The sequence below is a fragment of the Paraburkholderia franconis genome (assembly GCF_009362735.1).
Taxonomy (GTDB): Bacteria; Pseudomonadota; Gammaproteobacteria; order Burkholderiales; family Burkholderiaceae; genus Paraburkholderia; species Paraburkholderia franconis.
This window is the reverse complement of sequence record NZ_WHNP01000005.1, coordinates 57,420-113,743: the sequence shown is the minus strand read 5'-3', so window position 1 is coordinate 113,743 and position 56,324 is coordinate 57,420. Positions and strand designations below refer to the sequence as shown.

52 protein-coding genes (2 of these 52 cut by a window edge) are annotated in these 56,324 nt (G+C 64.1%); 25 read left to right on the top strand and 27 right to left on the bottom strand.

What is annotated here, in order from left to right; all coding sequences use genetic code 11:
* A protein-coding gene (locus GCT13_RS07070; RefSeq protein WP_152756334.1) for a Fe2+-dependent dioxygenase crosses the window boundary here: on the bottom strand, positions 1-574 show its 5' portion. Its footprint begins 110 nt before the window's first position; 574 of the gene's 684 nt are visible here — the first part of the coding sequence; it begins with the start codon at positions 572-574; the stop codon falls past the left edge of the window.
* A gap of 102 nt (positions 575-676) precedes the next feature.
* Positions 677-2,917 carry a TonB-dependent receptor gene (locus GCT13_RS07065; protein ID WP_152756331.1) on the bottom strand — a complete coding sequence of 747 codons (2,241 nt, stop codon included), beginning with the start codon at positions 2,915-2,917 and terminating at the stop codon, positions 677-679.
* A gap of 694 nt (positions 2,918-3,611) precedes the next feature.
* Between GCT13_RS07065 and GCT13_RS07060 the strand changes: the two genes are divergently transcribed.
* Complete coding sequence (locus GCT13_RS07060; protein ID WP_152756329.1) at positions 3,612-5,006, top strand: FAD-binding oxidoreductase; 1,395 nt, start codon at positions 3,612-3,614, stop codon at positions 5,004-5,006.
* Between the two features lie 209 nt (positions 5,007-5,215).
* The gene (locus GCT13_RS07055) at positions 5,216-6,046 is read left to right on the top strand and encodes a DMT family transporter (protein ID WP_152756693.1); all 831 of its coding nucleotides are present in this window, start codon (positions 5,216-5,218) and stop codon (positions 6,044-6,046) included.
* Between the two features lie 87 nt (positions 6,047-6,133).
* On the opposite strand, the gene GCT13_RS07050 is transcribed toward GCT13_RS07055, so the two are convergent.
* Positions 6,134-6,562: a TOBE domain-containing protein gene (locus GCT13_RS07050; RefSeq protein ID WP_152756326.1), complete on the bottom strand. Its 429-nt coding sequence runs from the start codon at positions 6,560-6,562 to the stop codon at positions 6,134-6,136.
* 184 nt (positions 6,563-6,746) lie between these two features.
* Here GCT13_RS07050 and GCT13_RS07045 point away from each other — a divergent pair, with 184 nt between their 5' ends.
* The 4 genes from GCT13_RS07045 (at position 6,747) to GCT13_RS07030 (ending at position 9,488) form a co-directional block, all read left to right on the top strand.
* Positions 6,747-7,133 (top strand): DUF3022 domain-containing protein, encoded by a 387-nt coding sequence (locus GCT13_RS07045; protein WP_152756324.1) that lies wholly within the window; start codon positions 6,747-6,749, stop codon positions 7,131-7,133.
* 189 nt (positions 7,134-7,322) lie between these two features.
* Positions 7,323-8,030: a YceH family protein gene (locus tag GCT13_RS07040; RefSeq protein ID WP_152756322.1), complete on the top strand. Its 708-nt coding sequence runs from the start codon at positions 7,323-7,325 to the stop codon at positions 8,028-8,030.
* Between the two features lie 32 nt (positions 8,031-8,062).
* Entirely contained in the window at positions 8,063-8,302 is a 240-nt protein-coding gene (locus tag GCT13_RS07035; RefSeq protein ID WP_152756320.1) for a hypothetical protein, read from the top strand.
* Between the two features lie 307 nt (positions 8,303-8,609).
* Positions 8,610-9,488 carry a M23 family metallopeptidase gene (locus GCT13_RS07030; RefSeq protein WP_152756318.1) on the top strand — a complete coding sequence of 293 codons (879 nt, stop codon included), beginning with the start codon at positions 8,610-8,612 and terminating at the stop codon, positions 9,486-9,488.
* A gap of 79 nt (positions 9,489-9,567) precedes the next feature.
* On the opposite strand, the gene grxC is transcribed toward GCT13_RS07030, so the two are convergent.
* The 3 genes from grxC to GCT13_RS07015 form a co-directional block, all read right to left on the bottom strand.
* Positions 9,568-9,834 carry a glutaredoxin 3 gene (gene grxC / locus GCT13_RS07025; RefSeq protein WP_152756316.1) on the bottom strand — a complete coding sequence of 89 codons (267 nt, stop codon included), beginning with the start codon at positions 9,832-9,834 and terminating at the stop codon, positions 9,568-9,570.
* Positions 9,835-9,867: 33 nt separating this feature from the next.
* Entirely contained in the window at positions 9,868-10,206 is a 339-nt protein-coding gene (locus tag GCT13_RS07020) for a DUF4148 domain-containing protein (protein WP_227746741.1), read from the bottom strand.
* Positions 10,207-10,445: 239 nt separating this feature from the next.
* Positions 10,446-11,447: an AraC family transcriptional regulator gene (locus GCT13_RS07015; protein ID WP_152756314.1), complete on the bottom strand. Its 1,002-nt coding sequence runs from the start codon at positions 11,445-11,447 to the stop codon at positions 10,446-10,448.
* Positions 11,448-11,612: 165 nt separating this feature from the next.
* Here GCT13_RS07015 and GCT13_RS07010 point away from each other — a divergent pair, with 165 nt between their 5' ends.
* Positions 11,613-13,007, top strand: a complete 1,395-nt coding sequence (locus GCT13_RS07010; protein WP_152756312.1) for a dihydrolipoyl dehydrogenase — start codon at positions 11,613-11,615, stop codon at positions 13,005-13,007.
* A gap of 63 nt (positions 13,008-13,070) precedes the next feature.
* Here GCT13_RS07010 and GCT13_RS07005 read toward each other — a convergent pair whose 3' ends face one another.
* Positions 13,071-13,994, bottom strand: a complete 924-nt coding sequence (locus GCT13_RS07005) for a LysR family transcriptional regulator (RefSeq protein WP_152756310.1) — start codon at positions 13,992-13,994, stop codon at positions 13,071-13,073.
* 162 nt (positions 13,995-14,156) lie between these two features.
* On the opposite strand from GCT13_RS07005, the gene benA reads away from it, so the two are divergent.
* From benA to GCT13_RS06975, 6 genes are all read left to right on the top strand, one after another.
* Positions 14,157-15,554 carry a benzoate 1,2-dioxygenase large subunit gene (gene benA, locus GCT13_RS07000; protein WP_152756308.1) on the top strand — a complete coding sequence of 466 codons (1,398 nt, stop codon included), beginning with the start codon at positions 14,157-14,159 and terminating at the stop codon, positions 15,552-15,554.
* Positions 15,555-15,562: 8 nt separating this feature from the next.
* Positions 15,563-16,054: a benzoate 1,2-dioxygenase small subunit gene (gene benB, locus GCT13_RS06995; protein WP_321574245.1), complete on the top strand. Its 492-nt coding sequence runs from the start codon at positions 15,563-15,565 to the stop codon at positions 16,052-16,054.
* A 66-nt stretch (positions 16,055-16,120) separates the two neighbouring features.
* Entirely contained in the window at positions 16,121-17,155 is a 1,035-nt protein-coding gene (gene benC, locus GCT13_RS06990; RefSeq protein ID WP_152756303.1) for a benzoate 1,2-dioxygenase electron transfer component BenC, read from the top strand.
* 5 nt (positions 17,156-17,160) lie between these two features.
* Positions 17,161-17,940: a 1,6-dihydroxycyclohexa-2,4-diene-1-carboxylate dehydrogenase gene (locus GCT13_RS06985; protein ID WP_152756301.1), complete on the top strand. Its 780-nt coding sequence runs from the start codon at positions 17,161-17,163 to the stop codon at positions 17,938-17,940.
* Positions 17,941-18,240: 300 nt separating this feature from the next.
* Positions 18,241-18,984: an NAD-dependent epimerase/dehydratase family protein gene (locus GCT13_RS06980; protein WP_152756299.1), complete on the top strand. Its 744-nt coding sequence runs from the start codon at positions 18,241-18,243 to the stop codon at positions 18,982-18,984.
* Entirely contained in the window at positions 18,981-19,490 is a 510-nt protein-coding gene (locus tag GCT13_RS06975; protein ID WP_152756297.1) for a cupin domain-containing protein, read from the top strand. The genes GCT13_RS06980 and GCT13_RS06975 overlap by 4 nt, the downstream gene beginning before the upstream one ends.
* Positions 19,491-19,515: 25 nt before the next feature.
* Here the strand turns inward: GCT13_RS06975 and pdxR are convergent, their stop codons facing one another.
* A complete protein-coding gene (gene pdxR, locus GCT13_RS06970) occupies positions 19,516-21,072 on the bottom strand; it encodes a MocR-like pyridoxine biosynthesis transcription factor PdxR (RefSeq protein WP_152756295.1) in 1,557 nt (518 codons plus the stop codon).
* Between the two features lie 412 nt (positions 21,073-21,484).
* Between pdxR and GCT13_RS06965 the strand changes: the two genes are divergently transcribed.
* Positions 21,485-23,383: an AI-2E family transporter gene (locus GCT13_RS06965; protein ID WP_152756293.1), complete on the top strand. Its 1,899-nt coding sequence runs from the start codon at positions 21,485-21,487 to the stop codon at positions 23,381-23,383.
* A gap of 96 nt (positions 23,384-23,479) precedes the next feature.
* The gene (locus GCT13_RS06960; protein WP_227746740.1) at positions 23,480-24,109 is read left to right on the top strand and encodes a hypothetical protein; all 630 of its coding nucleotides are present in this window, start codon (positions 23,480-23,482) and stop codon (positions 24,107-24,109) included.
* A 249-nt stretch (positions 24,110-24,358) separates the two neighbouring features.
* Here the strand turns inward: GCT13_RS06960 and cuyB are convergent, their stop codons facing one another.
* On the bottom strand, positions 24,359-25,852 hold the full coding sequence (gene cuyB, locus GCT13_RS06955) for a cysteate racemase (protein ID WP_152756291.1): 1,494 nt from the start codon (positions 25,850-25,852) through the stop codon (positions 24,359-24,361).
* Between the two features lie 353 nt (positions 25,853-26,205).
* On the opposite strand from cuyB, the gene GCT13_RS06950 reads away from it, so the two are divergent.
* The 3 genes from GCT13_RS06950 to GCT13_RS06940 all read left to right on the top strand — a co-directional run bounded on the left by GCT13_RS06950 (position 26,206) and on the right by GCT13_RS06940 (position 27,913).
* On the top strand, positions 26,206-26,673 hold the full coding sequence (locus tag GCT13_RS06950; RefSeq protein WP_152756289.1) for a response regulator: 468 nt from the start codon (positions 26,206-26,208) through the stop codon (positions 26,671-26,673).
* Positions 26,674-26,897: 224 nt separating this feature from the next.
* Complete coding sequence (locus tag GCT13_RS06945) at positions 26,898-27,485, top strand: BPSL1445 family SYLF domain-containing lipoprotein (RefSeq protein WP_152756287.1); 588 nt, start codon at positions 26,898-26,900, stop codon at positions 27,483-27,485.
* Positions 27,486-27,658: 173 nt separating this feature from the next.
* Positions 27,659-27,913: a hypothetical protein gene (locus GCT13_RS06940; RefSeq protein ID WP_407670757.1), complete on the top strand. Its 255-nt coding sequence runs from the start codon at positions 27,659-27,661 to the stop codon at positions 27,911-27,913.
* A gap of 64 nt (positions 27,914-27,977) precedes the next feature.
* On the opposite strand, the gene glgX is transcribed toward GCT13_RS06940, so the two are convergent.
* Together glgX and GCT13_RS06930 are read right to left on the bottom strand one after the other, a co-directional pair.
* Positions 27,978-30,149 carry a glycogen debranching protein GlgX gene (gene glgX, locus GCT13_RS06935; protein ID WP_152756285.1) on the bottom strand — a complete coding sequence of 724 codons (2,172 nt, stop codon included), beginning with the start codon at positions 30,147-30,149 and terminating at the stop codon, positions 27,978-27,980.
* A 135-nt stretch (positions 30,150-30,284) separates the two neighbouring features.
* Positions 30,285-31,919 (bottom strand): PAS domain-containing sensor histidine kinase, encoded by a 1,635-nt coding sequence (locus GCT13_RS06930; protein WP_152756283.1) that lies wholly within the window; start codon positions 31,917-31,919, stop codon positions 30,285-30,287.
* Between the two features lie 410 nt (positions 31,920-32,329).
* Here GCT13_RS06930 and GCT13_RS06925 point away from each other — a divergent pair, with 410 nt between their 5' ends.
* Positions 32,330-32,761 (top strand): response regulator, encoded by a 432-nt coding sequence (locus tag GCT13_RS06925; RefSeq protein WP_152756281.1) that lies wholly within the window; start codon positions 32,330-32,332, stop codon positions 32,759-32,761.
* Positions 32,762-32,933: 172 nt separating this feature from the next.
* On the opposite strand, the gene GCT13_RS06920 is transcribed toward GCT13_RS06925, so the two are convergent.
* The 7 genes from GCT13_RS06920 to GCT13_RS06895 all read right to left on the bottom strand — a co-directional run bounded on the left by GCT13_RS06920 (position 32,934) and on the right by GCT13_RS06895 (position 38,208).
* A complete protein-coding gene (locus tag GCT13_RS06920) occupies positions 32,934-33,143 on the bottom strand; it encodes a hypothetical protein (protein WP_152756278.1) in 210 nt (69 codons plus the stop codon).
* A gap of 148 nt (positions 33,144-33,291) precedes the next feature.
* Positions 33,292-34,146, bottom strand: a complete 855-nt coding sequence (locus GCT13_RS06915; protein WP_152756276.1) for a 2OG-Fe(II) oxygenase — start codon at positions 34,144-34,146, stop codon at positions 33,292-33,294.
* A 10-nt stretch (positions 34,147-34,156) separates the two neighbouring features.
* Positions 34,157-34,282, bottom strand: coding sequence for a hypothetical protein (locus GCT13_RS50510; protein WP_265335274.1), 126 nt, complete (start codon positions 34,280-34,282; stop codon positions 34,157-34,159).
* Positions 34,283-34,299: 17 nt separating this feature from the next.
* Positions 34,300-34,773: a nuclear transport factor 2 family protein gene (locus GCT13_RS06910; RefSeq protein ID WP_152756274.1), complete on the bottom strand. Its 474-nt coding sequence runs from the start codon at positions 34,771-34,773 to the stop codon at positions 34,300-34,302.
* Positions 34,774-34,904: 131 nt separating this feature from the next.
* Positions 34,905-36,206, bottom strand: coding sequence for a patatin-like phospholipase family protein (locus tag GCT13_RS06905; protein ID WP_152756272.1), 1,302 nt, complete (start codon positions 36,204-36,206; stop codon positions 34,905-34,907).
* 161 nt (positions 36,207-36,367) lie between these two features.
* Complete coding sequence (locus tag GCT13_RS06900; protein ID WP_152756270.1) at positions 36,368-37,756, bottom strand: sigma-54 dependent transcriptional regulator; 1,389 nt, start codon at positions 37,754-37,756, stop codon at positions 36,368-36,370.
* Between the two features lie 188 nt (positions 37,757-37,944).
* On the bottom strand, positions 37,945-38,208 hold the full coding sequence (locus GCT13_RS06895) for a hypothetical protein (protein ID WP_152756268.1): 264 nt from the start codon (positions 38,206-38,208) through the stop codon (positions 37,945-37,947).
* 14 nt (positions 38,209-38,222) lie between these two features.
* Here GCT13_RS06895 and GCT13_RS06890 point away from each other — a divergent pair, with 14 nt between their 5' ends.
* On the top strand, positions 38,223-38,564 hold the full coding sequence (locus GCT13_RS06890) for an NIPSNAP family protein (RefSeq protein WP_152756266.1): 342 nt from the start codon (positions 38,223-38,225) through the stop codon (positions 38,562-38,564).
* Positions 38,565-38,762: 198 nt separating this feature from the next.
* Positions 38,763-41,327 carry a mechanosensitive ion channel domain-containing protein gene (locus GCT13_RS06885; RefSeq protein WP_152756264.1) on the top strand — a complete coding sequence of 855 codons (2,565 nt, stop codon included), beginning with the start codon at positions 38,763-38,765 and terminating at the stop codon, positions 41,325-41,327.
* Positions 41,328-41,340: 13 nt separating this feature from the next.
* Here the strand turns inward: GCT13_RS06885 and GCT13_RS06880 are convergent, their stop codons facing one another.
* From GCT13_RS06880 to GCT13_RS06865, 4 genes are all read right to left on the bottom strand, one after another.
* Complete coding sequence (locus tag GCT13_RS06880; protein WP_321574222.1) at positions 41,341-41,826, bottom strand: SRPBCC family protein; 486 nt, start codon at positions 41,824-41,826, stop codon at positions 41,341-41,343.
* A gap of 767 nt (positions 41,827-42,593) precedes the next feature.
* The gene (locus GCT13_RS06875; RefSeq protein WP_152756262.1) at positions 42,594-44,858 is read right to left on the bottom strand and encodes an ATP-dependent DNA helicase; all 2,265 of its coding nucleotides are present in this window, start codon (positions 44,856-44,858) and stop codon (positions 42,594-42,596) included.
* Positions 44,858-46,642, bottom strand: coding sequence for a VRR-NUC domain-containing protein (locus GCT13_RS06870; protein WP_321574221.1), 1,785 nt, complete (start codon positions 46,640-46,642; stop codon positions 44,858-44,860). The genes GCT13_RS06875 and GCT13_RS06870 overlap by 1 nt, the downstream gene beginning before the upstream one ends.
* A 125-nt stretch (positions 46,643-46,767) precedes the next feature.
* A complete protein-coding gene (locus tag GCT13_RS06865; protein ID WP_152756260.1) occupies positions 46,768-48,360 on the bottom strand; it encodes an MFS transporter in 1,593 nt (530 codons plus the stop codon).
* Between the two features lie 643 nt (positions 48,361-49,003).
* Between GCT13_RS06865 and GCT13_RS06860 the strand changes: the two genes are divergently transcribed.
* A complete protein-coding gene (locus GCT13_RS06860) occupies positions 49,004-50,176 on the top strand; it encodes a TIGR03118 family protein (protein WP_152756258.1) in 1,173 nt (390 codons plus the stop codon).
* 75 nt (positions 50,177-50,251) lie between these two features.
* On the opposite strand, the gene GCT13_RS06855 is transcribed toward GCT13_RS06860, so the two are convergent.
* Entirely contained in the window at positions 50,252-51,727 is a 1,476-nt protein-coding gene (locus GCT13_RS06855; RefSeq protein WP_152756255.1) for an RNA polymerase factor sigma-54, read from the bottom strand.
* Between the two features lie 484 nt (positions 51,728-52,211).
* Here GCT13_RS06855 and GCT13_RS06850 point away from each other — a divergent pair, with 484 nt between their 5' ends.
* Positions 52,212-52,550, top strand: a complete 339-nt coding sequence (locus tag GCT13_RS06850; RefSeq protein ID WP_152756253.1) for a BON domain-containing protein — start codon at positions 52,212-52,214, stop codon at positions 52,548-52,550.
* A 96-nt stretch (positions 52,551-52,646) separates the two neighbouring features.
* Here the strand turns inward: GCT13_RS06850 and GCT13_RS06845 are convergent, their stop codons facing one another.
* The gene (locus GCT13_RS06845; RefSeq protein WP_152756251.1) at positions 52,647-53,099 is read right to left on the bottom strand and encodes a PA2169 family four-helix-bundle protein; all 453 of its coding nucleotides are present in this window, start codon (positions 53,097-53,099) and stop codon (positions 52,647-52,649) included.
* 342 nt (positions 53,100-53,441) lie between these two features.
* On the opposite strand from GCT13_RS06845, the gene GCT13_RS06840 reads away from it, so the two are divergent.
* Positions 53,442-53,726, top strand: a complete 285-nt coding sequence (locus GCT13_RS06840; RefSeq protein ID WP_152756249.1) for a hypothetical protein — start codon at positions 53,442-53,444, stop codon at positions 53,724-53,726.
* Positions 53,727-53,816: 90 nt separating this feature from the next.
* Here the strand turns inward: GCT13_RS06840 and GCT13_RS06835 are convergent, their stop codons facing one another.
* From GCT13_RS06835 to GCT13_RS06825, 3 genes are read right to left on the bottom strand one after another with little or no spacing between them, the layout of a single operon-like run.
* Positions 53,817-54,176: a DUF1488 family protein gene (locus GCT13_RS06835; RefSeq protein ID WP_227746739.1), complete on the bottom strand. Its 360-nt coding sequence runs from the start codon at positions 54,174-54,176 to the stop codon at positions 53,817-53,819.
* A complete protein-coding gene (locus GCT13_RS06830; protein ID WP_152756246.1) occupies positions 54,173-54,700 on the bottom strand; it encodes a DUF4142 domain-containing protein in 528 nt (175 codons plus the stop codon). The genes GCT13_RS06835 and GCT13_RS06830 overlap by 4 nt, the downstream gene beginning before the upstream one ends.
* Before the next feature lie 55 nt (positions 54,701-54,755).
* The gene (locus tag GCT13_RS06825) at positions 54,756-55,307 is read right to left on the bottom strand and encodes a type 1 glutamine amidotransferase domain-containing protein (RefSeq protein WP_152756244.1); all 552 of its coding nucleotides are present in this window, start codon (positions 55,305-55,307) and stop codon (positions 54,756-54,758) included.
* 203 nt (positions 55,308-55,510) lie between these two features.
* Here GCT13_RS06825 and GCT13_RS06820 point away from each other — a divergent pair, with 203 nt between their 5' ends.
* On the top strand, positions 55,511-56,324 hold the 5' portion of the coding sequence (locus GCT13_RS06820) for a DNA topoisomerase IB (protein WP_152756242.1). Its footprint extends 422 nt past the window's final position; the window shows 814 of its 1,236 coding nt (coding positions 1-814); the start codon lies at positions 55,511-55,513; the stop codon falls past the right edge of the window.

Below are 56,324 nucleotides of genomic sequence, written 5' to 3'. Positions count from 1 at the left end.
CGAACAACATCGCGCGTTGCGTGTCGTCGCGCACGAGGCTCTGCACCCAGAAGAAGCTCGACACGCGCGCGCCGCGCGTCACGGGGCGCACCTGATGCAGGCTCGTGCCCGGATAGACGATTGCGTGTCCTGCCGGCAGCTTCACTTCGTGCACGCCGAACGTATCTTCGATCAGCAGTTCGCCGCCATCGTATTCGTCGGGCGGCGTGAGAAACAGCGTGACGGAGATGTCGGTGCGCACGCGCGCGCCGCTGCCCGGCACGAGGCGTATCGCGCCATCGACGTGATTGCCGAAGTGCATCCCGCCTTCATAACGGTTGAAGAGCGGCGGATACACCTTGTTCGGCAGCGCGGCGCTGATGAAGAGAGGGTGACGCTCCAGCGATGCGATGATCCGATCGCCCAGTTCCAGCGCGATCGGCGAGCCTTCCGCAATCTGCTGGTTGCGCTTGACGGGCGCGCCCTGATAGCCGGCTGTCGCGCGGCCGTCGACCCATGCGTCACTGGCTTCGAGCTGCGCGCGCATGTCGGCGACTTCGGCGGGACTCAGTACGTCCGGGATCGAGACAATCATCGTTCAACGTTCCTGTACAACCGTGCATCATCGCGCGCTTTCCACATGAAGGGCATCATGCCGAAAGCGCGCGGCGTTTCGTGGACCTGTCGCTTGAGGCGATCAGAAGAAGCGATAGTTTAACGTCGCAAGGAACGTGCGGCCGAGACCCGGCACCGCGCGTCCGCCGTCGGACGGAATCAGCGCATCGTAGTAGTTCTTGTCCGTGAAGTTCAGCACGTTGAACTGGATGTCGTAACGCTTCGCGTGATACGCGGCCATCGCATCCCAGCGCGTATAGCCGCCGACCTGCACGAAGTTGTTGTTCGCCGCGTAGCGCGATGACACGTAGGTCGGGCCGCCGCCGACTTCCCAGTGCGGCGTGAACGCGTACGTGGTCCACAGCGTCAGCATGTTGCGCGGCGTATTCGCGGGCACCTTGCCTTGCGTGCCGTCGAACGCCTTCAGAATCTCGCCGTTCATATACGTGTAGCCGCCGAACACCTGCCACTTGTTCGTGATGTGGCCGGCCAGACCCAGCTGATAGCCGCGCACGCGGATATCGCCGTCGAGCGTATAGGTGCCGTCCGCATTCAGCGTGCGCGCATTCGTCTTCTCGATGTTGAAGAGCGATTGCGTCACCGACAGGCCACCGCCCAACAGATCCCACTTCGAGCCGACTTCATACGATTTGTTGTGCTCGGGCGGCAGGTTCTGTTGACCGTTGGTCAGCGTGAGCGCTTCGAGCGACGGATCGAACGACGTGCCATACGACACGTAATACGACTGCCAGTCGCTCGGCTGCCAGATGATGCCGCCGCGCACGCTGGTGAAGTAGTTGGTCTGCGTCGCATAGCGCGGGGAATTGATCGAGTTCCTGATCGACGCCTCATAGCGGTCCCAGCGCACGCCGCCCACCACCTTCCAGTGCTGGCCGATCGACACCGTGTCGTTCGCATAGATGCCCACGCCGTTCGCGCTCGATTCAGCGAGATTGGTGGCCACTTCCTTCACGTTCGACGGACGCGGCGTGTACGGCGGATCGATGAGCGGCACGACGCCGATCGTGTTCGACGGCAGTCCCGGCGAGGTCGCGGTGAAGCTCTGGTTGCTGTACGTTTCGTGGCTCAGATCGACGCCCGTGACCACCTCGTGCTTGAGCGGTCCCGTATCGAACTTCGCCTGCAAGTCAGTCGAGTTGTAGATCGAATGATCGTTGATGTTGCGATCCTTGCCCTGCAGCTTGACGAACAGTTGCGACGGATCGAGCGTCGTGAAGTTGCCGTTGGTGAGCGCCGTCGACGTCGCAAGCGGGCCCGTGAGCACCGATGCCGCATTGGTCGCGCGCGCTTCCGTGCTGTAGTGGCTGAACTGCGTCTGGTTGCGCAGGACAAGGCCGTCGTCGAAGCGGTGCTGGATACGCGCGCTGAAGGTCTGCACGTCCTGAATCGTGCGGTCGTCCGTATAGCCGTAGAACGTGCCGCGATTGACGGGCGCGGGATGGCCGTTCAGCGGCGGAATGCCGTAGTCGGGCTGGTCGCGGTTGTGCTGGATCAGCGCGGACAGCGTGATCTCCGTCGGCGTGCCGATGCCGAACTTCACTTCCGGCGCGACGCCGTAGTCCTTGCTCTTCATTACGTCGCGCGACGAGCCGAGGCTCTGGCCGAACGCGTTGATACGGAACGCGGAGGTGTCGGTGATCGGCGTGTCGAGGTCGACCGTCGTGCGATAGCGGTCGTGCGTGCCCGCCTGCACGGAGACGTCGGCGCGCTTCTTCAGTTCCGGCTCCTTGCTCACCTGGTTGATCACGCCGCCCGTCGAGCCGCGCCCGAAGTACAGCGACGACGGGCCATACAGCACGTCGATCGATTCGAGGTTGAACGTGTCGCGATAGTACTGTCCGCGATCGCGGAAGCCGTCCAGATAGATGTCGGTACGCGCCGAGAAGCCGCGCAGGTTGATGTTGTTGCCGATCTGCCCGCCTTCCGCCGCGCCGATCGTGATGCCGGGCACGTTGCGCAGCGCGTCGCTGAACGAGCTCACCGCCTGCGATTGCAGCACGGCCTTCGGCACCACCGTCACCGCCTGCGGAATGTCGCGCAGCGCGGTCGGCACTTTGGCGCCCACGCTCGACGTTTCCGGCTGGAAATCGCCGGAGTTGTCGGCCTGGCCCGTCACCTTGACGGCGGGCAGCGTGGCGTTGTCGGAAGGCTGGCTGGCGGAGGGCTGGCTGGCGGGAGGCGTCGATGAATCGGCCTGGGCAATGCTGGCTGCCGGTGCTGCGGCAGGCGTCGTCGTTTGAGCGTAGAGCGGCGTCGCAAAGACGGCCATGACGGCCGCTGCGAATGGCGTAGTTCGATGCATCTCGATTCCTGTCGTTGTCGCTGATTTTTCTTGGTGCGACGGGCAAGCGGCACCCGTCCGGTTCGCGCGGCGGGCGCGCGAACCGCCCCGCCAAGCCGGACTGCTCCGGCTTGTCACTTCCTAAATGCGAATCGATATCATTACATGAACAGTAACAATTCGCAATATGCTCGAAGCATCTGTGGTCGTTGCGCGTCACTCAAGCTTTACGTCGCGCGATCTTCCCCTCGGGGTCGGCCAAGCGATGTGCGGGCGTTACTGCTTCAACGGCGACACGTGCATACCGGCTCGCACTCGCCCTCGTTTAGCGATGCGATGACGACAGGGCAACCGGACGACGCTTCATGTCATACGTAAGAGCCGCATTGCTCACGGTGAGTCGTCGCAACATGTGACGTGCGAAGCGTCCGCTTCCCGGCGATGCGTCCGCGCTCGCACCACAGCCGTGATGCAACGCGTTTTCGCGGAGCGCTCCATCCGTGCGTCGTTCAGAAAACGCCTTGTTTTGCGGGGCTTTTTCGATTGGCGGCCCGTCACGACTGCGTTTGCAGCGCATGCGATTGGATACGGGTATACGTTAATTTGTACGCGCGGACCCGCCCCGTTTTACTGGATGAAAGCCAGGTCGTCCGAACTACTTTGATCAGACATGATCGAGGGGTCGGACGTCGTTCTTTTGTACCGGAGGTGTAGCATGGCGAATCTGTCCAGCAGTGCAATCGATGAACTCAAAGCTCTCACGCGAGGCCAGGTGGTATTGCCCGGCGATCCATCGTTCGATGAAGCGCGCAGTATCTGGAATGGAATGATCGACCGCCGCCCCGCGATCATCGTGCGCTGCGCGGGCACGGCCGACGTGCGTCGCGCCGTCAATTTCGCGCGCGACAACAGCCTGCTGCTGGCCGTGCGTGGCGGCGGTCACAATATCGCGGGCAGTGCCGTGTGCGAAGACGGCATGCTGATCGACCTGTCGCCGATGAAGTCCGCGCGGATCGATGCCGTCGCGCGCCGCGCCTATGTCGAGCCGGGCTGCACGTTGCGCGACTTCGATCATGAAGCACAGGCCTTCGGTCTCGCCACGCCGCTCGGCATCAACTCGACGACGGGTGTCGCGGGCCTCACGCTCGGCGGCGGTTTCGGCTGGCTGAGCCGGCGCTTCGGAATGTCGGTGGACAACCTGATTTCAGCCGACGTCGTCACGGCTGACGGCGAACTGCTGCGCTGTAGCGCCGACTCTCACGAGGACCTGTTCTGGGCGATTCGCGGCGGCGGCGGCAACTTCGGCGTCATCACGATGTTCGAGTTCCAGCTGCACGCGGTCGGCCCGGAAGTGTATGGCGGCCTCGTCGTGCTGCCGATGGATCAGGCGCGCGATGCGCTCGTCAAATATCGCACCGCTTTCGAAACGTGGCCCGACGAGCTGACCGTCTGGGCCGTCGCGCGCTTCGCGCCGCCGCTGCCCTTCCTCAGCGCCGACGTGCATGGCAAGCCGATCATCGCGTTCGCCATCTGCTATACGGGGCCGGCCGCGAATGGTCCGAGTGTGGTCGACGAGGTGCGCAAGTTCGGCACGCCGTATGGCGAGCATCTCGGGCCGATGCCGTATGCCGCATGGCAACAGGCCTTCGATCCGCTGCTCACGCCGGGCGCGCGCAATTACTGGAAGTCGCACAATCTCGCGACGCTGGACGATGGGCTGATCGATGCATTCGTCGATGCGATCGGCAATCTGCCGTCGCCGCAGTGCGAGATTTTCTTCGGCGCAATCGGCGGACAGACGATGCGCGTCGCGCCCGATGCGACTGCCTACTCGAATCGCGACGCGAAGTACGTGATGAACGTGCACGGCCGCTGGACTGAAGCCGCCGACGACGAGCGCTGCATCGCGTGGGCACGTGCGTTCTTCGACGCATCGGCGCCGTTCGCGCTCGGCAGCGTCTATGTGAACTTCATGACGGAAGAAGAAACGACGCGCATCGGCTCGGCCTATGGCCCGAACTACGAGCGTCTCGTCGCCGTGAAGGACCGCTATGATCCACAGAACCTGTTCCGTCACAACCAGAACATCAAGCCGTCCGCGATGGCCTGATTGCGATGCAGGGGCGCGCCTCGTCGTCATGACGTGGCGCGCGTGAACCTCACGATGCCGGATAGCAAACGCTTCCTGATTGCTGTCCGGCACTTTCGTTTTTGCGCCTTCGCTATCGCCTTGCGCTGCACTGCGCGATGCGCGCGTGCCTGACCCGACGTTAAAGTATCGTGCGCACTTCCGATGCAACCCTTTCCTCGCTGCTTTCCATGCGCATGCGCATCGCCTTGCTGACGATCGTCGCGATGTTCGCATTCGCGGGCAACTCGCTGTTGTGCCGTGTTGCGCTCAAGGGCACGTCCATCGATCCCGCGACGTTCACGACCATGCGCGTCGTGTCCGCGGCCCTCGCGCTGTGGATCATTCTGCGCATGCGTCGGGTTTCGCGGCCGGTCGGCGGCAACTGGATTTCGGCCTTCGCGCTTATCGCATACGCTGTGGCGTTTTCGTTTGCGTATGTGTCGCTTGCGGCGGGGACGGGTGCGCTGCTGCTGTTCGGCGCCGTGCAGGCGACGATGATCGGCTACGGTCTCGCGCGTCGCGAGCGTCTGCGTGCGCGTCAATGGATCGGCGTTGCATGCGCGCTTGCGGGCCTCGTCGGTCTGGTGCTGCCCGGCCTCAGTGCACCGGCTCCGCTCGCGTCCTTGCTGATGCTGTGCGCGGGTGTCGCGTGGGGCGTGTATTCGCTGCGCGGCAAAGGTGCCGCCGACCCGATCGCCACGACGGCAGGCAATTTCATCCGCGCTGTTCCGTTCGTGGTGGCCGCCAGCGCCGGCACGTTCGCCCACATGTCGATCGACGCAATGGGGCTGCTCTTCGCGGCACTATCGGGCGCGTTGACGTCGGGCGTCGGCTATGTGATCTGGTACGCGGCGCTGAAGGAACTCAGGGCCGCCACGGCCGCGACCGTGCAACTGAGCGTGCCGCTGATTGCCGCGATCGGCGGCATCGCACTGCTCGGCGAACCGCTGACCGCGCGCCTCGCGCTAAGCTCGATCGCGATCCTGGGCGGCATCGCGCTCGTCGTCGCGCGCCGCTGACAGCAGCGCCACTCGCTTTGTGCATCGCGCTGTCACGAGGCGAACGCGGTGCATCGAGACCCAGCGCCCGCCCATTCGCCGAACCGCTTACTGATCGACGCCGACGATCACGCTCGACGCCTTGAAGATCGCCGCAGCCGCCTTGCCGCTCGCGAGGCCGAGCCTCTCGACGCTGTCGTTGGTGACGATGGCCGCAATCTGCGCGCCGCCCGTGGCCGAAATGATGACTTCGCTATTGACGGCGCCCTTCGTCACCGACGCGACCGTGCCCGCGATGCAATTGCGCGCAGATACCTTGCTGCTGTCCGCATCGACCATCACGATCACCGACGACGCCTTCACGAGCGCGAACGCCGGCTTGCCCGCCGCGAGTCCCAGCGATGACGCGCTACCGTGCGTGATCACCGCGACGACGTCGAGACCGTCCTGGGTGCGCAGCGTGATTTCGTCATTGACGGCTCCCCTCTTGACGGCTGTTACCTGACCGGCGAAGTGATTGCGGGCGCTCGTACGCATGGCGATAGGCTCCTTTGGGTTGCCGTTGTTCGTTGTTTCAACGGTGGCAACGGTGGTCGTTGGAAGCTTGCAGTGTACCGCGCACGAATGACGGTTCGCTATCCAGGTGCCGCATCGGACATGGGCACTCCGGTTGCTGCAATGGAAGGATGAAACTCGGGATAAACCTTCGAAAGGAGCCGCCATGAAAACGATCGATCTGTCGCAGCGCATCGAGGAAATCGAACTGGCCCTCGCCGCAACCTTCGAATCGCCGAAATCGCCGACTGTCAGCGCGTATCAGGAGGGTGCGACCACGTTTCTCACGCTGTCGTGGGTCGTCGAAACGGGCCGCGACACGACGCTCGACGCGCGTTGCGTCGCGAGGCTCGAGATCAGCGATCATCAGATCAACCACTATGCCGCGCTCGACACCGCGAAACGGCGCATCGTGCAAGGCCGCCTGAAGGACCTGGTGCGGCAGCGCGTCGGTGCGATGCGGACGGAAGCGGGATCGGCCGAAAACTGCTCGCTGCAAATCGACATCGACGACGCCCTGTTCGATGTGCCCGACGAGCCTTACAACATCTAGCGTCGGCAGCGGCGGCGAACGCCTGTCGATGGTGAGTCCGCGCCAAAACGTAGCCGCCATGCAGGGCCGCCACGCGGGGAAGCGCCCATCGGCGCGCACGACTTCCCGTCCTTTTGCGGGGACAATAGACTATGCTAACGCGCGGGCCGCAACGCTCGCGCCGCCGCATACAACCCGAGTCTATTGCCGATGAACTCCACCACCGACGATTCCCCGCGCCCCGCCATGCGCGCGCTCACGCCGCTCGAAGCGCGCGTGCTGGGCGTGCTGTTCGAGAAGCAGCACACCGTGCCCGATACTTATCCGCTGTCGCTCAACTCGCTCGCGTCGGGCTGCAACCAGAAAACCTCGCGCTCGCCCGTGATGAACGTCAGCGAAAGCGAGATCATGGACGCGATCAACAGCCTGAAGCGTCTGTCGCTCGTGCTCGAAGGCAGCAGCAGCCGCGTGCCGCGCTACGAGCACAACATGGAGCGTGTGCTTGGCCTGCCGCGCCAGTCGGCGGCGCTGCTGACCGCCTTGCTGCTGCGCGGTCCGCAAACGGCCGCCGAACTGCGGCTCGCGACGTCGCGCCTGCATGGCTTCGCCGATACGTCGTCAGTCGAAGCGTTTCTCGAAGAGCTCGCGGCCAACGATCCGCCGCGCGTCGTCAAGCTCGCGCGCACGCCGGGCGAGCGCGAAAGCCGCTGGATGCACCTGCTGTGCGGCGAGCCGTCGCCCGAGCTGACGCGCGGCGCGGCCCTGTCCGACGATGCGCTGCCGCCCGGCGAACTCGAATCGCTGCGCGCGCAGCAACGCCAGCTGAGCGAACGCGTCGAACGGCTCGAAGCGCTTGTCGAGCGTCTCGCGGGTGAACTGGGCGTATCGCTTGACGATCCGGAGAGCAGCCCGTCATGAAGCCGCAGAAAGAAACGTAGAAAGGTAGACGCATGTTTGTCGTGTACTGGCTCGAAGAGGGCAATGCGTCGACGGCAACCGCTCGCTTCGAGCGGTTCGGCGACGACGACATGACGCAAGCGCTCGCGTTCACCGAGGCGTTGCGCAAGAAACAGGCGGCAGGCGGCGATGTGAGCTTCGTCACGTTGTGCAGCGAGAACCCGCGTTCGGTCGGCAAGGCAGGCGCGGCGGACCCGCCCGCCGGTTACGCATGGAAAAAGCGCCGCCCTTGATACCCGTTGTGCGCAAGCGCTCCAGCGCAGCGAATGCGTTCGCGCGTGACATCCCTTCGGGAAAAACATCACTCTTTGAGTAAGCGATCGGCGCGCGCCGATCACGATTCAGCCCAGCTTCCCGCACACACTTCGCAACACAAACGCGCCCACAAAAAGCGCGAGTGCGAAGCTGTGTAAAACATTCAGGATTCCGCAAGCAAACGTCAACTTTCACTGTCGGAGCGGCGTTCTACGCGTTTGGGCCGCGAACCGTCCCGGTGCGCCTACGGGCGCCCGCATGGCCGAACGACAAGAGGAAGACGACATGACACACACGCAATCGAACCGCCGCGCGCAGCTGCTGCTGGGCGCAGGCCTCGCGCTGCTATTGGCGAATGGAGGTTGCACGTCGCTGCCCTGGCAGATGGCTCCCGAGGACCGGTCGCCCGGCCAGCCGACGCAAGCGGCGACATCGGCGAGCCAGCCGGCGCCGCGCGTGCCGGCCAGCACGACCAGGCCGCTCGCGCCCGTGAAGGAAGGCTATTACCGCGTCAAGCCCGGCGATACGCTCTATCGCATCGCGACGGCTCACGGCCAGCACAGCGACGACATCGCCAGATGGAACAGCCTGTCGGACGCGAACCACATCGAACCGGGCGGCGTGTTGCGCGTCGCGCCGCCCGACGCAGCCGAGGACAGCAAGTCTGTCGCGACAACGCCCGCGCAAGCTACCTCCAGATCGCCCGCGAAGCGCGAAGCCGGCGCCGACAGGAACGACAGCGACAAGGGCGACAAGGACAAGAGCGACAAGACCCGTTTCGGCTGGCCCGCGCGCGGCACGCTCAACGCGGTGTACGGACAGGGCAAATCGAAGGGCATGGTGATCGCAGCCAAGGCCGGCGATCCGGTGAAAGCAGCCGCCGCTGGCCGTGTCGTGTTCGCGGGAGATGGCGGCAAGCCGTATGGAAAGCTGATCGTCATCAAGCACGACGACACGCTCGTGACGGCCTATGGACACAACCGCAAACTGCTCGTGAAGGAAGGCACGACCGTCAAGCGCGGCGAGACGATCGCCGAAATGGCGGAGAGCGAAAAGCGACCAGGCTCGGAAGCGGCCTCGGAAACCGGTTCGCTGCGATTCGAAGTCCGCAAGAACGGCAAGCCCGTCGATCCCGCGCCCTATCTGCCGCGCGTCGGTTCGTGACGGACGCGGGCACTGCAAAAGAAAAAGCCGCGAACGGCCCGTACCGTTCGCGGCTCCTGCATCGCGCCATGCGTTCTGCTTAACGCACCGAGTTGGCCTCGAGCAGCGGATCGAGACGCCCCGCCGTCTCCAGCGCATTCAGATCGTCGAAGCCGCCGACATGCGTGTCGCCGATGAAGATCTGCGGCACCGTGCGGCGTCCCGTGCGTTCGATCAGCGCAAGCGCCGTTGCGCGATCGTTCTGCACGTTGATTTCCCGGTACGACAGGCCCTTGTTCGCAAGCAGCGCTTTGGCCGCGAGGCAGTACGGGCAAGTCGGCGTCGTATAGATCGTGATAGCGGACATCGTTCACTCCTTGTGTGTATGTAAAGCCGTGGGTTACTGGCCGCGATAGACGTCGTCGTATGGGGACGGCGGCACCGCCAGCGAACGGACACGCGTCGCGCGGAAGCCCGAAGCGGAACTGCCGTTCGTCGACGGACCATGCGAAGCCGCGATGAACGCATGCGAGCGATGGAACGCGTGGGCGGCCGGATAGCTGGCGGGTTCGGGATAGCTGGTATCGCTTTGCGGAAGCTGGCCGGACTGCCCGGCGGCAACGAGTTCGGCGCGGACTTGCGCGCGCGTCGCCGGCGATTGCGATTGGGCGTGGCTTGCAAGCGGCAAACCGAGTGCAGCCGCAAGAACGAGCGCTTGATAAACGCGATTCAGATTCATGTGAGCACCTTCAAGAAGAGTTGCCGTCGGCGACGGGATGGCTCAACTGTAGGGGTGCGAGGCTGCGCCGTTAATGTCGGCGCGACTCATGACGATGCTCGTTCGGCTCACCGGTTGTCGGCGCAACGGTGACGAAGCGCGATACGCGCATGCCGCGTGTGTGCGGCAGCCTTGTGCGGCAAGGGTTTTCGACCGACGCATTAACCCATCGAGCGCTGCTGATTGCTTTCTGAAACTCTCTATTTCGCTGCGTCGGCGGAAGCGGCTTGCACGTTTCCACCCGATGCGCGCCAGCGCGCCGGCGTCACGCCGATCTGCTTCTTGAACACGCGCTGGAACGCCGCTTCCGACTGATAGCCGACCATCTCGCCGATATCGCCGACGGGCGTCGTCGATTCCAGCAGCGAGCGGCCCGCGATCGTCATGCGGACTTCGGTGAGCACATCGGTCGCCGAGCGGCCGATCGCTTCCTGGAACTGCCGCACGAAGGTTGCGCGCGACATGTTGCAGAGCGCCGCGAACTGGTCGAGCGTCCACGGCTTGCCGGGCGATTCGAACATCGCCGACACGGCCGGCTGCAGACGCGGACGCCCCGCCAGCGCAAGCAACCCAAGCGGCGGCTGCGCCGATTCGCTGGCGAAACGCAACGTCAATGCGAAGAGCGCCGCCGACAGATGATTGACGAGCATCTCGCTGCCGGGGCATTCGTCCATCGCCTCTTCGCGCATCAGCTCGATCAGGCGCGCGAGCCGCGAGCCCGCGACGCTTTTCACAGACTCCTGAGTGCCGCCGTTCGGCTGGGCGCTGCCGTTCGCGTTCGCGTGCGCGCCGCTGCGCACGACCAGCCGCGACGGCAGATGGTCGCGCAGCAATCGGTCCGGCACCGCGCCGAGCAGAAAGCGGCCGCACAGGATGTCGGCCGTTTCGCCCGCGCCGCCGTTCTCCGCGACCGTCAACGTGATGTTGCGCCGCTCCGTCGCCGGGACGGGCTTCGCGCCGCTGCCGTCGTGGATGCGATGCGCGCCGCCCGTCGGAAACACGACGATGTCGCCCGCCACCAATGGCTCGGGCGGCCCGCTGCCGTCTTCGAGCACCGCGTGCCCCGACAGCAGCACGTGATACGGAATCTCGCGCACGCCCGCCGGGCCTTCTTCGATCGCCCACGGCGCGCCGAAATGACAGCGGATATCCACGCGCCCGCTCACCGGCATCAGCGACAGAAAGCGACTTAGCAGATCCATTTGAGCCGAATAAGCATGTTTTTGAATCGTTCGAGGATTAGCACGCCGGACGGCAAACCGTACAGTGGCAACAGTGCAATGCAAACCGATTCTACTGGACGGCAGCGAGGCGCGCGGCAGCAACCCGATTCACTCCGCCACCCGCCCGTCAGAGCGAGGAACATCATGAAGACGCTTCATATCGATGTGGCAGTTATTGGCGCCGGCAGCGCCGGTCTGCCCGCCTTTCGCGCCGCGAAGGCGGCAGGCGCCAGTGTCGTGCTGATCGAAGGCGGCGCTTACGGCACGACCTGTGCGCGCGTCGGCTGTATGCCGTCGAAGCTGCTGATCGCTGCCGCCGAAGCCGCGCATGCGGCGCGACGCACTGCGCCGTTCGGCGTGCATGTCGACGGCGCCGTGCGCATCGACGGACGCGAGGTGATGGCGCGCGTCAAAGGCGAGCGCGACCGCTTCGTGGGCTTCGTCGTGGAGTCGACGGAAGGCATTCCGGCTGAAGAGCGGCTGATCGGCTATGCGCACTTCATCGACGACAACGTGCTGCAAGTCGGCGACCATACCCGCGTGCATGCGAAGAGCGTCGTGATCGCGACGGGCTCGTCGCCGTTCGTGCCGCCGATGTACCAGGTGCTCGGCGACCGCGCGATCGTCAACGACGACGTGTTCGCGTGGGACGACCTGCCGCGCAAGGTGGCCGTGATCGGCGCGGGCGTGATCGGGCTCGAGCTGGGACAGGCGCTCGCGTGGCTCGGCGTCGACGTGACGATGCTCGGCGCGCGCGGCCGTGTCGGCCCGCTGAGCGATCCCGCCATCAAGGGCTATGCGCAACAGGTGTTCAGCGAGTCGTTCCGTTTCGAGCCGCATGCGCAAGTGGAAGCGGCGACGCGCGAAGGCGACAGCGTGCATCTGCGCTATCGCGACAGCGCGGGCGAGCTGCGCGACGACACGTTCGATTACGTGCTGGTCACGGCGGGCCGCCGGCCGAACGTCGATCGGCTCGGGCTGCACAACACGACGCTCGAACTCGATGCGCGCGGCGTGCCCACGTTCGATCCCGTGACGCTGCAAGCGGGCAAGCACCCCGTGTTCATCGCCGGCGATGCGAACGACGTGCTGCCGCTCTTGCACGAAGCCGCCGACGAAGGCCGCGCGGCTGGCGAGAACGCCGCGCGCTTTCCCGACGTGAAGCCGCTCGTGCGCCGCGCGCCTATTTCGGCGGTGTTCACCGAGCCGGGCATCGCGATGGTCGGCGCGCGTCACGCCGACCTTACCGACGATTCGTTCGTGACGGGCGAAGTGAGCTTCGAAGACCAGGGCCGCAGTCGCGTGATGCTGCGCAATCGCGGGCTGATGCACGTGTATGTGGACAAGGCATCGCGCCGTTTTGTCGGCGCCGAGTGGATCGGGCCGGATGCCGAACACATCGCGCATCTGCTTTCGTGGGCGCTGCAGATGAACCTCACGGTCGATGCGATGCTCGCGATGCCGTTCTATCACCCCGTCGTCGAGGAAGGGCTGCGGACCGCGTTGCGCAATGCGGCGGCGCAGCTGCCGAAGGCTTGATGAGCGGACGGTTGGGTGACTGGCTTGCCGGCGACGAGCGCGGCAAGCCAGACTAACGCATCGTCACATACCTTCTTCATGCGGCGGCAGGTACTCCATGTGTTCTTCTTCGTATAGCCGATAGATCAGTTCGAGCATCTGCGTGAGATCTTCCGATTCGTCGAGCTGCCGCATGCTCATGATGATCGGCGACACCAGATTCGAATCGTCCAGTTCCTTGTAGCTCACGTCGTCGCGCTTGAGTCCGTACACGCTCGTCGGCACGACGGAAATCCCCTCGCCCGCCGCGACCAGCCCCAACGCGATCTGCAGTTCGCGCGTCTCGTAGATGCGCTTCGGCTCCAATCCACGATCGTGGAACGCGGCGAGCACCTGGTCCGCGTAACTGGGGCGCGGCGCTTTCGGAAAGATGATCAGCGTTTCGTTGACGAGGTCGTGCAGCGACAACACCGGCTTCAATTCCGACAACGGATGCCCGACGGGCAGTCCGACGATCATCCGCTCCTCGCGCAACACGATACGCTTGATGCTCGGGTCTTCATGACGAATGCGCCCGAATCCCACGTCGATCACGCCTTCCTTGAGCGCCTTGATCTGATCCATCGTCGACATTTCGACGAGCGTCAGCTCGACAGCGGGATGTTCGTTGCGAAAGCGGCGAATGATCTTCGGCAACATGCCATACAGCGTCGAGCCGACGAAACCGACCGACAGGCTGCGCTCGATCTTGCCGACGCGCCGCGTCATCGATTCGAGTTCCGCTGTTTGCGCGAGCAATTGCACCGCGTGCGAATAGAAGAAGCGCCCTGTGTCCGTGAGTTCGACGGGCCGTGAGTTGCGCACGAAAAGCTGCACGCCGAGCAGATCTTCGAGCTGCTGCATCTGGCGGCTCAACGGCGGTTGCGCGATGTGCAGCCGCTGCGCGGCGCGCGTGAAGTTGCGCTCCTCGGCCACGGCGACGAAATAACGCAAATGGCGCAACTCCATGACGATACCCCTCGGATATTGAACTGATACTAAATCAGTGTTGGACGCACCGTACGCGTGCCAACTACTCTTCACACAACCGCAGCGCCCTTACAAATTATACCTTTCGGGTAGCAACCGAATGGGCGAGCGAGACAGCAACCCTGTTGCAGGAGACATCCGATGATCCCCATCTATCCGGACCGCAGTCCGAAGCTCAAGCACATCGACGACTATCTGGTCGAAGACCCGGCGCGCGGCGACTACCGCCTGCATCGCAGCGCCTTCACGGATGAAGCGCTGTTCGAACTCGAGATGCAGCACATCTTCGAGGGCAACTGGATCTATCTCGCGCACGAAAGCCAGATTCCGTCGAACAACGATTACTTCACGACGACGATGGGCCGTCAGCCCGTCGTCATCACGCGCAACCGTCAGGGCGAACTCAATGCGCTCGTCAATTCGTGCACGCATCGCGGCGCGATGCTGTGCCGCCACAAGCGCGGCAACAAGGCGACGTTCACCTGCCCGTTCCACGGCTGGACCTTCAACAACAGCGGCAAGCTGCTAAAGGTGAAAGACCCGCAAGAAGCGGGTTATCCCGAGTGCTTCAATCACGAGGGCTCGCATGATCTGAAGAAAGTCGCGCGCTTCGAGAACTATCGCGGCTTTCTGTTCGGCAGCCTGAATCCCGATGTGAAGCCGCTTACCGAATATCTGGGCGAAGCGGCGCGCATCATCGACATGATCGTCGACCAGTCGGAAGACGGGCTCGAAGTGCTGCGCGGTTCGTCGACGTACACGTATGAAGGCAACTGGAAGCTGACCGCGGAGAACGGCGCGGACGGCTATCACGTGTCGGCCGTGCACTGGAATTACGCGGCGACGACCAATCACCGGAAGGAAAAGAACGCGGCCGAGGACAAGATCCGCGCGATGGATGCGGGCGGCTGGGGCCGTCAGGGCGGCGGCTTCTATGCGTTCGAACATGGCCACATGCTGCTGTGGTCGCGCTGGGCCAATCCCGAAGACCGTCCGAACTTCACCCGCCGCGACGAGTTCGCCGCGCGCTGCGGCAGCGAGACTGCGGACTGGATGATCCAGAACTCGCGCAACCTGTGCCTCTATCCGAACGTGTATCTGATGGATCAGTTCGGCTCGCAGATTCGCGTGCTGAAGCCGCTGTCGGTGAACAGAACGGAAGTGACGATCTATTGCATCGCGCCCAAAGGCGAATCCGATGAAGCACGCGCGCGCCGCATTCGCCAGTACGAAGACTTCTTCAACGTAAGCGGCATGGCGACGCCCGACGACCTCGAAGAATTCCGCGCGTGCCAGCAAGGCTACGCAGCGCGCGCCGTCGAATGGAACGACATGTGCCGCGGCGCTACGCACTGGATCGAAGGAGCCGACGAAGGGGCGCAAAAAATCGGCCTCAAGCCGCTGCTGAGTGGCGTGAAGACGGAAGACGAAGGGCTTTACACGATCCAGCACCGCTATTGGGTGGAGACGATCCGCAATGCGCTAGCAACGGAAACGCAAGCCGGTGCAGCAAAAAGCGCGGAAAGGAGCGCAGCATGAGCACGATTATCACAACGCCGACGCTCGCGGAGATTCAAGCGTTTCTCTATCGCGAAGCGCGTCTGCTCGACGATGAGCAATGGGACGCGTGGCTCGATCTGTATCACCCGGACGTCGTCTTCTGGATGCCGTCGTGGGATGACACGGATCAGCTCATCACGGACCCGCAGCGCGAGATCTCGCTGATCTACTACCCGAGCCGCCAGGGCCTCGAAGACCGCGTGTTCCGCATCAAGACCGAGCGCTCCAGCGCGACGATTCCCGACACGCGCACGAGCCACAACATCTGCAACGTCGAACTCGAACGCGAAGACAACGGCGTCTGCACGGTGCGTTTCAACTGGCACACGCTGAGCCATCGCTACAAGACCAATTACAGCTACTTCGGCATGTCGCGCTATGTGATCGATTTCAACGGCGATTCGCCGCAGATTCTGAACAAGTATGTCGTGTTGAAGAACGACTACATCAATCAGGTGATCGACGTCTACCACATCTGAGCGTCGCTCGATTCGCCACGAGTCGGCCACAAGACGCGAGCAGCCCAGGAAAGTCAGGAGCAGTCCATGGAACATCGCATTGCACTTCAGTTCGAAGACGGCGTCACGCGTTTCATCACGTGCCGCGATAACGAAACGCTGTCGGATGCCGCCTATCGGCAGAAGATCAACATTCCGCTCGATTGCCGCGACGGCGCATGCGGAACATGCCGCGGCTTTTGCGAATCGGGCTCGTATGACCTGCCGGAATCGAGCTATATCGAAGATGCGCTGACGCCCGAAGAGGCTGCGAAAGGCTACGTGCTCGCCTGCCAGACGCGCCCGCGCTCCGACTGCGTAATCCGCGTGCCCGCTTCGTCGGCTGCGTGCAAGACGGGCGTCGCGCGTCACGAAGGCACGCTCGCGAGCGTGCATAAGCTCTCCGATTCGACGATCGAATTTTCGATCGACGTCGATGTGCCCGATCAACTGTCGTTTCTCGCGGGCCAGTATGTGAACGTCGAAGTGCCCGGCAGCGAACTGTCGCGCTCGTATTCGTTCAGTTCCGCGCCGGGCGAATCGCGCGTGTCGTTCGTCGTGCGCAACGTGCCTGAAGGCAAGATGAGCACGTATCTGAGCACCCATGCGCAGCCGGGTCAACGCGTGGCGTTTTCGGGGCCTTACGGCGCGTTCTATCTGCGCGAAGCGACGCGCCCCGTACTGTTCCTCGCAGGCGGCACGGGTATCGCGCCGTTCCTGTCGATGCTCGACGTGCTGGCCGTGAAAGACGGCGCGAAAGACGCTGCGCAGCAGCCGGTGCGGATGGTGTACGGCGTGACCAACGACATCGATCTCGTCGCGCTCCCGCAACTCGATGCGGCGCGAGGCAAGCTGCAAGACTTCGAGTACCGCACCTGTGTCGCCGATTCGTCGAGCAGTCATCCGCTGAAGGGCTACGTGACGGCCCATGTCGAGCCCGAATGGCTCAACGGCGGCGACGTCGATGTGTACCTGTGCGGACCCGTCGCGATGGTCGATGCGGTGCGCGGCTGGCTCGGCGAAATCGGCGTGACGCCCGCGAGCTTCCACTACGAAAAATTCTCTGCCACCAACGCGGCCTGACGATCATGAACCAACGCTTCGAAGGAAAAGTCGTCGTCGTGACGGGCGCGGCGCAAGGGATCGGGCGCGGCGTCGCGATTGCGGCGGCAATCCAGGGCGCGACGCTCGTGCTGTGCGACCGCTCGGATTTCGTGCATGACGTGGCGGCCGAAATCTCGGCGCCGGGCGCGCGCTGCATCACCGTCATCGCCGATCTGGAAACGTATGCGGGCGCATGCACGCTGGCCGACGCGGCGCTCGGCACATTCGGCCGCATCGACGTGCTGATCAACAACGTCGGCGGGACGATCTGGGCTAAGCCGTATCAGGAATACGAGGAAGCGCAGATCGAAGCGGAAGTGCGGCGCTCGCTCTTTCCGACACTCTGGTGCTGCCGCGCGGTGCTGCCTTCGATGATCGAGCGCAAGCGTGGCGCGATCGTCAACGTCTCGTCGGTTGCGACGCGCAGCATCTATCGCGTGCCGTATGCGGCGTCGAAAGGCGGTGTGAATGCGCTGACGGCGAGCCTCGCATTCGAGCATGCCGCCGATGGCATCCGCGTCAACGCAGTCGCGACAGGCGGAACGGAAGCGCCCGTGCGGCGAGTGCCGCGCAACACCGACAAGCAGACGGAGCAGGAAGCGCTCTGGTATCAGGCCATCGTCGACCAGACGAAGGCGACGAGCCTCATGCATCGTTATGGAACAATCGACGAACAGGTCGGCGCGATCCTCTTTCTCGCGTCGGACGAAGCGTCGTACATCACAGGCACCGTGCTGCCCGTGGGCGGCGGCGATCAGGGTTGAAGTCTCGCGCAAAAAAAACGCGGCCAAGGCCGCGTTGAAGCGTGGTTTGTCTGCTTGCGTGCAGACAGGATGAAACACCGCTAAGTCTAAAGCATTGCGCGAAACAAAAAACGTCGCAACAGGAAATGGACTATCGTTGTTTCCGCAATATTCCGCATCAGGTGGTGGCATCTTCCGTTGCGCGCGCCGATTCGAAATTGGCTCAATGATTCTGTCGATAATGGCTCTTTCTACAAGCCATTACCATCGGTAATCTCCGTGTGACGGGCTGCAAAGTCCGGCCTATACGGAGATCATCGGATGAACACGAAAGTCTTTCTTGCGGGCGCGACAGGGGCTGTCGGCAGCGCGCTCGCGCCGCTGCTCGTCGATGCCGGCTATACCGTCTACGGCAGCACGCGCCGTCCCGAACGCACGACGCGGCTCGAACAGGCGGGCGTCGTGCCCGTCGTCGTCGACGTGTTCGACGCGCGCGCGCTCGGCGAGGCGCTGATGCGCATCGAGCCAGCGTGCGTGATCCATCAGCTCACCGACCTGCCTCCCGCGCTCGATCCTGCGAAGATGGCGAACGCGCTCGCAGGCAATGCGCGGATTCGCGACGAAGGCACGCGCAATCTGCTCGCTGCGGCATTGGCGGCGGGCAGCACGCAGTTCATTACGCAGAGCATCGCGTGGGCTTACCGCGAAGGTGCGCAACCCTACGACGAAACACAGCCGCTCGACACACATTCGGAAGGCAACCGGCTCGTCACCGTGCGCGGTGTCGTGTCGCTCGAAGCACAGGTGCTGGACGCGCCCCTCGTCGGCGCGGTGCTGCGCTATGGGCAACTGTATGGCTCGGGTACGGGCTTCGATCAAGCGCGCGGCACAAGCCCGCTGCATGTCGACGCAGCCGCATTCGCCGCACTGCTCGCAGTGCAACGCGGCGCGCGCGGCGCATTCAACATCGCCGAAGACAATCCCGTCGTGTCGACGGAAAAGGCGAAGCGCGAGCTCGGCTGGTCGCCGAACTGGCGGCGTCCGCTTGTGGGCGTCGAGCGATGAACGCCGCACGCAGGCTCGCCAATGTACGGCATGTACGGACGCTCGCTACACTGTCGCTGCTGGCGCTCGCGCCCCTTGCCGCACTGCCGACGCGCCCAGCCGTCCAATGGCTCGCCGCAATGTGCAGCACGCCGCTGTTGAGCGACGCATCGCCGTCTTCCGATTCGGCCCGCCGCCCCGCGACGACCGTGCGTCCGCTGTCGTGCGAGCCGTTGGCGCATGTACCCGGCAAGTCCGTGACGACGGCCATCGTCGACTATCCGCCCCGCGCGTTCACGCCCGCGCATCGGCATCCTGGGTCGGTGACGGCGTTCGTGATCGAAGGCACAGTGCGCTCACAACTGGCGGGCGGCCCCGCGATCGACTATCGCAGCGGTCAGACATGGTTCGAGCCGCCGGGCACACTGCATGAATTCGCGGAGAACCCGGATCCCGCTCGGCCCGCAAAACTGCTCGCCGTGTTCGTCACCGATTCGGATTGCGGGCCGCTCGTGCTGCCGCCCTGAACGGGTACACGCGCGCGCTCGCGCTTCACGTGCGGTACAGCATCCGCTGCAACACGCGCGCGAGCGTGCTCGCGCCCGCGTCGATCTCTTGCGCACCGATGCCCGCGAAGCCCAGCACGAGACCCGCAGGCGCTTCGCGCTGCACCGAATACGACGACAACGGCCGCGTCTCGATGCCCGCTTCGGCAGCAAGACGGGCGGCGAGCGCATCGTCGGTGCCTGCGGGCAGGAATGCGGGCGCATCGAGGCCCGCGACGATGGGCGGCAATGCGAGCAGGCCCGCCCAATGCCGGCGCGCCGCTTCGCGCAGCGCCTCGGCACGCTCGCCATACAGCTCGCGCATGCGCCGCACATGCCGGCCCGCGTGACCCTCGGCGATGAACGCGTGCAACGTCGCCTGCTGATCGAGCGGCACATGACGGCTCGTCAGCGACAACGCAGCGACGAACGGCTCGACGAGACGCTCGGGCAACACCGCATACGCAATACGCAACGCGGGAAACAGCAGCTTGCTGAACGTGCCGCAATAGATCACATGGCCCGCGTTGTCGAGACTCTTGAGCGCGGCAAGCGGACGTCCTTCGAAGCGGTATTCGCTGTCATAGTCGTCCTCGATGACGAGCGCGCGATGCGTGTGCGCCCAGTCGAGCAGCGCGAGCCGCCGCTCCAAAGAAAGCGCGGGACCGAGCGGCGCCTGCCGTCCGGCCGTCACGTAAGCGAGCCGCGCGTGCGGCGCAAACTGACGGCCCGCCGCGACATCGATGCCGTTCGTATCGACGGGCACAGCGGCGATGCGCGCGCCCGCCGCTTCGAACAACAGACGCGCGCCGGGATAGCCGGGGTCTTCGAGCCACGCCGTGTCGCCGGGATCGAGCCATAACCGCGCGGACAGATCGAGCACCTGCTGCACGCTGCCGACGATCGCGACATGATCCGCCGAACACGCGATGCCGCGCGTCACGCGCACGTGCGCGGCAATCGCTTCGCGCAGCGGTGCGTAGCCTTGCGCCTCGCCGTCCGCGAGCATCGAGCGGTTCGACTGGCGCGAGCGGCGCGCGGCAACACGCGCCCACAACGCGAACGGAAACGACTGTAGATCGGGCTGGCTCGGACGAAACGCGCGCGCCGGGAACGAGCGTCCCTCGACGGCAAACGCACTGCGCGCGAGCAATCGTCCGCGTGCGGACAAACCGATGCCTGCGTTGCTGGCGACGTCAGCGGATGGGCGAGCGCTCGCCGCCCGACGAGCGGCCCGCGTGCTCGCCGAAGCCGGCGCCGACGTCGGAGCCGCAGCCGGCGCGGACTCGATACGCACATCCGGCAGTTCGCTTGCGACGAAGCTGCCGCGTCCGACGGCTCCCGACAGATAACCCTCGGCCGCGAGTTGCGCGAACACGCCCAGCACCGTGCCGCGCGACACGCGATGACGCGTGGCCAGATCGCGGGTCGCGGGCAGACGCGCGCCCGGCGCGAGCCGTCCGTCCAGAATCGCCGCGCGCAGCTCGCCGTACAGCCAGCGCTGCAGCGGCATGCCGTCGGGCCGCGCGTTCAGCGCGATGTCGATTTCGGTTGCGCGGCGCATTTCGATGTGACTCCTTGCGTAAATGGCTCGATGCCTAATCGACGGAACGCGAATTCCACCAGGCCAATTCCAGCATTATGCCGACACAACAATTCCCTACATCAGACAAAAGCCGGCCGCGCAATTGATAAACTGCAATAGTCAGCGAATGCGCACCAGACGCAGTTTTCCGCCCGGCCTGCCTCTTGCTCTACATTGCAGGCCCGCCAATGGCGCGCGTCACCCGCCGACAGACGAACATGCCGAGAACAACCGTGTCAGGCAAAGCCCAGGTAAGCTGCCGCCGCGCGTCGATTGCGCGGACGGTGAAGCTGTACCGCACATCGCGCTCGCGCACGGCCTTGCAAACCCGTCCTGTCCCATGGGACAAATCTGCTGCGGGCCACGCGCCGCGCCCTCTTTCGACGACGTCATGAAACTGCCCATCACCCCGCAACGGCCTTCCGGCAACCGGGTTTACCCATCGGGAACGCCGGGGCTGCACGGCCTCACGTCGGTGATTACGTTCGTGGTCGTCGTATGCGGGCTGTACTTCGCGCGCGAGGTGCTGATCCCCATCACGCTCGCGGTGCTGCTGAGCTTCTTGCTCGCGCCGCTCGTCGGCCTGCTGCGCCGGTTTCATTTCGGACAATTGCTGTCGATCTTCGTCGCGGTGCTCACGGCTCTCGTCACGCTGCTGGCCGTCAGCACGCTGATCGGCGCGCAGGTCGCGCAGCTCGCGAGCTCGCTGCCGCAATATCAGGCCGCCATCGAGCGCAAGGTCGAGACCGTGCAGGAGAAAACGGTCGGACGCGCCGATGCTCTCCTCACGCGCGCCGCCTCCGCGCTAGCGCGCGTCGCGCCCGAACGTCCCACGCCGCCTCACGAACCGGGCCGCTCGCAGAAGCCGACCGTCGCGGCGCCGCTGCCCGTCGAGGTGCACGAGCCCATTCCGTCGCCGCTGGAGGTTGCGCAGCGCGTGTTCTCGCCTGTCGTCGGCCCGCTCGAGACGATGTTCATCGTGCTCGTCGTGACGATCTTCATCCTGTTGCAGCGCGAAGACCTGCGCGACCGGCTGATACGCCTGTTCGGCGCGCGCGATCTGCACCGCACGACCACCGCGATCAACGATGCCGCGAGCCGTCTGTCGCGCTACTTCGTCGCGCAACTGGGCGTGAACCTGGGCGCGGGCGCGACGATCGCGATCGGGCTGGCGATCATCGGCGTGCCGGGCGCGCTGCTGTTTGGCGTGCTGACTGCGCTGTTGCGTTTCGTGCCGTATATCGGCACCTGGATCGCGGGGCTGCTCGCCGTGATTCTCGCGGCCGCGATCCAGCCGCAATGGACGATGGCGGTGTTGACCTTCGTGCTGTTCGTGTCCGTCGATGTCATTGCCGGCCAGATCGTCGAGCCGCTGCTGTATGGGCATAGCTCGGGACTTTCGCCGCTTGCCGTCGTCGTCGCGGCGATTTTCTGGAGCTGGCTGTGGGGGCCCATCGGCCTCGTGCTGTCGACGCCCCTCACGTTGTGCCTCGTCACGCTGGGCCGCTATGCGGAGCGTCTGAAGTTCCTGACGGTGCTGCTCGGCGATCAGCCCGCGCTCACGCCCGCGCAGAATTTCTATCAGCGGCTGCTCGCCGACGATCCGCACGAAGCAATCGTGCAGGCCGACCGCTTCCTGAAAGAGATGCCGCTCACGCGCTACTACGACGACGTCGCCCGCGAGGGCTTGCGGCTCGCGCGCAACGATGCGCTTCGCGGCGTGTTCGCGCCCGAGCAGCTCGCGCGGATGAACGAGACGCTCGTCGATATCGTCGAGAACCTCGAGCAATTCGACGGCTTGCCCGAGCACAAACCCGATCCGAATGCGCCCGGCGCGCTGCCCGCGGTGCTGCCCGAAGACGCCGCCGCACAACGCGTCGTGTGCGTGGCGGGCCGCGGCGCATTCGACGAAGTCACGACGGCCATCGCGTTGCAATTGCTGACGCGCCGAGGCTTTGCGCCCGTCGTGACGAACTACGCGCACTTCAGGCGCGGGCACACGGATACGCTCGGCATCGAGGGCGCGGCGATCATCTGCGTGGTCACGCTCGATGCGCCCGAAGCACCGCCCTATCTGCGCAATCTGTTGCGGCGCATTCGCGAGCGCGCGCCCGGTGCGCAGTTGATCGTCGGTATCGGCGGACAATCGGCGCGCGTCGATGAAGTGGGCGCGCTGAACGGCACGCACAACGCGAACGCATTCGGCGATCTCGTCAATCAATGCGTGCAGGCGGCCTGCGCAATGGCCGCGCCGCTCGTCGAGAAGTCGGCGCGCAGCATCGGCGCGTGAACGGCCGCCCGTCGCTCAATACCTTCAGTGCGTTCAGCTCGTTCATGTGACTGCGCAACGCGTCACGCGCTTCATACGTTCGCCGTCGCGCTATCGATGAACCATCAGGAGCGGTTCCGCCGCATGGAATTGCTCGCGAGCGCGGACATGCCCGCGGGTTATCGCTTCCTGCCCGATGCCGATGATGTTGCTTCTTTCGTGCTCGGCAAATCCACATGGTCGATCCTCGCGCTGACTTGCCACATCGAAATCTTCTCGCAGGTGCACTATCGCCAGAGCATCGAAGCCGACGACAGCCTGTCGCCGCTCTTCAAGGACGTCTTCATGTATCACTGGAAGGAAGAGTCGCAGCACGCGATCATCAACGAACTCGAATGGATGCGTGAGGACGCGAAGCTCGGCAAGCCCGAGCGCGACGCCGCCGTCGACGATCTGATCGCACTGGCGGCGGGCGTCGATGGACTCGTGCAGATCCGGGCGAAAGAAGATGCCGGGTACATTTGCGAGCACGTCGGCCGCACGCTGCTGCACGCCGAAATCGCGGACGTGCAGGCGGCGATGCTCGACGCGTATCGTTGGCAGTACATCGTGTCGGGCGTCGAAGAGCCGCGCTTTCGCTCGCTGCTCGGCAGCGTGATCGATGAAGAGCAAGGCAAGCGCATCTTCGACGCGCTCACGCCGATCATGAAGCCGACGCTGCAACGTCAGACGCTGCCCCTCGTCTGAGTCCGTTCTGTCTGCGAGCAGGCGACAACAAAAAGAAACCCCGGCACGCGAACGATGCCGGGGTCAAGCTTGCGCTGCTGTGTTTTGCGGCCCTACGCGTGCAAGGCGTGCAGGAAGACGGAGTCTGAAGTCGAATGAAGAAAGTATTGTGAAACGTTCGCAAAGAAGAATTAACAATTCACCCGATGCTTTTATGGAAAGTCGCCAGAAAGGGAAAAGTAAATACGCGAGTCACAACGCAAGTGCGCTTCAAAGAACCGTGGCATTAAATGCCACTCCTTTTTCGACTCGGGCGGCTAATGCAGCGTATTCGACGGGCACGCTTTCCAAGGGCGCCCTTGCCTGCTTTGCGATCGGCTTGCCTAAAGCAAACTCGACACAACATTTCGCGAGCACGTCAGTCGGATCGACGAGGTGCGCAGTCCGCCCTCTGCGCGAAACGGTGGCCGCTTGCGGAAAGAGCAGCGGCAATTCCGTGCACGCCAGCAGAATCACTTCGACTTCCTGCAACAGCAGGCTCTCGATGGCGGCAATGATGTCGTCGACGCATTCGCCGCTCGTGAAGCCCGCTTTCACGCCGCGCGTCCCGTAGATTGCCTTCGTCACCCGTGCCTGCATCGCGGCGGACGGCAAGACTTGAGTCAATCCGCGCGCTTCGAGCGCGCTTCGATACACGCCGCTCGCAATCGTGCCGCCCGTTGCGAGCAGCCCGATACGTTCGACTGCGGGAAACGTCGTACGCAGATGATCGGCTGTCACGCTCATCATGCTGACGATGGGCACGCGCAAGCGCGCCTCGATCGGCGCGATGAACGCATGCGCGGTATTGCAAGGAATTGCGATCACATCGGCGCCGCCGTCTTCGAGTTTTCGGCAAGTCGCATAGAGCGCGAGCGTCGGGTCCGCGCCATTGCCCATCAGATAATCGGTGCGATCGGGAATCTGCGGGTTCTGTTCAACGATGATCTTGATGTGCTCCTGGTCGCGCACGGCCGGCGTATTGCGCACGACCTTGTGCATGAAGTCGACGGTCGCGGCGGGCCCCACTCCGCCGACGACGCCGAGCGTGACCTGACGCGCCGGCTTGCGATGATCGGCTGTAATCAGATGGTGCGCGTAGGCCGCGTACGAGTCGACGATGGGCACCGCAAGCGCGCCGAGCCGTTGCACCGCTAGCGCGCTATCGGTCGTGGCCGGCAACAGCACATCGACGCCCTGCGCAATCAGCGAAACACAGGCGGCACGCAGCGCGCCCGCGTCCTTGACCTCCACACTGACCGCTTCGATACGAGCGTGGGCGCCGTAGTATTCGAAGAGCCGCCGCTCGCACAGCAGCGGCGAAGTCAGCACGCCGACTCGCCGCGCGAACGGAAACCGCTGCCGGATATGAGCAAAGAGCGCAGCGACCATATCGACCACGACGACACGCGTGTTCGCCTGCAATTCGTCGATGAACAGATGGCTCTCGAAACACGGCAACGCGACGGCCAGCACGCCGCGCTGCTCGAAATCGCGAATCGCGTCGAATGTGCGCAGCTTGTGTTCCGCAGAACCGGGAACAGGCGGATATGGCTCGCGGTGCTTGTCACTTGCGCCGCCCTCCACCGCAATATCGAATGGCTGAAAGTGACGTGCGGCCGCATTCGCGCAATGCATCTTGCGCAACAGGTCCACACTTGCGAGACGCGCCGCGCCGCCGACAATGCCGAACGCGCGCCGTCCAATTACAGACGATGGTTTCATCAAGCCCTCGCTTGCTTCTTATATTGGAGGCACGCATTCCGGCAGTCGCATTGCGCGTTGCCGGCGCCCTGTTTCAATCCGCTTTGTCGCGCCATTCAGAATATAGATCCGAATGACCGTTTATGTCGCATGAATAAAACCGATGGCCGACTTATAAACAACATGTTTTACGTTTATTCCTTCGCATTAGCGTTCCGCGATTATGTTCGCCCTCACTGATCCCACTGGTTAACCCCAGGCGGCGCCGTAATTGTCAATTAAAGGCGTTGAATGCATTTGAAACCCTTCGCGTCTCAGGTCCGGCCCTTGCTCAATTCGGTGCCTTGGGGAGGCTGTGACCGGAGATCAACGGGATGGCAACAAAAAACCCGCGCGACAGTGACGACGTATTGCAATGGCGGCCAATTCCCACGCATATGTCCAATCACCGGCGCGTACTGGTCGTCGACGATTACGCCGATGCCGCCGATGCGCTGCAATTGCTGTTGTACGCCAATGGCTTCGAATGCCGCGCGATGCATGGCGCCGAGGACGTCTGCGAATTCGCGGCCGAATGGCAGCCGTTTGCCGTCGTGCTCGACATCGCGATGCCGGGCGTCGACGGGCTCCTACTGGCGCGACGTCTGCGCGCGTCGCCGCCGACTTCGCACATGCTGCTGATCGCGTGCACGGGCTACGCATCGCAGTCCGACCGCGAGCGCGCGCGTGAGGCGGGCTTCGACGCACATTGCGCAAAGCCGCTGACGCCGCAACGCCTGCTCGCCCTGTTGAAGCGGGCCGTGTCCGCATCCGATAACGCGCAGCGAAACGACGGCTTGTAAATCGTACACTCATCGCGCCGTTCGTCGAGCGCGTTCGTACCGCGCAGGTCTCAAAGCGCCCCGCGCCGGCCACGTCCAACACTTGGGGCGTCAGGCGGGCACACGAACTGCTGTCATGTCGTTAGTCCTTGCCAATCAAGGGTTTCGCGACCCTCATCGGCGCGGTGATGCACCCAGGGAGGCGCAAACCGGCGGACTTTGCGTTGACAGACAGGAGAACTCAAATGCATAGAAGAAATTTCATATTCAGCACGGGTGCCGCACTCGCCGCCGGCAGCATGGCTCTCGCCGGCTGCACGACGACGCCCTCGAACTCCACGACAGCAACCAGTAACGCGGACAAGCGCAGAGCGATCAATTCGAGCGTCGATGAAACGCTGTCGCGCCTCTATACGAGCGTCCACGGCTCGCGTGAGCTCGTCGCGAAAGCACGCGGCGTGCTCGTGTTTCCGTCGGTCGTGCAGGCGGGCTTCTGGATCGGCGGACAGTATGGCCAGGGCGCATTGCGTGTCGGCGGACAGCCGGCCGGCTACTACAGCACGGCAGCCGGTTCGTTCGGTCTGCAGATCGGCGCGCAGTCGAAGGGTGTGATCTTTCTCTTCATGACGCAGGATGCGCTCGATCGCTTCCGCAACAGCCAGGGCTGGTCGGTCGGCGGCGATGCGACGGTCGCGCTCGTGAAGGTGGGCGCGAACGACAACATCGACTCGACGACGGCCACAGCGCCCGTTCAGGCGTTCGTGTTGACCAACGCCGGCCTGATGGCAGGCGTGTCGCTCGAAGGCACGAAGATTTCGCGGCTCGATATCTGAGCGCCTCCTTGCGGGGCGTGCGACGCGCGCCCCGCAACTTCGCAGCGCTACCGCGGCTCGTAAAGCACCCCCTGTAACTCGGTCTGCCCGAAGACGGCGCGACCGGCTTTCTGTTCGACGGCGAAACACCGGAAGATATAGCGGCCGCGCTGCAACGCGCGCTCGATGCGTTCATGCGGCCATCGTCGTGGCACGCGCTACAGCGCAACGCAATGCGCTGCGATTTCAGCTGGTACAAGCCGGTGCAGGCGTATTTGAAACTGTATGGCGCATTGACGGATGCACGTCCGGCGCAACCGCGCGTCGATGTCGTGGCCGCCGCTTCCACGCAGCGTCGCTCGAATGCGGGTGCTCAGGCTGCCAACGCGCAGGCGGGCTGGGCGAATCGCGCGGCTGCATCGCAGGAGACCGTTGCGCGCTGTGCGTGAATGCCTGACATGTCAGCGACGGGCTTCGATGTTCGACTTGCTTCGCCCGTCGCTGACATAAGCTCTAGGCCGTCAACCGTTCTCCCAGCCGATCGAAGATCCGTTGCGTCTCGCCCTTCGCGTGCAGCGCGAACAGCAGCATCGAGCGACCCGTCACCTGATAGACGTCGCCTGATTCGAAGTCCGGCAGTTCATCTCGCTCGGGCGCATTCGTATCGATCATGCAGCTCCATTGATCGCTGCCCGGTATCTCAGGCAGCGTGAAGTCGACGACATCGTGATACGCATTGACGACAAGCAGCAAGGTCGCATCGGAGGCGGGCTTGCGGATGCCGCTCGCCTGCGCGCGGCCGTCGATCACGAGCCCGAAGCAGCGCATCGTCGCATCGTCCCATTGGTCGCCCGTCAACTCGACGCCTGCGGGACTCAACCACTTCACGTCCATCACGCCGATGTCCTCGCGCATTTCGCCCGTGAGAAAGCGATTGCGTCGAAGCACGGGCAGCGCATGGCGCAACGTCGTGAGCTTGCGCACGAATCCGGTGAGCGCGCGGCCGTCGTCGTCGATGCCCGTCCAGTCGACCCAGCTGATTTCATCGTCCTGGCAATACGCGTTGTTGTTGCCCTTCTGCGTGCGGCCGAATTCGTCGCCGGCGAGCACCATCGGCGTGCCTTGCGAAAACAGCAGCGTCGCGAGCATGTTGCGCTTCTGGCGCTCGCGCAACGCGATCACTTCGGCATCGTCGGTCGGCCCTTCGACGCCGCAATTCCACGAACGGTTGTCGCTATGGCCGTCGTTGTTGTCCTCGCCGTTCGCTTCGTTGTGACGCTCGTTGTACGACACGAGATCGTTCAGCGTGAAGCCGTCGTGCGCGGTGATGAAGTTCACGCTGGCCCATGGACGCCTGCCGCGCCGGTTGAAGAATTCGCCCGATGCCGTGAAGCGTGTCGCGAGATCGGCGGCGATGCCTTCGTCGCCTTTCCAGAACGCGCGCACCGTGTCGCGAAAGCGGTCGTTCCATTCGGCCCAGCCCGGCGGAAAACCGCCCACCTGATAGCCGCCCGGCCCGCAATCCCACGGCTCGGCAATCAGCTTCACGCTGGAGATGATCGGGTCTTGCCGGCAACTGTCGAGAAAGCCGCCGCCTTCGTCGAAGCCATACGGCTCGCGCCCGAGGATGGTCGCGAGATCGAAACGGAAGCCGTCGACGTTCATCTCCGTGACCCAGTAGCGCAGGCTGTCCGTCACCATCTGCAGCACGCGCGGATGCGACAGGTTCAGTGTGTTGCCCGTGCCCGTATCGTTGATGTAATAGCGGTTCTGCTCAGGCATCAGCCGGTAGTACGACGCGTTGTCGATGCCGCGAAACGATAGCGTCGGCCCACGCTCGTTGCCTTCGGCCGTGTGGTTGTACACGACGTCGAGTATCAGTTCGAGGCCGGCATCGTGCAGGCGGTCGATCATTGCCTTGAACTCGTCGACCGCGCCCGGGCCGCGCGCGAAGTAACGCGGATCGGCCGCGAAAAAGCCGATTGTGTTGTAGCCCCAGTAGTTGGTGAGCCCCTTGTCGAGCAGATGTTGATCGTTGACGAACGAATGAATCGGCAGCAGTTCGATCGTCGTCACGCCGATCCGCCTGATATGGTCGATCACGGCCTTTTGCGCGAGACCGTCGAAGGTGCCGCGCATCGCTTTGGGCACGCCGGGATGAAGTTTCGTATAGCCGCGCACATGCGTTTCGTAGACGATCGTGCGGTCCCACGGCACGCGGATGCGAGTGGGATGCGTCCAGTTGAACGTCTGATCGACGACCTGGCACTTCGGCATGAAACGCGCGCTGTCGCGCCGGTCGAATGTGAGGTCGTCCTCAGATTCCAGCGTATAGCCGAACAGCGACGGGTCCCAGCGCAACACGCCCACATGCGCCTTCGCATACGGATCGAGCAGCAGCTTGTGCGGATTGAAACGATGACCGGCCTCGGGCTCATACGGACCATGCACGCGATAGCCATAGACAGTCCCCGGCTTCAATCCCGCCATATGCACGTGCCACACTTCGTCGGTGTACTCGGGCAACTCGATGCGTTCGAGTTCCTTCTTGCCCTTCTCGTCGAACAGACACAACTCGACCTTCGTTGCATGAGCGGAGAAGAGCGCGAAATTGACGCCACTGCCATCCCATGTCGCGCCGAGCGGAAAAGGCAGGCCCTCGGCAATGCGGGAATCGATCGGCATGGTGTGTTCCTCAGGCGAATTGAACGGGCGCGGCGCATGCTGCATGCAAGGCAGCAGCGCTGCAAGCAGCAATCGATGTGCCTATAGGCGAACGCTAACGCACCTCCGCACGTTTCGCTCGACGATGGGATGGTGTCAACGATAGAGCGGCAGCGTCACCCTGAACGTCGAACCCTCACCGCGCCCCGCGCTCTCGGCCGCGACTGTGCCGTGATGCAGATCGACGAGATGCTTGACGAGCCATAGCCCGAGACCCAGCCCCGCGACGCGCCCGCCGCTTTCGGGATCGACCTGGCGAAAGCGCTCGAAAATGCGCGTCAGCGCATCGGGCTCGATGCCGCAGCCGGTATCACGCACCGACAGTTCGGCCCGCTGGCCCTTCACCGTCACGCTCAATTCGACTTCGCCCTGCGTGCAGAACTTCACCGCATTCGACAGCAGATTCCACGCGACCTGCTTCATCCGGCTTTCGTCGGCCATCACGATGCATGGCGCAAGCTCGCCGACCACGAAGCGCAATCCTTTCGCTTCCGCCGACATGCGCATGTCCTCGGCGACGTTGCCCGCGAGCGCGCCAAGATCGACGGGCTGCAGATTCACGGACAGCTTGCCCGTAGCAATCGCGCCGCTGTCGAGCAGATCGTCGACCATGTGCGCAAGCTGATGCGCGTTGCGCTCGATCACGCCGGCGGCGCGTGTAACGTGTGCGGGATCGGCGGCACGTTGGAGCAGCGTCGTCCACGACAGAATCGCGCCGAGCGGCGAGCGCAATTCGTGGCTCACGGCCGTGACGAAACGGTCCATCGCGCGCGCCGCTTCGTCGCTATGCTTGCGTGCGCGCTTTTCCGATTCGGCGATCGCGCGCTGCTCGAGCTCCGCCTCCTTGCGCGACGTGATATCGAGCGTAAAGCCGACGATCGACTTCAGCGTGTTGTCGCCATGATAGCGGCCGAGCCCGCGCAGCAGCACCCAGCGCACCGTGAGATCAGGCCATGTGACGCGAAACTCGACTTCGAAGTGCTCGCGTCGCGCGAGCGCGCTTTGCATCGCGTCCTTCACGCGCGCGCGGTCGGCGCCATCGATCAGCTCGTCCAAAAGACGCTTCTCGGTGAGCGCATCCGAAGCCGAAAGCCCGAGGTTGATCTTGCATTGTTCGGTGGCGTCGATTGCGCCCGTCGCCGGATTGAGTTCCCACGCGCCGACATGCGCGAACTCGAGCGCCTGGCGCAACTGCTCGCGATGCATGCGCAGTTCCGCGTTCGCTTCGTCGACCAGCACCTGACGCCGGCGCACCTGCGAACGCAGCTTCTCGCGCTCGCGCTGATCGCGTTCGGTGATCGCGATCGACTCGGTCACATCCATCAGGCACATCGCGATCAGCAGCGCGTGACCGTCGCTCGGCTCGATCATCGACGCGCGCGCCTGCCAGTAGCGCGGCATCAGCGCGCCATCGCTCCTGTTCGGCGCAGGTGTGTCATAACGGATCAGCGAAGAAAGACGCGGCTCGCCAGGCACGAGACCGGCAAGCAGCGAATCGAGCCAGCTGCGGCGCAATTCCCGCTGCGACTGCGGACCGACCTGATTGATGTCGTGAACGGAACGACCCTGGATTTCGGACAACGTGACGCCGTGCATCTCGCGATAACGCGCGTTCGCGGCCACGACCTCGCAGCGCTCGTCGAGGATGAGCCACGCGTCGGGCAACAGCTCGAATACCTGCGTGGCGTCGACGGAGATCACCGTGCGCGATCGGCTGGATAGTCTGTCCATAGCCCTACAGTCTACCTGAAACGACACCATCGGACCCGACGTAAAGCGCCGCGTGACGCGTATTGCGTGCCATGAAGAGGCTGGAACCCACACAGCATGTCGCGGCAAAAATCATCATTGCTGCGGGTCAGAACTTACAACGGCACCGATAATTTTTGCGAAGCGCAACGCTCTATGATGGCAGCACTCGAGCCGCTTCTCGCCGCCTGACGGCGGGGTCGAAACGTCCGGGAGCCCCGCCACCGCTTGACGACGACGTATGTGCTTGACGGCTGCGCGACGGCCATGCGGCCACTCGAATGAACCTGTCATTCGTTTGGCACGCGTCGTGCATGCGCCGGAACCAATTAAACGATGACACATCGCATGCGCCGGATTCCGGTCTGCGAGTGAGAAGCTTGCCTGTGTACATGGATTCGACCGCAATATCGGACAGCCGTCTTCCTACCATCCTGCTCATCGACGACGAGCCGGATCTGCTGATTGCATGGGCGCTCCTGCTCGAACTGGAGGGCTTTCACGTGCTCACGGCCTTCAACGCCCGCCAGGGCGTCGAACTGGCGCAGCGCGTGCATCCCGCGCTCGTGATCACGGACCTGATGATGCCCGAGATGAATGGCGCCGAAGTGTGCCGCATGCTCAAGAGCGATCCCGGACTCGACGGCATGCCCGTGATCCTGTGGAGCGCTTCGCCCGATATCCCTAGTGATCTGAAGTGCGAGTGCACGTTGCACAAGCCCGTTGCGCGCGAAATCCTGCTCGGGCAAGTCGATCTGCTGCTCGGCCGTGAGCATGCGAGCGATGCCGCTTTGCCGCGCTCGGGCAGCGCGTCGTTGAACTAGCCCATCATCTTTTGCTTTTGACGCGATCGGGCGTCCGTCTCGTGCATGCGCGTGCTTCCGTGCGCGCGAGAGGATAAACATATCGAACTGAAACGGACCGGGTCGCAACGCGGCCCGCGCCTTGTCGTTTTACCCTCCCCGTGTTGCTCTTCGCGCGCAATCGAACGCGCCGTCAGCTGATCTCCGGCGCGCGTGTCTCGAGCATGCGCAGCATGTCGTCGAGCCTGCGCGCACGCGTGCGCTGCGAAGGCACCAGCGGCGCCGCGAGCACGGTGTTCAGCCGATTGCGCCAATACGAGAGCGGAAACCGATGCTCGGCGGCCATATGGTTGAGCACACGTTCGAGGTGGTGCAACTCGCTTTCCAGTTGATAGTTGTCCATCGTTGGTCCCCCGAGTTCTTTTTTCAGTCGGAACGGCGCTCACGCGTCGCATCGAACGCCGGATGTCCGCGCGTTCACACGCCGCAATGAGCACACGCCATTCCTGATTCTTTTATGCGCGCGAAGAGACTCGCGCGCCGGACTGCACTTACACGTACGCGCGCTCGCGCATCCACTTGGTCATGATCCACTTCTCACCGCCCGTGACAGGCGCGCCGCCGTGCAGCGTCAGTGGATCGAGTTGCCCGCGTCCGTTCATGTAGCGGAAGTAGACGGCCCCGCCCCGTCGCGCCATTACGGTGATGCCGGCGTCGGGAAACACCGTTTCGCCGCCGCCCTCGACATCGCTGAGATAGACGATCAGCGTCGCGACCCGCTGGCCGCCGCGCGCCGTATGCAGCGCGCTGCCCGATTGTGCGGGCGGGAAATAGTCGAAGTGCGGCCGATACTCGCCGCCCGCCCTGTAGTGCAGGATCTGCAGGCCCTCGCCGTGTTCGAGCGGCCAGTTCATCAACTCGGCGATGCGGCGGTCCAGCAGCTCGATGAATGCATCCTCGCAGCGCTGAAACCAGAAGCCCTCGCTGGTGCGCAGCGTGATTACGTCTTCCTGTCCGCTGTCGGGATTGACGGTCGTCGAGCGTTTCAGCCTGTTTCGCGCGCGCTCGATCAGCTCCGTGCATTCGTCGCCCGACAGCACGTCGTCGAACGCGATCACCTGCGGGCGATCGACGCGCAGCACGACGGGTACATCGCGGTCGTGCGTGCGCACGATATTGCCCGCGGCAACGGGGCACGCATCGTATTCATAGGCCCGCTCGCCGCCCGATGGTTTGACGGGGTCGGCCTCCACGCTGTTTTCGGCGGCCGCGCGGCCCACGATTTCGCGCGCCGCCAATGCATCGAAGCCCGCCTGCACCATCGCGTCGACCATCGATTCCTGCGTGCACCCGCGACGCACGTTGGTCGCGAGCCATTCCTGCCATGCAGCATCCACGACTTGCATTGGAACCTCGCTATGTCGTTCGTTCTGCCTGCTTCGCAAACGGAATACCACGCATATCCAGCGGCACGATGCCTGCATTGCGCCGCGCATGCACGCGTTCCGCCAGCCCATCAGGTGCGCTTCCTGCGCCCTTCATCCTCCCCTCATGTCCCTTCACGCATTCCTTGCACGCCACGCAGCCAGCCCATGTCTGGCCTGCGCGCGAATCGCGTTCTGCGCGAACGGCGTCCAGCCGAGCAGCGCGCCTTTTACGCCCAATGCCTGACTCGCCCAGCGCCACAGATCGAAGCGATCGTGATGCTCGACGATCAGCCCGTCGCGGAACACGAAGCGCGCATCGATCGGATTGACGACCGTCCGGCCCGTCTGACTGAACACATAGCTCGCGACCCAATGCGCGCTGCCGCTCGCATCGTCTGCAGCGACGTGACCGAAAGCAATCGTCAATTCCTGCGCGCGCGACACCAGCATGCGCCACATATCCGACGCTTCGGCGCCATGCAGCTCGCCGAAGACGGGATCGCTGAACGTCACGTCGGGCGCGTAGCACGCGGCCATCGCTTCGACGTCGAGCCGCTGGAACGCCTCGTAGAACCGCTCGATCAATGCCGCATTCGGATGAGTCATGTCGTTCTTGTCGTAGACGTCCCGTCTGCCGATGCCTTCATTCAAGGTACAACACGCCGATTCCCTTGCGCAATGTTTCCGGCGTGCCGCTGTCGTTCATCGCCGCTCATTGCCCGTGCACAACGCGTGGTTCACGCCGTCTGCGGCTCCGAGCGATGAATCGATATGCCCTCCATCGGGTCCGGCTCCGCGCTCCACGGCTCGCGTTCGATCATCCGTTGCGCGTCGGCGTAGCCCGCCTGCCAGCGACGCTTGATGCCGTCCGCCGAAAAGTCGATGTCCTTGTGCAGCTCGTCGCTGCCGAAGCTCGGCGCGTCGAGCTCGATTACCTGCATCGTCGTCCCGCAGCCCCAGCCGAGCAGTTCCTTGACGGCCTTCGTATCGCGTTCGTTTTCAGGCAGATGCTTGCCCAGTTCGCGGATCACGTGACGCAGCCGGTGAATCTGCCGCTGTCGTTCGAGGTGGCTCTCGGCGCGGCTCGAATACTGGATGTCGCGCTGCCTGCTCATCGCTTCGTGGATCGACGCGGGCTCGTCGCCGTGTGCGGGCCACAACTGCACGGTGAAGATCACCGAGCTGTGGCGCGGCCGGTCGTCGAGCACCGCTTCGAGCGGCGTGTTCGAATAGATGCCGCCGTCCCAGTACGCCTCGCCGTCGATGCGCACGGACGGAAAGCCCGGCGGAAACGCAGCGGACGCCATCACATGCTGCACGTCGAGCGGCTCGTCGCGGTTGGTGAAATAGCGCATCTGTCCGCTGCCGACGCCGACCGTGCCGACCGTCAGCCGCGTTGCCTTGCCGTTCAGATAATCGAAGTCGATCAATGACGCGAGCGTCTCGCGCAACGGCTCGGTGCGATAGAACGCGGCGTGCTCGAGACCGACGGGCGCTTGCAGGCCGAGCCACGCATCGGCGCGCGGCGTGAAGAACGCCGGAATGCCGTGCGACATGATCGACAGATCGCGCAGCCATTGCTCGTAGCCCGGCATCCACGCGGCCCACGCGCTCCATGCGGCTGTCAGATACGCAGGGATATTCGTGGCAGCGCACGCGGGCGCGAAAGCCGACAGCCAGGTTTTGTGATCGTCCGCGAAGCCCTTCCACGTGACGCGCTCCCAGAACGCGCGCAGACGGCTCATCCTGTCCGCCGGGCGATTGCCCGCGATGATCGCGCCGTTGATCGCGCCAATCGACGTGCCGATCACCCAGTCGGGCTCGATCCGCGCGTCGTGCAGCGCCTCGTACACGCCCGCCTGATACGCGCCGAGCGCGCCGCCGCCTTGCAGCACGAGCACGACCTGCTCATCGATCGCGGGATGCGCGGACGTTTCGCCGGCGACCGCTTCACGCGGGCGCGCAGACGCGTGGGATGCCTGCGCTGCCGCATGCATCGACGGTTTTTTCAGACGGCTCGGCCTGATTGAGCTGGGCATTGCGTTTAGCCTCGTTCATCAACGGTTGCGCGGAAGATTCCGCTGCTCATTTTGACAGAGGCGGCCGGAGATATCAGGGCAAGGTCGCGTGGAGGCGCTCCAGGCGGCCGATTCCCGCTATCCGTGCAGGCGTGGCACGTGCGCCGATGTCGCCGGTTTCGTCAATTCGGGTCGCTGTGGTCGTCGAGGCGTTTGCCGGGCTTGAGTCCGGCGCTGTCCGGCTCGCGCATCCGGTAGGCATCCATCAGGCGGTAAAGCGTGACGCGGGAAATGCCCAGGTCGCGCGCGGCCTCGCCATAGCGCCCGCGATGCCGCAACAGCGCACGTTCGATGGCCATGCGTTCGGCCGCCTCGCGCGCGACGTTCAGCGATACGGGCGTTTGATCCACCAGATGATCCAGTTCGAGATCCTTCGCGGTGATCAATCTGCCTTCGGCCATCACCACGGCCCGTCGAATGCGGTTGCCCAGCTCGCGCACGTTTCCCGGCCACGTGTGCCGGTGTATGGCTTCCATCGCGTCGGGCGCGAAACCCTGCAACCGTCGTCCCGCATCACGCCTGAAATGACCGAGCAGATGAAACGCGAGCAGTTCGATGTCGGCGCCTCGCTCGCGCAACGGCGGCTCCACGATGCGCAGCACGCAAAGCCGGTGATAGAGGTCGTGCCGGAAGCGCCCGTCGGCGATGGCTGCATCGAGATCGACGTGCGTCGCCGAGATGATCCGCACATCGACGTCGACCAGTTCCTGCCCGCCGAGTCGCTCGATCTTGCGTTCCTGCAGAAACCGCAGCAGGCTGGCCTGGCTTTCCAGCGGAAGATCGCCGATTTCGTCTAGAAACAGCGTGCCGCCGTTCGCTGCCTCGACGCGTCCTATCCTGCGTTGCGTGGCCCCCGTAAATGCCCCGCGTTCGTGACCGAACAGCTCCGACTGCACCAGTTCGCGCGATATCGCGCCGCAATTGATCGCGACGAACGGAGCGTCGCGGCGCGAAGACCGTTGATGAATCGCGGCAGCCGTGAGTTCCTTGCCCGTTCCCGATTCGCCGGCTATGAACACGGGTGCATCCGTCGACGCGACCCGTTTGATCGACCGAAAGAGCGCCTGCATCGACTCGCATGAGCCGATCATGTCGCCTTCCGTGACGGTATGAACGGGCGCCTGTTGCTGCGCGCCCGCGAGCGTCGCCATTCCGCGAGCATGCCCGACGGCCCTGACGGCCCTCTCCGGGACCACGGGGACGGTCACATAGTCCGAGCAGTAGTCGCGCACGAGCCGGCGCATCGTCGAATCGGCGAGTTGCCCCGGCGATACGATCGCGACCCAGCCGATATTCGGCATCGCAAGGCAGGCATCGAGCGCTTCGATTTCGTGAAGCGGCAATCCTGCGGCAAGGTCGAGCAGCCCGCCCGCCGCATCGAAACCGCCGAGAGCCTTCATCACTTCCTTCACCGACCTGGCTGATGTCACCTGCCAGTCGCATTGCTCGAAGAATTCACGAATTTCCGCGCTGGGTTTCGCCGACAGGTAGATCAATCGCCGCACGTCCATACTTCCCCCTTCGCGCGCCTGCGTCCGAACGGCAAGAACGCTATTCGGTGTCCACATACTACATGCACCGTCATCGTGAACGGACGCACGATCGTCGCCGGTCCATTCGACATTCTTATCGGCACATGCTTTTTTGACTTTAGGTGGGTAAACGATCACGCACATCGCCACCGACGTCACCGAGATCGTCAGTCTGCCTGATTACCTGTCACGCAGTCATCTACGATCTGCACGGGATGCACACATTCTGGTCGCGTCACGGACACATGAAGGAAGAACACATTTAAAAGCATAGGGGCTGCCGGGCGGCGGTCCACACTGTCATTCATCTGCCGCCGAACAGGCGTCGACACTTCGAGCCAGCCTGAAACATCGCGGAATACGCGTCGCTGATACTGGCCGTCATGCAGCCACATGTCCGGCTGCACGATGGCCCAACGAACCCACGACATCGACAGGAATCTCCATGACGCTCACCTGTTTCATCCGCTATCAGATCGATCCTTTTCAACGTGACGCATTCAGGCAGTACGCCGAGAACTGGGGAGAAATCATTCCGCGCTGCGGCGGCCACCTGATCGGTTATTTTCTGCCGCACGAAGGCACGAACGATATCGCGTGGGGTCTCGTCGCGTTCGACAGCCTCGCCGCCTACGAAGCGTATCGCGCGCGGCTGCGCACCGACCCCGCATCGGTCGAGAACTTCCGCATGGCGCAAGCGAAGCGCTTCATCCTGCGCGAAGAACGGACCTTCACGGAAGCCGTCGACGGCACGCTCGACAAGCCCGCGCGCCCCGGCGAACGCTGATCGTGTGGATGTGTCCACGCCACGTTTATACGTAAGCACCAAAAGCGCGCATCGCACGCTCCGATGCGCGCTGGATCGCCGTTTGCGGAACTTATCGCGCCCCGCCGCTGTCGCTTTATTTTTCAGTCGAAACGTGGTGGCTTCCGGCGCCGCATCGCGTCCAGCCGTACGCGCATCGCCGCCGCCCACCGGCCCTACATGCGCAAATTCCTTTTGATCTGCCTGCTGGCGCTGTTCAGCGCCCCTGCCTTTTCGGCCGTCACGGCGACGGGCGCCTCCGCCACCACCGTCACGCTGACACCCGAACAGGCCCGCGAGGCGCTGGCCGTCCTCAACGACCCGAAAAGACGCGCGCAAATCGAAGACACGCTGACGGCGATTGCCGCGGCAGGCGTGCTCGCGACGCCTGCCGCGCCCGCGCCCGCATCCGGCGCGTCGGCTGCCGCGGCGGCGAGCACATCGGGCGCAAGCGTGCCCGCCGCGTTCAAGTCGAACGGCCTCGCATCGCAGCTGGCGCGCCAGGGCGCGCATTGGCTCGCGCAAGGCGGCGCGACGCTCAGGCGATCGGTGGCCGTGCTGCTCGATACGTCGTCGGCGCGCTACTGGTGGAACGTGCAACTATCCGATCCGCACGAACGCGCGAAGGTCGGTGGCGTGCTGCTCGCGCTGATCGGCACGCTGCTGCCCGCGATCGCGCTCGAATGGCTCGTGCGGCGCGTGCTGCGCCGGGCGCGCGCGGCGGTCATCGCGCGGCGCGAGGCGCGCGAAGCACGCGACGCGGCTCATCAGGCACAAGAAGACGCCGCGGCGCGCGCAGCGGGAGCCGTGAGCGCCGCAGCGACGCCGACCGAAACCGCTACAGACAAGAGCCCACCCGCGAGCCCGGCTGCGCGGTCGATGTCGACACCGCCGTCGTCGGCGGGATCGGCTGCAACGCCCGCCGCGAAACCCGACGCCTTCGACGACGAACAGAAGGAAGCCCGCAGCAAACGCCAGGCGGCGCACCACTGGACCACGCTGCAACGTCTGCCGATGGCCGCGCTGCAACTGTGCGTGCGCATGCTGCCGCTCGTCGCGTTCATCGCGGCGGCGAGCGCGCTGATGTCGTTCTTCACCGACGACGGCACGATTCAGGACGACGCGCTCAACGGGCTGATCGACCTCTATGTGATCTGCCGCGCGATCGTGATCGCGGCGGGCTTTTTCCTGCAACCCGATGCGCCCGGGCTACGCCTGTTGCGGCTGCCCGATAGCTGGGCACTCTTCATGCAGCGCTGGGTGGTCCGCATCGTCAGCGTGATCGGCGTGGGCGGCGCGCTGATCCAGATTTCCACTGTGCTCGGCCTGAGCGATGCGGCACATCTGCCGCTCGTCAAGCTGCTCGCGCTGGTCGGACACGTGATGGTGTCGATCATGATCCTGCAATGCCGCGCGCCGATCGCCGCGCTCGTGCTGGATCGTACGAGCGAGAGCCAGCGTCCGATGAAGCTGCTTGCGCACGGGCTCATCGACATGTGGGCGGGCGTCGCCGTATTCGTCGTGATGGCGCTGTGGTTCGTGTGGGCGCTCGACGTGCACAACGGCTACCGGACGCTGCTACATCTGGGCGGGCTGTCGCTGATCGTGCTGATCGCCGCGCGCATCGTGTCGATCGTGCTTTATGGCGCACTCGGGCGGATCTTCCATGTCGAGGAGGGCGAGAGCCGCTCGCTGCTTCATCAGCACGCGTACCGCTACTATCCGCTGATGCGGCGCGTCGTATCGACCGTCATCATGGCCGTCACCGCGCTCGTGCTGCTACAGGTGTGGGGCATCGGCGTGTGGCAGTTCTTCCGTCCGGGCGCGATCGGCCACCGTCTGACCTCCGCGCTGATCACGATCTGCGTGGCGGCCGTGATCGCGCTGATCGTGTGGGAAGTCGCGAACGTTTCGGTCGAGAAGCGCCTCGATCAATGGACGAAGAGCGGCGATCTCGTGCGCGCCGCGCGTCTGCGCACGCTGGTGCCGATGCTGCGCACGGCCCTCTTCGTCGTGATCGCGATTGTCGTCGTGCTGACGGGCTTGAGCGAGCTTGGCGTGAACACGGCGCCGCTGCTCGCGAGCGCGAGCATCTTCGGCGTCGCGCTCGGCTTTGGTTCGCAAAAGCTCGTGCAAGACTTCATCACAGGGATCTTCCTGCTGATGGAAAACGCGATGCAGGTCGGCGACTGGGTGACGCTCGCGGGCGTGTCGGGGACGGTCGAGTATCTGTCGATCCGCACGGTGCGTCTGCGCGGCGGCGACGGTTCGTTGTTCACGGTGCCGTTCAGTTCCGTGTCGACGGTGAACAACACGAACCGCGGACTCGGCAATGCGGCCGTGAAGGTCAGCATCGCCTACGGTCAGGATGTCGATCTCGCGACCGCGACGCTGAAGGAAATCGGCGCGGCGCTGCGCGAGGACGACAGGTTCAGGGACGGCATCCTGTCGGACTTCAGCTTCTGGGGCGTCGATGCCGTCGATGGCGCGTCCGTCACGCTCGTGGGCCAGATCCAGTGCCGCGACAGCGCGCGCTGGCCGGTGCAGCGCGAATTCAACCGGCGCATTTTCGAGGCGTTCCGCGCGAAAGGCATCGAAATCTCCAATCCGCAGCGCAACGTACTCGTTCCGTCCGATGCGCAACCTGGCATCGCCGGCGAGGAACCCGAAGGACCGCCGCGTCCCGCGAGCGTACCCGACGGCTCGAACAAGGACAAGCCCGAGCCGAAGGCCGCGCGTCACTGACGCATCGTTTGCTTCACGACGAATGCTCGATGCCGACGAGACGCGCATCGAGCAGACTCGCGAGCGCTTCGCCGCCCTGCTGCATCACGTAGTCGTGGTTCCATTTGAAGAACGGACGCGCGAGCGGCGCAAGCAGGTTCATCCAGCCGCGCTTCGTGCGCACGCTCCATTCGTAGCGAACGATTGTCACCGCGTCGAGCGACGAGAACTGCCAGCGCCCCGTGCCCTCGACATCGCCGCACGCTTCGCCTTCGAGCACGACGAGTGGCTCGACGCGCGTCACGCGCATGTCGAACGCGACGCGATACGGCAAGCGGCCTTTCCACGTATAGCGATGCAACGCGCCGACGCCGTCGCTTGCGCCCGTCTCCACTTCGATCACGCGTTCGACGCTTTTCCACCAGTGTGGCCAGGTGGCCGGGTCGTGGATGGCGTCCCATACGGCCTGGAGCGGCGCGTTGATACGCCAGATCGTGGTGAAGCGGTATTCGGTGTGCACTTTCGTTTCCTTTTTTTTCTGCGATGCTGGATGGTTTTTGCTTTTTTGCTGGCATCCGCGATGCGCCTCGCGGCGCGGGCGTTGCCCCTGTGCGGGGCGGCACTCACTTTCTTTGCCGCCGCAAAGAAAGTAAGCAAAGAAAGCGGGCTCACACCGCCAATCCTTGACCTTTACCCACGGGCTCTCAACGTCCCCATGCTTCGCGCTGCAGTGTGCAAGCTTATGTTCGTTGCCAACTTGCTGGCTAAACGTCTCACCCGCTTCATGCACGCGTGGCACGGCTAAGGGCATCGAACGCTTCAGCGCCGCATGTCGGTAGTGAATGCGGATTGCTGTGTCGTACAGGACGCCGCCCGCACTTGTAGCTGCATCGCCTAGCGAGGGTGTCCTGTGTGGTGCGAATGCCTACACACAGTTTGCCGCAAAGGGGCGCAGGAATGTTCGATGTTGCGGGCCGCAACGCGGTTGCATGACGCAGGTGAGGCGTTTAAGTAGTGCGCTGGCAACGAACATCGGCCAGCGTGCTGCCGCATAAAACACGGGGACGTTGAGAACCCGTGGGTAAACGTCAAGCACTGGCGGTGTGAGCCCGCTTTCTTTTGCCTACTTTTCTTTGCGGCGGCAAAGAAAAGTAGGTGCCGCCCCGCACAGGGGCAACGCCCGCGCCGCGAGGCGCATCGCGGATGCCAGCGGCACGCTGAAATAGCCACGCATTTGCGGATGCCGGCGGCACGCTAAAAAACAGCGTCGCAGACAAAAGCAAAAACCTACTGCACTCTCCACCATCGCGGCAACAGCCGCCTGACATCCGCCCGCCGATACCTGTCATCGATCAGATGCACGACGCCCGCATCCTGCTCGGTGCGGATCACCCGCCCCGCCGCCTGCACGACCTTCCGCAAGCCCGGAAACAGATAGGCATAGTCATAGCCATTGCCGAACTTCGCGTCGAACGTGCGGCGCATCTGCTCGTTGACATCGTTCATCTGCGGCAAGCCGAGCGTCGCGATGAACGCGCCGATCAGCTGATCGCCGACGAGATCCACGCCCTCCGAAAACGCGCCGCCCAGCACGGCAAAGCCGACGCCCGCTCCGCTCGCGCGAAAGCGCGCCAGAAACGCGCCGCGCGCCGCTTCGTCCATGCGCGGCTCCTGCGTCCAGATGGGCACCTGCGGATGACGCTCGCGCATCGAATCGACGACGCGCTGAAGATAGTCGAAGCTGCTGAGAAAGCCGAGATAGTTGCCGGGACGCTGAGCGTACTGCTCCGCGATCAGATCGACGATCGGCGCGAGCGAGCGCTCGCGGTCGCGCCAGCGCGTCGATACGTGATGCGCGACATGCACGTCCAGTTGCTCCGCCCTGAACGGCCCTTCGACGTCGAGCCAGCCGGTGTCGTCGGGCAGGCCGAGCATGTCGCGATAGAAGTGCTGCGGACTGAGCGTGCCCGAGAACAGAACCGTCGCGCGCGCGGCCGCATAGCGCGGCTTGAGGAACGGCGCGGGAATCACGTTGCGCACGCAAAGCAATGTCGACGACTTCGCGCGCGCAGCCGCTTGATACGAATCGAGCGTCACGTCGACAATCGAGTGATCGCCGAACGCCTCGACTAGCGACACGAAATGCAGCGCATCGAAATAGAAACGCAGCACTGTATCGTCGATGGGTTGCGGCGCTTCGGCAAGCTGATCGCCGATCGACGCGATCAGATTCTGTACCCCCGATTGCAGCTTCGGCGGCACGGCGGCCAGCACTTCGTACGCTGCATTTCGCTCGCGGTTCAATGCATTCCACTCGCGATTCACGCGGTCGAATGGCTTCTTCAGCGCAGCGGGCGCCGCATGACGTGCGCCACGAAACGCGCCCTGATCGAGCGTCGCGCTGTACATACGGCGCGCGCGGTCGGGCAGATTGTGCGCCTCGTCGACGAGGACCGCGACGCGCCAGCCGTTCATCTGCGTGAGCGCATACAGCATCGCGCTGCCGTCGAAGTAGTAGTTGTAGTCGCCGATCACGACATCGCACCAGCGCGACAACTCCTGCGCAAGATAGTACGGACAGACGCCGTGCGCGAGCGCCGCTTCGCGCACGGCCGCGCGATCGAGCATGCGCGACTGCAAGGCCGTGTCGCGCGCAGCGGGCAGCCGGTCATAGAAGCCGCGCGCGAGCGGACACGATTCGCCGTCGCATGACTTGTCGGGATGCTCGCACGCCTTGTCGCGCGCGACGAGTTCGAGCGTGCGCAGCGGCAACGCATCCTCGCTTCGATGCAGTGATCCGATCGCATCGAGCGCGAGCGCGCGGCCCGGAGTCTTCGCGGTCAGAAAGAACACACGATCGAGATGATCCGCCCCGCACGCCTTCAGCAGCGGAAAGATCGTGCCGAGCGTCTTGCCGATGCCCGTCGGCGCTTGCGCCATCAGACAGCGCCCGTCGCGCGCGGCGCGAAACACGGCCACCGACAGATCGCGCTGCCCGCTGCGAAACTCGCTATACGGAAAGCGCAACGCGTTCAGCGCCGCATTGCGCGCATCGCGATGCGCTGCCTCGCGCGCGGCCCACGCAACGAAACGTTCGCACTGGTCCTCGAAGAACGCGCGCAACGACGCGGCCGTGTGCCGCTCGGTCAGCAAGGTTTCCTTCTGGTCCGCGATGTCGAAGTAGACGAGCGCGACCGTGAGTTCGTCAAGTTCGCGCGCCACGCACAGCAGATGGCCATACACGAGGGCCTGCGCCCAATGCAGCACGCGATGGTTCGCAGGCATCCGCTCCAGATCGCCCCGATGCGTCTTGATCTCTTCGAGCCGGTTGAGCGCTGGGTCGTAGCCGTCGGCGCGGCCGCGCACGGTGAGCGAACCATGCGTGCCCGTCAGCGTGATCTCGGTTTCGTAGCCTGACGCGCGCCGCGCCGTCACGGCCTGATGCCCCGCGATGCCTTCAAGCGCCGAAGGCGCGGGCGTGAAGCGCAGATCGAGATCGCCGCGCCGCGCGGTGAATTCGCACAGCGTGCGCACGGCGACGATGTAAGTCATTAGGCCGCCTCCGTGTCGCTGACGTCGCTGATGTCGCTGACGCCATTGATGTCGCCGACGTCCACGCTGGCAATCGTATTCGCATCGTCGTCGCCGCCGACCCAGCGCACGTCGAGCACGCTCACGGGCATGCCGTGCTGCACGCAGAACTCGAGCCAGCGGATCTGGTTGTCCTGTAGACGATCGCCCGGCCCTTTCACTTCGATCGACTCGTAGCGCCGCTCGCGCGGCCAGAAGCGGATCAGATCGGGCAAGCCCGAACGGTTCGCGCGAACATCGGACAGCAGCCGCTCGAACCACAGCTTCAAATGCGCAGCGGGCAGGCAATCGAGCGCGAGCGTCAGCAGTTCGGGCGTCAGCATGCCCCAGAACACGAATGGCGATTGCAACCCTGCTTTGGTTTCGAAGTGACGCTGTATCGTCGCGCGATATTCGCCGCTGTCGAGTTGCGCGAAGCACGCGTCGAACAGCGCGGCGCGGCGCGCGCGAAAGTCCGGCGCATGCAGATCGGCGGGACCGCGCTGGAACGGGTGGAAAAACGCGCCGGGCACGGCTGCGAACACGGGCTCCCAGCACAAGAGGCCGAACAGCGAATTGATCAGCGCGTTCTCGACGTAATGAACAGGCGCGTCTTCCGTCGACAGATGATCGCGTGCGATATATTCGACTGCAAACGGATCGGCAGGACGCGGCAGTTCGAGCATGCTGCGCGGTACGGCGCGTGCTTTCGCCACCTTGTGCGCCGCAAGTCCGAGCCGTCGTTGCAGACGCGGCACGATACGCGCAAGACGCTGCAACTCCTCCTCGCTTTCCGGTTCGCCGGCGGCTTGAAGGGCCAGCGCGAGCGCTTGTGCATCGCGGCCCGCACGTTCGAGCACGCGCATACGACGGTGCCGCGCGCCCGGCCACGCGCAGCGCTCGTAGACGCGCAACGCCGCATTCCAGTCATGCCGGCGTTCGGCATGCTGGCCGATCGCGAACAGCAGTTTCGCGCGGCGCAGCGCAAGCCATGCGTTGCCTTGCGTATCGATTGCATCGACGGCTTCGAGCAGCGGCTCCAGTGCCTCGCCACCCGTCAGCTCCAGCGCTTCGCGGCACGCGTGCAGCGCCAGATAGCAGTCGACATCGGCCCTTTGCTGAAACGCGCGCGACGAATCGGCAAACGCGACGCGCTCGTACTGGAACACGCCAAGATCGGCGAGCACGAACTCGGACCAGTCCTGATGCAGATTGCCGAAGAACATCACCCTGAAACGCTCGCACAGCGGCGCGACGAGCACGCGCAACGCGGCTTCATCCGACGCGGCATCCCACTCGCGATAACGCCGTTGCCTCGCATGCGCCGCATGGTCCGCGTGCGCGCGCAATCCTTCGAGCCACTCGGCCTTGCGCGCGCCCTTGAGCGCGGGCGCGTCGGCGAACATGCGCTGAAGCTCCGGGCGCGTCGCGAGCGCGAACAGTTCGTCGAGCGACACGTGCGCATCCGCATCGATCCATCCGAGCGCGGCAAGCGGCGCGGCGGCCTGCACGGGGCAGCCGATCTCCGCATACGCGAGGCGCCCCGTGCGAAACAGCGTGCCCTTGCGCATCAGCATCCGGACGAGCAGCGCGCGCGACGCTCGCGGCAAACATGCCGCGCCGTGCAGAAACGTGTGCAGAAAAGCGCGCTCGACGTCGTCGAGCAAATCGTCGTAACGCTCGGCGATCCACGCGAGCGCGCGCTCGAAATTCAGCAGGTAGTAGAAGGAAGACCCGGAATATGGATCGGGTGCGTCGGTCGGCACGAATGTCGGGAGCACAAAGGCTGAAGAAGGACTGTATATCTATACAGCCATCATAGCAAAAGCCGCCGCGCGTCCCGGCGGAAGCAACGCAATACGACCTGAATGACCACCTCACTGCGACGAAGTCACGTGCCGCGCACTTCGGCCTCCGCATACGTGACCTGTACAGCGGGCACGAACCACGCGAGGCACAGCCCGATCAACGCCGCCAGGGCCGCGACGGCAAGCCCGATATGAATCGACACGACGAGCGCTTCGCGCGCCATGTGCATCATCGGGTCGCCGGAATGCCCGGCTGCCACCAGCCGCTCGATCAGCGCCGACTGCTCCGCGCGATCGACCAGCACATCGGGACTCGCGAACGACTTGAGCCACTGCGTCGCCTGATACGAATCGAGCGAACGGTTCACGCCCTGCGTATACAGATGCCCGAGCAGCGCGCCCGTGATCGCCGTGCCGAGCATGCCGCCGAAGATGCGCAGCGATTGCAGCAACGCCGTCACCGCGCCGAGATGATCGCGCGCGACGATCTGTTGCGAGCAGATCGTCAGATTCGTCACGACAAGGCCGAGCCCGAGTCCGCTCAGGCCCATGCACGACATCCATACGATATGCGGCTCGTTGCCCTTGAGCGCGACAAGCGCGAGACAGCCGATCACGCACAGCGCAAAGCCGATATACATGAGGCCATTCGCGCGGCGGATGCGCGTGACGATGCGATTGTTGAGCACGCTGCCGACCGTGGTGCCGAGCAGCAAGGGCGTGATCAGCATGCCGGAGTCGTGCGGCGACATCGCATAGCCGCCCTGGAACAGCAGCGGCACATAGAACACCATCGAGAACAGCGCAAAGCCGCCGAGCACGGCCATCGCGAACAGCGCTGCGAGCTTGCGATCGAGCAGCACATCGACGGGCACGACGGGATAGCCCATGCGCTTTTCCCAGAAGTACAGCGTCAAGCCGCAGACGGTCGTGATCGCGAAGAGCAGGACTGTCGGCCCGCTGATTCCTTCCTTCGGCAGCAGTTCGATCAGCAGTTGCAGCGCGCCGAACGTCACGGCGACGACGAATGCGCCGAGCCAGTCGAGCTGGATCGGTCCGCGTTCCTTCAGCCGACGCAACTTCGGCACGAACAGCTGAACGAAAACCAGCGACACCACGCCGATGGGCACGTTGACGAAGAACACGAGCCGCCAGCCCTGCATCTGCGTGAGCACGCCGCCCAGCGTCGGCCCGACGATGTTCGCGATGCCGAACGACGACGTGACGAACACGAGCCAGCGAAGCCGCAGCTTCGGGTCCGGGAACAGATCGGCGACCGTCGCGAACACAGTGCCGATCAGGATGCCGCCGCCGATGCCTTGCAGGCCACGCGCGGCCACGAGAAACAGCATGTTGGTCGCGAGCCCGCACAGCATCGAGGCGAGCGTGAACAACAGGATCGCCGCGAGCAGGAACGGCTTGCGCCCGTACAGATCGCCGAGCCGCCCGAAGATCGGGATCGTGATGACGGATGCGAGCATGTACGACGTCGCGACCCACGCGTAGAAATCGAAGCCCTTCAGGTCGGCGACGATGCGCGGCAGCGCCGTGCCGACAATCGTCTGATCCAGCGCGACCAGCATCGAAACGAATGCGATGCCGAGCATCGCGAGCAGCGATTCGCGAAACGGCAGCAATTGACGATGAGGATCATGAACGGCGATGGCGGACATCATGGCGTGCTCCACCCGGAAGGACGCGCCCGTTGCCGACGTGCGAACAGGCGGTATTCTTCATGCAGAGTGGTACGCGCGCCTGAAAATAGCAAGGCAATTGCTCGGCGCGTGTCCCTGCCGGCGCACGGTTTGCGCATGGCAAGCGCTTTTAAGCTGACTGCACATATCGGCTTTTTCGCGCGCGGCAGCGCGCGCAGTTGGACAGGATTGCACTGGAATAACAGCCGTCGATCCTGCCTATACTTCCGTAGCCATTCCGAACATAGATAAGGGGCCGCCGTCGCACGACGTTCTTATCGATCTGCTCTCACGAATGCGCGACGGCGGCCCGGATGCGGTGGTCATATACAACACCGCATTGGACGCTTCGCCCTGTCACGACACGTCATATGGAACACTCCGATGGCATACAGCGCGCACGCGGCCTGACGCAACGGACACGCGACCATGCCCGCCGATTTTTAATCAGAATAACGGAATAATCACGCTTTCCATTCGTTGCGCAACGCCCTTCAATCCACCCGGCTCAGCGTTTGAAAATCACGCGCGAAATAAGTCCGCGCAGACCAGGAATAAACGCCGCCCCCTCCTCGTTCAATGACCGTCACGTCCTGTGGACAAGACAGGAACAAGGAGTACGACCATGAAGTCTCTAGTCGAGGTGTTCGGCATCACGGCGTGTGCAGCTACTCTGGCAACACTCGTGTCATGCGGCGGTGGTTCCAGCTCGAACAATCCCAGCCCGCCTGTGCAGTCGTCGTTCACCGCGACGGCACTCGTCTCGGATGGCGTCGTGCCTGCATCGCACACCGACCCGAACCTGAAGAACCCTTGGGGTGTCGCCTTCAATCCGAAAGGCTTCGCCTGGGTCGCGGACAACGGCACCAATGTCGCGACGCTCTATGACGGCAACGGCGTGCCGCAATCGCTGGTGGTCACGATACCCAACGGCAAGAACGGTACGGCATCGCCGACGGGCATCGTGTTCAACGGCACGCAGAGCTTCAACGTCACGCAGAACGGCAAATCAGGGATCGCCGCATTCATCTTCGCGGGCGAAGGCGGCACCATCACCGCGTGGGCACCCGCCGTCGGACCGACCAACGCATTCACCATGTACGACGACGGCACAGGCGGTGCCGTGTACAAAGGCCTCGCGCTCGCGGCGAACAACGGCGGCAACTTCCTCTATGCCACCGACTTCCACAACAACAAGATCGACGTCTTCGATACCAACTTCGCGAAGGTCGCGATGCCCGGCGGCTTCCACGATCCGGCGATTCCCGCCGGCTTCGCGCCGTTCGGCATCCAGGCGATCGGCACCAACCTGTTCGTTACATACGCGATGCAAGACCCCGCCAAGCACGACGACGTCGCCGGTGCTGGGCTCGGCATGGTCGATGTGTACGATACGGCAGGCAATCTCAAGCAGCACTTCGCGACGGGCGGCGCGTTGAACGCGCCGTGGGGCATCGCGCAGGCGCCCGCCAACTTCGGCTCGCTGAGCGGCGCGATACTGATCGGCAACTTCGGCGACGGCCTGATTCACGCGTTCAACGCATCGACGGGCCAATCGATGGGCTCGCTCAATGGCACGACGGGCAGCCCGATCGTCCACGACGGCTTGTGGGGCCTCGCATTCGGCAATGACCTCAGCAACCAGCCTTCGACTACGCTGTTCTTCGCGGCGGGACCAAATGACGAAGCGGATGGCGTCTACGGAAGAATCGATCTGAGTCCGACGCCGACCCCTGGCTCGACCACGGGATCGGGCACAGGCACGAGCTCGACGGGAGGTTCGAGCACCGGCATGTAGCGCTTTTCAAGCAGTAAATAAAAAACGGCCGCTCGCGCACGACGAGCGGCCGTTTTTTTCCGGCGAGCCCCGGCGTCAGACCTGGCGACGCAACTCCGCAGGCGGCACCTTCATCAGATGACGGTACTTCGCGACCGTGCGTCGCGCGACGAGCACGCCCTGGTCCGCGAGCATCTTCGCGAGCGCGACGTCCGACAGCGGATCGCGCGTGTTTTCCGCGGCGATCATTTCCTTCAGCAGCGCGCGCACGGCCGCTGCCGAGCAGGTGCCGCCGCTCTCCGTGCCCAGTTCGCGCGGGAAGAAATGCTTGAACTCGAAGATGCCGCGCGGCGTCGCCATGTACTTGTTGCCCGTCGCGCGCGAGATCGTCGATTCGTGCAGCCCGAGCTCCTCCGCGACATCGCGCAGCACCAGTGGCTTCAACGCGATCTCGCCGTACTGGAAGAACGGCCTCTGATGCGCAACGATGCATTCGGCGACCCGCTGAATCGTGTCGAAGCGCTGCTGCGCATTGCGGATCAACCAGCGCGCTTCCTGCAACTGCTGCGCAAGCGGTGAGCGGCTCGCGCCCGCCGACTGCGCGAACAGCTCCGCGTACATCCGATGGATACGCGCGCGCGGCAGCACAGCGGGATTCACGGTCACGACCCACTTGTTGCGGACGTTGCGCACGATCACATCGGGGACGATGTAGTTGTCGTCCGCGCGGCCATACGAATTGCCCGGCTTCGGGTCGAGCTTGCGCACGAGCGCGCAGGCGATCCGCAGTTCCTCCGCAGTGCAGCCGATCTGCTTCTGCAATTCCGCATGCTCGCGCCGCGCAAGCCGGTCGAGGTGATGCTCGACGACCTGCTTCGCGACATCGCGCGCGGGTGTATCCGCAGGCATTGCGTCGAGTTGCAGCGACAGGCATTCCGACAGCGAGCGCGCCGCGAGCCCCGGACGATCGAGCGTCTGCACGAGACGCAGCGCGACCAGCAGCTCTTCTTCCGTCAGCGGAGGGTCGAACTCCACGATGTCCGTGAGGTCCGCGAGGTCCTGGCGCAGATAGCCGTCGTCATCGAGCGCTTCGATCACCAGCCGCGCAACTTCGCGATCGTGATCGTCGAGCCGGTACAGACGCAGCGCGTCGTGCAACTGCTCATGCAGCGTCGGCTGCACGCGTGCCCATTCGGTCGGGTCGGCCGCTTCCGAGTCGCCGTTGTAGCGCGACGGTCCGCGGCCATAGCCGTCGCCCGCAAAGTCGCCGCCGCCGTCGTCGGACGAAACGGAAGTCTCCGCAGCCGGCTCCGCCGCCGAGCCTTCGAGTGCGGTATCGCGTTCGGCAGCAGGCAATGCTTCGCCCTCGGCCGCCGTGCCATCCGCCGTCTTCCCGTCCGAGACGTCGTCGGGAGCGGTCGGGTCGTATTCGAGGAAGGGATTCGTATCGAGTGCGTTGCGCAGTTCCTGCTGGAATTCCAGCGACGACAGTTGAAGCAGGCGCACGGACTGCTGCAGACGCGGCGTGAGCGCAAACGATTGCTTCGCGCGTAGTTCAATTGAAGGCGGCATACAGACTTTCCTTTCCTGTGTACGAGGCTACGAGTCGGCAGTGTGTTGGATGCGATTACGCAACTGTCGTACCAGGTTCCACAACTGTCTGTTTTGATTCGCCTTTGTCCGTTCCGAATGCCGATCCAATAAGCACTTTGCGCGCCGAATTTACAAATGCCCTGAAATTCGGACCCAATCATCGCGCATCGCCCGCAAGCGCCTGGCGGCTTGCAACAAGCGTTTCGCCTTGTCGCTCGCGAATTTGAAAGCGTCTCGACAGCAAGCATGCGGCGGTGCGGCACATCGCTTGCTGAGCGCCTTTCAGGGACGCACGGCGTGCGTCGCGCGAGCAACGCACAGCCTTTGCGCTCCCGTGTCGGCGACGGACCAGACGGAACCGCGGCGGCAGTGGTCTTTGGTCTGGTCATCGGCGGCGAGGGCCGCAATCGATCGCACGGACAACAGGACCGCATCCCCGATCATCAACCGAGAAGGAGAAACCATGAAAACCATCCCGTTCCTCAAGGCCGCAAGCAGCATCGCATGTGTTGCATTCGCACTGAACGCTACCGCGCAGACTACGGCGTCGGCGCCGCCGGCAACGTCAGAAAGCGTTGGCCAGCACATCGACGATGGCACGGTGACAACCAAGGTCAAGGCGGAACTGCTCGGCGCGAAGAACGTGAAGTCCACGCACATTCACGTGAAGACCCGCAAGGGCATCGTGTGGCTGAGCGGCACGGTGCCGTCCGCCGAAGACAAGACGGCCGCGCAGGACGTCGTGCAGAACGTGTCCGGCGTGAAGGGTGTGAAAAACCATCTGAAGATCGAGGCCGAATGACTGCTGCCGGGCGCCGCCGGATGATCGTCACCTGATCGCGACGCTCGCGAAGCATGGAACATGGCCGCCCGTCTGCATGGGCGGCCATGTTTTTTCTCAGCTCTTCATTGCCGCATACTGTTCGCGCATCGCGCGAATGCGCTCGTGATTTTGCAGCACACCCTGATACAGCCGCTCGACGACGGCGCGCACATCGGCGGGCAGGTCCTTCTCGAGCGCATCGTGAAACCGCTTCTTCGCGACGTCTTCGCCTTTTTCGCAATCGGCGAGGATCGCGTGATCCGAGCGGCTGCCGACAGCCGACTTCACATCGAGCCAGCCGCGATGCAGCGCCCCCGCCACGCTGCCGCCGCTTTCGGGCTTGCCGCCCAGCTGCAGCACGAGGTCCTGCAATTCGCGCGCGCCGCGCGAGCAGTTCGCGGCGCTTTCGAGCAGCGCGTCGTTCACGCTCGCGTGTTGCGCTTCCTCTGCTGCTTTCATGAAGCCGCGTTCACCGTCCTTCGACATTTCGATCAGATCGTTCAGCACGGCAATGACATTGGTCGTCATGACTTCGCTCCCGTTCAGGTGACGCTTCAGCTAACGCATGAAACACGCTCACGCACGCACTCGTCATGCCCGCGTGGTAGCGAGACGTGGCGGCGACGCCGTTCGTATCGGTTGGCGTCTTTTCCAATGCGGCGAGTAAATGATGCAGGCCTCAAGCGACGCGCACTGCCCGCATTGCGCTGAAAGCCGCGCCACGCAAACGTTCGAGATAGCGGCACGCATATTGCTGCATCGAGCGCTGGCCCATTCTCACGCCTTTCGCAGACAGCAAACGCGGGGCGCTTGATTACACGATCTCAGATCACATAAAAGGGCCGGCATTCGACAAGGGAGAGCCTCACCATGAACATCAGGAGCGCGGAGCGTCTGCTCCTCGTCGCTATCGTCACTTCAGCCGTCGTCGCGCAGGTGCGCGTACATGCGCTGCCATCCGTAAAAGCCGACGCATCCACGCAGACGAGAATGGCGCAACCGCGGCCCACGCGCGAAGTGCCGACGTGCGACGAAGCGCGCGGCGTCATGCTACGCGCAGCATGCGAGACGCGGCACGATCGGCGCCCCATCGACGGTTACGACCGTGAAATAGAACGCACGCATCATCCGCGCGTGAGCGACGGCTGGGTCTGATCGCCGGCTGCTTCGCACTCAGGCGCGCGAACAGCGCAAGCAGCGCGCGCCCCTGTGTGAGCCGTATCGAAAGGCGGCTTGACGCTGTGTCTAGCGCGGCTTGACGCTGCGATCCGGTTCCATGCCTTCGACACGGAACAGGCCGCTGTGCAGGATCACGCTATCGCCTCCGTTCTCGTCGAGCGCCTCCGCGCAGACGGAACGGATGCGGGCGCGCCCTCTTTCGTACGCGCCGATCAACGCGCCTTCGAGCGGCGAGTCCGCGCCGAAGTGATCTTCGAGCGCCTCGGCCGTGATCGCGCACACGACAGGCGCGCCATCGACGCACGCCGTAAAGCGCACGACCAGGCTCGACCCATCGAATACGGGAGCATCATCGGTGAATGTGATGTGCATATGAGAGTCCTCGTACGCCGCACGCGGCATGAACACCTTGATCATCCCGTTCATGACGACGCCTTTCGCGCATCCGCGAGTTGCTGCGCCATCTGGAGATGGTGACGGATAACGGGGAGCGCGCGCGTCGCCGCGCTCTTCAGTTGCGGGTCCTGGCCGCTTTCGCTTTCCTTCTGGAACAGTTCGACTGCTTTCTGATGACCACCCATCGCGACTTCGTCGATATACGCGTTGTCGAAGTCCGCGCCCTTGAGCGCCTGCAGCTTGCCGATCAGCGCCGAATCGGCGCCCGGCGGCCTGCCGAGGCCCTTGCCCGCGGCGACCACATCGAGGCTACGCGCGAGCCGCGTGTGATCGGCGATCATCTGTTGCGCAAAGTTCTTCACCTGCGGATCGGAGGAATTCTTTAGCGCGAGCTTGCTCGCGGCGATCTCCGTGGCGCCCGCTTGCGAAGCGTCCTGCACGAACTGCTGATCGCCCGGCGACAGCGTCGTCTGCGCACTGACGACGCACGCCGCCGCGCCGAGCGCGACGATCGCGGGCAATACGACGGCTCGAACGAGTGGGCGATGCATCATGCGTCTCTCCGCTTGGCGCTTGCTCTGATCGCTTGCTGCATGGTCGTGCTGGAACTCACGCGGCCTTCTTCTTCGACAGCTGCGCAATCAGTGTCCTGTTGAACACGGGAAGATCGTCGGGCTTGCGGCTCGTGATGAAGTTGCCGTCCTCGACGACTTCCTTGTCGACCCACGTGCCGCCCGCGTTGCGAATATCGTCTTGCAGGCTCGGCCAGCTCGTGACCGTGCGCCCTTTCATCAGGCCGGCGGAAACGGGCAGCCACGCGCCGTGGCAAATCACGGCGACGGGCTTCTTCGCCTGATCCGCCGCCTTCACAAACGCCTGCGCCTGCGGCAACAGACGGATCGCGTCACTGTTCACGACGCCGCCCGGCAGGACCACCGCGTCGTAGTCGTTCGGCGCGGCCTTGTCGAATGTCATATCGACATCGACGGAATCGCCCTTGTCGACGTGCCTGAAGCCCTGGATCTTTCCGCCCCTGGCAGAAATTACGTGTACTGTCGCTCCCGCTTCCGTGAGTGCACGGCGCGGCTCGATCAGTTCGGCCTGCTCGAAGCCGTCGACCGCGAGTACCGCAACCTTGCATCCCGTGAGTGCGTTAGCCATGTATTCGTCCTCCCTCACAATCAGAGTGCCGCGTTGTTCGTCCTGCCGGTACGCGAATACGCGGCCGGGCGTTTGTTGATCAGACGAGCAAGTTCGGTGCCCACGTGTCGCCGCAATACCGACGCTGCGCGTCGTGCCCGTACGTGGCACCGCTATTGCACGGGCTACGCCGTATCGCTGAACGAGCAAGATTCAACAACCAGATGAGAACGATGACGCTCCACACGGCCGAAGCCATCGCCGACGCGTTGCCTTCGCCGATGCCCGCTGGACTGCGGCACGCCGACGACACGCGGCCCGGCATCACGCGCAAGAAAACGCGGGGTGCGTTCGCGTATTTCGATCTGGACGGCACGCGCATCACGGATGAAGCGCAGATCGCGCGCATTCACGCGCTTGCGATTCCGCCAGCGTGGTGCGACGTGTGGATCTGCCCGGACGCGCGCGGCCACATTCAGGCCACGGGGCGCGATGCGCGCGGCCGCAAGCAGTACCGCTATCACGCGCAATGGCGCGAGACACGCGACGCCGACAAGTTCGGACGCATGGCCGCCTTCGGACGCGCGCTGCCGAAGATACGCGCGAGCGTCGCGCGCGATCTTGCACGCGAAGCCATGCCGCGCGAGAAGGTCATCGCGGTCGTCGTGCATCTGCTCGACACGACGTTGATTCGCGTCGGCAGCGTCGAGTACGCGCGAGAAAACCAGTCGTATGGACTCACGACACTGCGCAAGAAGCACGTGAAGTTCCGATCGAACGAAGTGCGCTTTCGTTTTGCGGGCAAGAGCGGCATCGAACACGATGTGACCGTCGACAATCCGCGCGTCAAGCGCATCGTGCGCGCATGCGCGGAACTGCCGGGCCACGATCTCTTTCAGTACATCGACGAGGACGGCACGCGCCGCACGGTCGAATCCGCCGATATCAACGACTATCTGCGCAATGCTTGCCACGCGGATTTCACCGCGAAGGACTATCGCACATGGGCGGGCAGCGTCTTCGCGATGACCGCGCTGC

Bases quoted from the DNA above. Each gene is read 5' to 3' on its own strand.
- GCT13_RS06845 (WP_152756251.1), bottom strand. From the start codon at position 53,099: ATGACGACCAATGTCATTGCCGTGCTGAACGATCTGATCGAAATGTCG.
- benA (WP_152756308.1), top strand. From the start codon at position 14,157: ATGATCCCCATCTATCCGGACCGCAGTCCGAAGCTCAAGCACATCGAC.
- GCT13_RS06950 (WP_152756289.1), top strand. From the start codon at position 26,206: ATGGCAACAAAAAACCCGCGCGACAGTGACGACGTATTGCAATGGCGG.
- GCT13_RS07020 (WP_227746741.1), bottom strand. From the start codon at position 10,206: ATGAATCTGAATCGCGTTTATCAAGCGCTCGTTCTTGCGGCTGCACTC.
- GCT13_RS06830 (WP_152756246.1), bottom strand. From the start codon at position 54,700: ATGATGCATCGCCCACTCGTTCGAGCCGTCGTATTGCCCGCGATCGTC.
- GCT13_RS06960 (WP_227746740.1), top strand. From the start codon at position 23,480: ATGAACCATCAGGAGCGGTTCCGCCGCATGGAATTGCTCGCGAGCGCG.
- GCT13_RS06925 (WP_152756281.1), top strand. From the start codon at position 32,330: ATGGATTCGACCGCAATATCGGACAGCCGTCTTCCTACCATCCTGCTC.
- GCT13_RS07045 (WP_152756324.1), top strand. From the start codon at position 6,747: ATGAAAACGATCGATCTGTCGCAGCGCATCGAGGAAATCGAACTGGCC.
- GCT13_RS06895 (WP_152756268.1), bottom strand. From the start codon at position 38,208: ATGTCGTGGGTTCGTTGGGCCATCGTGCAGCCGGACATGTGGCTGCAT.
- GCT13_RS06930 (WP_152756283.1), bottom strand. From the start codon at position 31,919: ATGGACAGACTATCCAGCCGATCGCGCACGGTGATCTCCGTCGACGCC.
- GCT13_RS07015 (WP_152756314.1), bottom strand. From the start codon at position 11,447: ATGGATCTGCTAAGTCGCTTTCTGTCGCTGATGCCGGTGAGCGGGCGC.
- GCT13_RS06905 (WP_152756272.1), bottom strand. From the start codon at position 36,206: ATGCCCAGCTCAATCAGGCCGAGCCGTCTGAAAAAACCGTCGATGCAT.
- GCT13_RS07055 (WP_152756693.1), top strand. From the start codon at position 5,216: ATGCGCATGCGCATCGCCTTGCTGACGATCGTCGCGATGTTCGCATTC.
- glgX (WP_152756285.1), bottom strand. From the start codon at position 30,149: ATGCCGATCGATTCCCGCATTGCCGAGGGCCTGCCTTTTCCGCTCGGC.
- GCT13_RS07035 (WP_152756320.1), top strand. From the start codon at position 8,063: ATGTTTGTCGTGTACTGGCTCGAAGAGGGCAATGCGTCGACGGCAACC.
- GCT13_RS06860 (WP_152756258.1), top strand. From the start codon at position 49,004: ATGAAGTCTCTAGTCGAGGTGTTCGGCATCACGGCGTGTGCAGCTACT.
- GCT13_RS50510 (WP_265335274.1), bottom strand. From the start codon at position 34,282: ATGAAGGGCGCAGGAAGCGCACCTGATGGGCTGGCGGAACGCGTGCAT.
- GCT13_RS06900 (WP_152756270.1), bottom strand. From the start codon at position 37,756: ATGGACGTGCGGCGATTGATCTACCTGTCGGCGAAACCCAGCGCGGAA.
- GCT13_RS07040 (WP_152756322.1), top strand. From the start codon at position 7,323: ATGAACTCCACCACCGACGATTCCCCGCGCCCCGCCATGCGCGCGCTC.
- GCT13_RS06945 (WP_152756287.1), top strand. From the start codon at position 26,898: ATGCATAGAAGAAATTTCATATTCAGCACGGGTGCCGCACTCGCCGCC.
- GCT13_RS06850 (WP_152756253.1), top strand. From the start codon at position 52,212: ATGAAAACCATCCCGTTCCTCAAGGCCGCAAGCAGCATCGCATGTGTT.
- pdxR (WP_152756295.1), bottom strand. From the start codon at position 21,072: ATGCGCCGCGCAACCGAAATCGACATCGCGCTGAACGCGCGGCCCGAC.
- GCT13_RS07005 (WP_152756310.1), bottom strand. From the start codon at position 13,994: ATGGAGTTGCGCCATTTGCGTTATTTCGTCGCCGTGGCCGAGGAGCGC.
- GCT13_RS07010 (WP_152756312.1), top strand. From the start codon at position 11,613: ATGAAGACGCTTCATATCGATGTGGCAGTTATTGGCGCCGGCAGCGCC.
- GCT13_RS06940 (WP_407670757.1), top strand. From the start codon at position 27,659: ATGCGGCCATCGTCGTGGCACGCGCTACAGCGCAACGCAATGCGCTGC.
- cuyB (WP_152756291.1), bottom strand. From the start codon at position 25,852: ATGAAACCATCGTCTGTAATTGGACGGCGCGCGTTCGGCATTGTCGGC.
- GCT13_RS06875 (WP_152756262.1), bottom strand. From the start codon at position 44,858: ATGACTTACATCGTCGCCGTGCGCACGCTGTGCGAATTCACCGCGCGG.
- GCT13_RS06885 (WP_152756264.1), top strand. From the start codon at position 38,763: ATGCGCAAATTCCTTTTGATCTGCCTGCTGGCGCTGTTCAGCGCCCCT.
- GCT13_RS07030 (WP_152756318.1), top strand. From the start codon at position 8,610: ATGACACACACGCAATCGAACCGCCGCGCGCAGCTGCTGCTGGGCGCA.
- GCT13_RS07060 (WP_152756329.1), top strand. From the start codon at position 3,612: ATGGCGAATCTGTCCAGCAGTGCAATCGATGAACTCAAAGCTCTCACG.
- GCT13_RS06865 (WP_152756260.1), bottom strand. From the start codon at position 48,360: ATGATGTCCGCCATCGCCGTTCATGATCCTCATCGTCAATTGCTGCCG.
- GCT13_RS06965 (WP_152756293.1), top strand. From the start codon at position 21,485: ATGAAACTGCCCATCACCCCGCAACGGCCTTCCGGCAACCGGGTTTAC.
- GCT13_RS06975 (WP_152756297.1), top strand. From the start codon at position 18,981: ATGAACGCCGCACGCAGGCTCGCCAATGTACGGCATGTACGGACGCTC.
- GCT13_RS07065 (WP_152756331.1), bottom strand. From the start codon at position 2,917: ATGCATCGAACTACGCCATTCGCAGCGGCCGTCATGGCCGTCTTTGCG.
- GCT13_RS06855 (WP_152756255.1), bottom strand. From the start codon at position 51,727: ATGCCGCCTTCAATTGAACTACGCGCGAAGCAATCGTTTGCGCTCACG.
- GCT13_RS06840 (WP_152756249.1), top strand. From the start codon at position 53,442: ATGAACATCAGGAGCGCGGAGCGTCTGCTCCTCGTCGCTATCGTCACT.
- GCT13_RS06910 (WP_152756274.1), bottom strand. From the start codon at position 34,773: ATGACTCATCCGAATGCGGCATTGATCGAGCGGTTCTACGAGGCGTTC.
- GCT13_RS07050 (WP_152756326.1), bottom strand. From the start codon at position 6,562: ATGCGTACGAGCGCCCGCAATCACTTCGCCGGTCAGGTAACAGCCGTC.
- GCT13_RS06835 (WP_227746739.1), bottom strand. From the start codon at position 54,176: ATGAACGGGATGATCAAGGTGTTCATGCCGCGTGCGGCGTACGAGGAC.
- GCT13_RS06980 (WP_152756299.1), top strand. From the start codon at position 18,241: ATGAACACGAAAGTCTTTCTTGCGGGCGCGACAGGGGCTGTCGGCAGC.
- grxC (WP_152756316.1), bottom strand. From the start codon at position 9,834: ATGTCCGCTATCACGATCTATACGACGCCGACTTGCCCGTACTGCCTC.
- GCT13_RS06915 (WP_152756276.1), bottom strand. From the start codon at position 34,146: ATGCAAGTCGTGGATGCTGCATGGCAGGAATGGCTCGCGACCAACGTG.
- GCT13_RS06825 (WP_152756244.1), bottom strand. From the start codon at position 55,307: ATGGCTAACGCACTCACGGGATGCAAGGTTGCGGTACTCGCGGTCGAC.
- GCT13_RS06920 (WP_152756278.1), bottom strand. From the start codon at position 33,143: ATGGACAACTATCAACTGGAAAGCGAGTTGCACCACCTCGAACGTGTG.
- GCT13_RS06890 (WP_152756266.1), top strand. From the start codon at position 38,223: ATGACGCTCACCTGTTTCATCCGCTATCAGATCGATCCTTTTCAACGT.
- benC (WP_152756303.1), top strand. From the start codon at position 16,121: ATGGAACATCGCATTGCACTTCAGTTCGAAGACGGCGTCACGCGTTTC.
- GCT13_RS06985 (WP_152756301.1), top strand. From the start codon at position 17,161: ATGAACCAACGCTTCGAAGGAAAAGTCGTCGTCGTGACGGGCGCGGCG.